General features: G+C 69.9%; 51 protein-coding genes and 9 pseudogenes (1 of these 60 running past the window's edge). 33 read left to right on the forward strand and 27 right to left on the reverse strand.

Features of this window, described 5'->3' with window-relative positions; genetic code table 11:
• Positions 1-21: 21 nt before the first annotated feature.
• The 3 genes from ACWD3C_RS29515 to ACWD3C_RS29525 are packed head-to-tail and all read right to left on the reverse strand — an operon-like array spanning position 22 to position 1,039.
• Entirely contained in the window at positions 22-387 is a 366-nt protein-coding gene (locus ACWD3C_RS29515; protein WP_451149272.1) for a DDE-type integrase/transposase/recombinase, read from the reverse strand.
• Positions 384-743 carry an IS3 family transposase gene (locus ACWD3C_RS29520; protein ID WP_451149190.1) on the reverse strand — a complete coding sequence of 120 codons (360 nt, stop codon included), beginning with the start codon at positions 741-743 and terminating at the stop codon, positions 384-386. The genes ACWD3C_RS29515 and ACWD3C_RS29520 overlap by 4 nt, the downstream gene beginning before the upstream one ends.
• Positions 740-1,039, reverse strand: coding sequence for a transposase (locus tag ACWD3C_RS29525; RefSeq protein ID WP_451149192.1), 300 nt, complete (start codon positions 1,037-1,039; stop codon positions 740-742). The genes ACWD3C_RS29520 and ACWD3C_RS29525 overlap by 4 nt, the downstream gene beginning before the upstream one ends.
• 406 nt (positions 1,040-1,445) lie before the next feature.
• Between ACWD3C_RS29525 and ACWD3C_RS29530 the strand changes: the two genes are divergently transcribed.
• The 3 genes from ACWD3C_RS29530 to ACWD3C_RS29540 all read left to right on the forward strand — a co-directional run bounded on the left by ACWD3C_RS29530 (position 1,446) and on the right by ACWD3C_RS29540 (position 3,272).
• Positions 1,446-1,631 (forward strand): hypothetical protein, encoded by a 186-nt coding sequence (locus ACWD3C_RS29530; RefSeq protein WP_451149194.1) that lies wholly within the window; start codon positions 1,446-1,448, stop codon positions 1,629-1,631.
• A gap of 472 nt (positions 1,632-2,103) precedes the next feature.
• On the forward strand, positions 2,104-2,466 hold the full coding sequence (locus ACWD3C_RS29535) for a hypothetical protein (protein WP_451149196.1): 363 nt from the start codon (positions 2,104-2,106) through the stop codon (positions 2,464-2,466).
• Positions 2,467-2,693: 227 nt separating this feature from the next.
• Positions 2,694-3,272, forward strand: coding sequence for an AMIN-like domain-containing (lipo)protein (locus ACWD3C_RS29540; protein ID WP_451149273.1), 579 nt, complete (start codon positions 2,694-2,696; stop codon positions 3,270-3,272).
• Positions 3,273-3,322: 50 nt separating this feature from the next.
• On the opposite strand, the gene ACWD3C_RS29545 is transcribed toward ACWD3C_RS29540, so the two are convergent.
• Both ACWD3C_RS29545 and tpg read right to left on the reverse strand, forming a co-directional pair.
• Entirely contained in the window at positions 3,323-3,583 is a 261-nt protein-coding gene (locus tag ACWD3C_RS29545; protein WP_451149198.1) for a hypothetical protein, read from the reverse strand.
• Positions 3,580-4,983 carry a telomere-protecting terminal protein Tpg gene (gene tpg, locus ACWD3C_RS29550; protein WP_451149200.1) on the reverse strand — a complete coding sequence of 468 codons (1,404 nt, stop codon included), beginning with the start codon at positions 4,981-4,983 and terminating at the stop codon, positions 3,580-3,582. Before tpg ends, ACWD3C_RS29545 begins: the two co-directional genes overlap by 4 nt.
• A gap of 151 nt (positions 4,984-5,134) precedes the next feature.
• Here tpg and ACWD3C_RS29555 point away from each other — a divergent pair, with 151 nt between their 5' ends.
• From ACWD3C_RS29555 to ACWD3C_RS29565, 3 genes are read left to right on the forward strand one after another with little or no spacing between them, the layout of a single operon-like run.
• Complete coding sequence (locus ACWD3C_RS29555) at positions 5,135-5,380, forward strand: helix-turn-helix domain-containing protein (RefSeq protein ID WP_451149274.1); 246 nt, start codon at positions 5,135-5,137, stop codon at positions 5,378-5,380.
• The gene (locus ACWD3C_RS29560; protein ID WP_451149202.1) at positions 5,353-5,451 is read left to right on the forward strand and encodes a winged helix-turn-helix domain-containing protein; all 99 of its coding nucleotides are present in this window, start codon (positions 5,353-5,355) and stop codon (positions 5,449-5,451) included. The genes ACWD3C_RS29555 and ACWD3C_RS29560 overlap by 28 nt, the downstream gene beginning before the upstream one ends.
• A 3-nt stretch (positions 5,452-5,454) precedes the next feature.
• Positions 5,455-6,132 (forward strand): IS630 family transposase, encoded by a 678-nt coding sequence (locus ACWD3C_RS29565; protein ID WP_451149275.1) that lies wholly within the window; start codon positions 5,455-5,457, stop codon positions 6,130-6,132.
• Between the two features lie 17 nt (positions 6,133-6,149).
• Here ACWD3C_RS29565 and ACWD3C_RS29570 read toward each other — a convergent pair whose 3' ends face one another.
• Positions 6,150-7,502: an IS256 family transposase gene (locus ACWD3C_RS29570; protein WP_451149204.1), complete on the reverse strand. Its 1,353-nt coding sequence runs from the start codon at positions 7,500-7,502 to the stop codon at positions 6,150-6,152.
• An 848-nt stretch (positions 7,503-8,350) separates the two neighbouring features.
• On the opposite strand from ACWD3C_RS29570, the gene ACWD3C_RS29575 reads away from it, so the two are divergent.
• From ACWD3C_RS29575 to ACWD3C_RS29590, 4 genes are all read left to right on the forward strand, one after another.
• Complete coding sequence (locus ACWD3C_RS29575) at positions 8,351-9,196, forward strand: hypothetical protein (RefSeq protein WP_451149206.1); 846 nt, start codon at positions 8,351-8,353, stop codon at positions 9,194-9,196.
• Entirely contained in the window at positions 9,193-10,125 is a 933-nt protein-coding gene (locus ACWD3C_RS29580) for a terpene synthase family protein (RefSeq protein ID WP_451149208.1), read from the forward strand. The genes ACWD3C_RS29575 and ACWD3C_RS29580 overlap by 4 nt, the downstream gene beginning before the upstream one ends.
• Positions 10,122-11,573, forward strand: a complete 1,452-nt coding sequence (locus ACWD3C_RS29585; RefSeq protein WP_451149210.1) for a cytochrome P450 — start codon at positions 10,122-10,124, stop codon at positions 11,571-11,573. The genes ACWD3C_RS29580 and ACWD3C_RS29585 overlap by 4 nt, the downstream gene beginning before the upstream one ends.
• Positions 11,574-11,791: 218 nt before the next feature.
• Complete coding sequence (locus tag ACWD3C_RS29590; RefSeq protein ID WP_451149212.1) at positions 11,792-12,040, forward strand: hypothetical protein; 249 nt, start codon at positions 11,792-11,794, stop codon at positions 12,038-12,040.
• 281 nt (positions 12,041-12,321) lie between these two features.
• Here the strand turns inward: ACWD3C_RS29590 and ACWD3C_RS29595 are convergent, their stop codons facing one another.
• Entirely contained in the window at positions 12,322-12,516 is a 195-nt protein-coding gene (locus ACWD3C_RS29595; protein ID WP_451149214.1) for a hypothetical protein, read from the reverse strand.
• 281 nt (positions 12,517-12,797) lie between these two features.
• Entirely contained in the window at positions 12,798-13,334 is a 537-nt protein-coding gene (locus tag ACWD3C_RS29600) for a hypothetical protein (RefSeq protein WP_451149216.1), read from the reverse strand.
• A gap of 482 nt (positions 13,335-13,816) precedes the next feature.
• Here ACWD3C_RS29600 and ACWD3C_RS29605 point away from each other — a divergent pair, with 482 nt between their 5' ends.
• On the forward strand, positions 13,817-14,818 hold the full coding sequence (locus tag ACWD3C_RS29605; protein ID WP_451149218.1) for a TIGR00341 family protein: 1,002 nt from the start codon (positions 13,817-13,819) through the stop codon (positions 14,816-14,818).
• 241 nt (positions 14,819-15,059) lie between these two features.
• Here the strand turns inward: ACWD3C_RS29605 and ACWD3C_RS29610 are convergent, their stop codons facing one another.
• Together ACWD3C_RS29610 and ACWD3C_RS29615 are read right to left on the reverse strand one after the other, a co-directional pair.
• Positions 15,060-15,257 carry a hypothetical protein gene (locus tag ACWD3C_RS29610; protein ID WP_451149220.1) on the reverse strand — a complete coding sequence of 66 codons (198 nt, stop codon included), beginning with the start codon at positions 15,255-15,257 and terminating at the stop codon, positions 15,060-15,062.
• 155 nt (positions 15,258-15,412) lie between these two features.
• Positions 15,413-16,210: a calcium-binding protein gene (locus ACWD3C_RS29615; RefSeq protein WP_451149222.1), complete on the reverse strand. Its 798-nt coding sequence runs from the start codon at positions 16,208-16,210 to the stop codon at positions 15,413-15,415.
• 535 nt (positions 16,211-16,745) lie between these two features.
• Between ACWD3C_RS29615 and ACWD3C_RS29620 the strand changes: the two genes are divergently transcribed.
• From ACWD3C_RS29620 to istB, 9 genes are all read left to right on the forward strand, one after another.
• Positions 16,746-18,842 (forward strand): SpoIIE family protein phosphatase, encoded by a 2,097-nt coding sequence (locus tag ACWD3C_RS29620; protein ID WP_451149224.1) that lies wholly within the window; start codon positions 16,746-16,748, stop codon positions 18,840-18,842.
• 263 nt (positions 18,843-19,105) lie between these two features.
• Positions 19,106-19,375: a hypothetical protein gene (locus ACWD3C_RS29625; protein WP_451149226.1), complete on the forward strand. Its 270-nt coding sequence runs from the start codon at positions 19,106-19,108 to the stop codon at positions 19,373-19,375.
• Positions 19,376-19,890: 515 nt separating this feature from the next.
• Positions 19,891-20,451: a hypothetical protein gene (locus ACWD3C_RS29630; RefSeq protein WP_451149228.1), complete on the forward strand. Its 561-nt coding sequence runs from the start codon at positions 19,891-19,893 to the stop codon at positions 20,449-20,451.
• A 20-nt stretch (positions 20,452-20,471) separates the two neighbouring features.
• Complete coding sequence (locus ACWD3C_RS29635) at positions 20,472-20,774, forward strand: hypothetical protein (protein ID WP_451149230.1); 303 nt, start codon at positions 20,472-20,474, stop codon at positions 20,772-20,774.
• Positions 20,775-21,296: 522 nt separating this feature from the next.
• On the forward strand, positions 21,297-21,815 hold the full coding sequence (locus ACWD3C_RS29640; RefSeq protein ID WP_451149232.1) for a hypothetical protein: 519 nt from the start codon (positions 21,297-21,299) through the stop codon (positions 21,813-21,815).
• Positions 21,816-22,038: 223 nt separating this feature from the next.
• Positions 22,039-22,908, forward strand: a complete 870-nt coding sequence (locus ACWD3C_RS29645; protein WP_451149234.1) for a transposase domain-containing protein — start codon at positions 22,039-22,041, stop codon at positions 22,906-22,908.
• A 2-nt stretch (positions 22,909-22,910) separates the two neighbouring features.
• Positions 22,911-23,132, forward strand: coding sequence for a hypothetical protein (locus ACWD3C_RS29650; RefSeq protein ID WP_451149236.1), 222 nt, complete (start codon positions 22,911-22,913; stop codon positions 23,130-23,132).
• Positions 23,133-23,237: 105 nt separating this feature from the next.
• Positions 23,238-24,656, forward strand: a complete 1,419-nt coding sequence (gene istA / locus ACWD3C_RS29655) for an IS21 family transposase (protein ID WP_451149237.1) — start codon at positions 23,238-23,240, stop codon at positions 24,654-24,656.
• The gene (gene istB, locus ACWD3C_RS29660; protein WP_451149238.1) at positions 24,653-25,423 is read left to right on the forward strand and encodes an IS21-like element helper ATPase IstB; all 771 of its coding nucleotides are present in this window, start codon (positions 24,653-24,655) and stop codon (positions 25,421-25,423) included. The genes istA and istB overlap by 4 nt, the downstream gene beginning before the upstream one ends.
• Before the next feature lie 15 nt (positions 25,424-25,438).
• Here the strand turns inward: istB and ACWD3C_RS29665 are convergent, their stop codons facing one another.
• Positions 25,439-26,077, reverse strand: a complete 639-nt coding sequence (locus ACWD3C_RS29665; protein ID WP_451149239.1) for an SMI1/KNR4 family protein — start codon at positions 26,075-26,077, stop codon at positions 25,439-25,441.
• A gap of 68 nt (positions 26,078-26,145) precedes the next feature.
• Here ACWD3C_RS29665 and ACWD3C_RS29670 point away from each other — a divergent pair, with 68 nt between their 5' ends.
• Entirely contained in the window at positions 26,146-26,991 is an 846-nt protein-coding gene (locus ACWD3C_RS29670) for a hypothetical protein (RefSeq protein ID WP_451149240.1), read from the forward strand.
• Between the two features lie 56 nt (positions 26,992-27,047).
• Here ACWD3C_RS29670 and ACWD3C_RS29675 read toward each other — a convergent pair whose 3' ends face one another.
• The gene (locus ACWD3C_RS29675; RefSeq protein WP_451149241.1) at positions 27,048-27,695 is read right to left on the reverse strand and encodes a TetR/AcrR family transcriptional regulator; all 648 of its coding nucleotides are present in this window, start codon (positions 27,693-27,695) and stop codon (positions 27,048-27,050) included.
• Between the two features lie 185 nt (positions 27,696-27,880).
• On the opposite strand from ACWD3C_RS29675, the gene ACWD3C_RS29680 reads away from it, so the two are divergent.
• Complete coding sequence (locus ACWD3C_RS29680; protein ID WP_451149242.1) at positions 27,881-28,930, forward strand: hypothetical protein; 1,050 nt, start codon at positions 27,881-27,883, stop codon at positions 28,928-28,930.
• Between the two features lie 55 nt (positions 28,931-28,985).
• Here ACWD3C_RS29680 and ACWD3C_RS29685 read toward each other — a convergent pair.
• Together ACWD3C_RS29685 and ACWD3C_RS29690 are read right to left on the reverse strand one after the other, a co-directional pair.
• Positions 28,986-29,234: pseudogene (locus ACWD3C_RS29685) on the reverse strand (transposase domain-containing protein); the annotation flags it as partial.
• A 36-nt stretch (positions 29,235-29,270) separates the two neighbouring features.
• Complete coding sequence (locus ACWD3C_RS29690; protein WP_451149243.1) at positions 29,271-29,903, reverse strand: transposase family protein; 633 nt, start codon at positions 29,901-29,903, stop codon at positions 29,271-29,273.
• Between the two features lie 233 nt (positions 29,904-30,136).
• Here ACWD3C_RS29690 and ACWD3C_RS29695 point away from each other — a divergent pair.
• The 4 genes and pseudogenes from ACWD3C_RS29695 to ACWD3C_RS29710 form a co-directional block, all read left to right on the forward strand.
• Positions 30,137-30,949: pseudogene (locus ACWD3C_RS29695) on the forward strand (IS256 family transposase); the annotation flags it as partial.
• Between the two features lie 114 nt (positions 30,950-31,063).
• Positions 31,064-31,507, forward strand: a pseudogene (locus ACWD3C_RS29700) (IS110 family transposase); the annotation flags it as partial.
• Between the two features lie 193 nt (positions 31,508-31,700).
• Positions 31,701-31,871 (forward strand): annotated as a pseudogene (locus ACWD3C_RS29705) (transposase); the annotation flags it as partial.
• A 42-nt stretch (positions 31,872-31,913) separates the two neighbouring features.
• On the forward strand, positions 31,914-32,087 hold the full coding sequence (locus tag ACWD3C_RS29710) for a hypothetical protein (protein WP_451149276.1): 174 nt from the start codon (positions 31,914-31,916) through the stop codon (positions 32,085-32,087).
• Positions 32,088-32,512: 425 nt separating this feature from the next.
• Here ACWD3C_RS29710 and ACWD3C_RS29715 read toward each other — a convergent pair whose 3' ends face one another.
• From ACWD3C_RS29715 to ACWD3C_RS29725, 3 genes and pseudogenes are all read right to left on the reverse strand, one after another.
• Positions 32,513-33,460, reverse strand: a complete 948-nt coding sequence (locus ACWD3C_RS29715) for a PP2C family protein-serine/threonine phosphatase (RefSeq protein WP_451149244.1) — start codon at positions 33,458-33,460, stop codon at positions 32,513-32,515.
• Between the two features lie 2 nt (positions 33,461-33,462).
• A complete protein-coding gene (locus tag ACWD3C_RS29720; RefSeq protein ID WP_451149245.1) occupies positions 33,463-33,618 on the reverse strand; it encodes a hypothetical protein in 156 nt (51 codons plus the stop codon).
• A 183-nt stretch (positions 33,619-33,801) separates the two neighbouring features.
• Positions 33,802-34,501, reverse strand: a pseudogene (locus tag ACWD3C_RS29725) (integrase core domain-containing protein).
• A gap of 136 nt (positions 34,502-34,637) precedes the next feature.
• Here ACWD3C_RS29725 and ACWD3C_RS29730 point away from each other — a divergent pair.
• Positions 34,638-34,757, forward strand: a pseudogene (locus ACWD3C_RS29730) (IS5 family transposase); the annotation flags it as partial.
• 24 nt (positions 34,758-34,781) lie between these two features.
• Here ACWD3C_RS29730 and ACWD3C_RS29735 read toward each other — a convergent pair.
• Complete coding sequence (locus ACWD3C_RS29735; RefSeq protein ID WP_451149246.1) at positions 34,782-42,209, reverse strand: SDR family NAD(P)-dependent oxidoreductase; 7,428 nt, start codon at positions 42,207-42,209, stop codon at positions 34,782-34,784.
• 126 nt (positions 42,210-42,335) lie between these two features.
• On the opposite strand from ACWD3C_RS29735, the gene ACWD3C_RS29740 reads away from it, so the two are divergent.
• From ACWD3C_RS29740 to ACWD3C_RS29755, 4 genes are read left to right on the forward strand one after another with little or no spacing between them, the layout of a single operon-like run.
• A complete protein-coding gene (locus tag ACWD3C_RS29740; protein ID WP_451149247.1) occupies positions 42,336-43,388 on the forward strand; it encodes a 3-oxoacyl-ACP synthase III family protein in 1,053 nt (350 codons plus the stop codon).
• On the forward strand, positions 43,385-44,329 hold the full coding sequence (locus ACWD3C_RS29745) for an alpha/beta fold hydrolase (protein WP_451149248.1): 945 nt from the start codon (positions 43,385-43,387) through the stop codon (positions 44,327-44,329). Before ACWD3C_RS29740 ends, ACWD3C_RS29745 begins: the two co-directional genes overlap by 4 nt.
• The gene (locus tag ACWD3C_RS29750; protein ID WP_451149249.1) at positions 44,326-45,927 is read left to right on the forward strand and encodes an AMP-binding protein; all 1,602 of its coding nucleotides are present in this window, start codon (positions 44,326-44,328) and stop codon (positions 45,925-45,927) included. Before ACWD3C_RS29745 ends, ACWD3C_RS29750 begins: the two co-directional genes overlap by 4 nt.
• Positions 45,924-46,904, forward strand: coding sequence for an NAD-dependent epimerase/dehydratase family protein (locus ACWD3C_RS29755; protein WP_451149250.1), 981 nt, complete (start codon positions 45,924-45,926; stop codon positions 46,902-46,904). Before ACWD3C_RS29750 ends, ACWD3C_RS29755 begins: the two co-directional genes overlap by 4 nt.
• A gap of 113 nt (positions 46,905-47,017) precedes the next feature.
• Here ACWD3C_RS29755 and ACWD3C_RS29760 read toward each other — a convergent pair whose 3' ends face one another.
• The 6 genes and pseudogenes from ACWD3C_RS29760 to ACWD3C_RS29785 form a co-directional block, all read right to left on the reverse strand.
• A complete protein-coding gene (locus tag ACWD3C_RS29760; RefSeq protein ID WP_451149251.1) occupies positions 47,018-47,269 on the reverse strand; it encodes a hypothetical protein in 252 nt (83 codons plus the stop codon).
• Positions 47,270-47,338: 69 nt separating this feature from the next.
• Entirely contained in the window at positions 47,339-47,644 is a 306-nt protein-coding gene (locus ACWD3C_RS29765; protein WP_451149252.1) for a zinc finger domain-containing protein, read from the reverse strand.
• A 316-nt stretch (positions 47,645-47,960) separates the two neighbouring features.
• Entirely contained in the window at positions 47,961-48,131 is a 171-nt protein-coding gene (locus ACWD3C_RS29770; RefSeq protein ID WP_451149253.1) for a hypothetical protein, read from the reverse strand.
• A gap of 133 nt (positions 48,132-48,264) precedes the next feature.
• A pseudogene (locus tag ACWD3C_RS29775) lies at positions 48,265-48,537 on the reverse strand (WD40 repeat domain-containing protein); the annotation flags it as partial.
• 202 nt (positions 48,538-48,739) lie between these two features.
• Positions 48,740-49,375: pseudogene (locus tag ACWD3C_RS29780) on the reverse strand (ISAzo13-like element transposase-related protein); the annotation flags it as partial.
• A 79-nt stretch (positions 49,376-49,454) separates the two neighbouring features.
• The gene (locus tag ACWD3C_RS29785; RefSeq protein WP_451149254.1) at positions 49,455-50,156 is read right to left on the reverse strand and encodes a TetR/AcrR family transcriptional regulator; all 702 of its coding nucleotides are present in this window, start codon (positions 50,154-50,156) and stop codon (positions 49,455-49,457) included.
• A 99-nt stretch (positions 50,157-50,255) separates the two neighbouring features.
• On the opposite strand from ACWD3C_RS29785, the gene ACWD3C_RS29790 reads away from it, so the two are divergent.
• Positions 50,256-51,203, forward strand: coding sequence for an NAD-dependent epimerase/dehydratase family protein (locus ACWD3C_RS29790; RefSeq protein ID WP_451149255.1), 948 nt, complete (start codon positions 50,256-50,258; stop codon positions 51,201-51,203).
• A 71-nt stretch (positions 51,204-51,274) separates the two neighbouring features.
• Here ACWD3C_RS29790 and ACWD3C_RS29795 read toward each other — a convergent pair.
• Together ACWD3C_RS29795 and ACWD3C_RS29800 are read right to left on the reverse strand one after the other, a co-directional pair.
• Positions 51,275-51,754 (reverse strand): annotated as a pseudogene (locus tag ACWD3C_RS29795) (major capsid protein); the annotation flags it as partial.
• A 12-nt stretch (positions 51,755-51,766) separates the two neighbouring features.
• Positions 51,767-52,834: a hypothetical protein gene (locus tag ACWD3C_RS29800; RefSeq protein WP_451149256.1), complete on the reverse strand. Its 1,068-nt coding sequence runs from the start codon at positions 52,832-52,834 to the stop codon at positions 51,767-51,769.
• Between the two features lie 414 nt (positions 52,835-53,248).
• On the opposite strand from ACWD3C_RS29800, the gene ACWD3C_RS29805 reads away from it, so the two are divergent.
• Positions 53,249-53,548, forward strand: a complete 300-nt coding sequence (locus tag ACWD3C_RS29805; RefSeq protein WP_451149257.1) for a hypothetical protein — start codon at positions 53,249-53,251, stop codon at positions 53,546-53,548.
• On the opposite strand, the gene ACWD3C_RS29810 is transcribed toward ACWD3C_RS29805, so the two are convergent.
• On the reverse strand, positions 53,515-56,453 hold the 3' portion of the coding sequence (locus tag ACWD3C_RS29810) for an AAA family ATPase (protein ID WP_451149258.1). 1,432 nt of this gene lie beyond the right edge of the window; the window shows 2,939 of its 4,371 coding nt (coding positions 1,433-4,371); its start codon lies beyond the right edge, outside the window; its stop codon occupies positions 53,515-53,517. The genes ACWD3C_RS29805 and ACWD3C_RS29810 overlap by 34 nt on opposite strands.

Consider the following 56,453-nt stretch of genomic DNA (forward strand, 5'->3'; position numbering starts at 1 on the left):
CAACGCCAGTCGAAGCACGGGTCAGGCCACCGCCCGGAGCGGCACCCGATCATCCTCACAGTCGAAGCATGATCCGGTGCGTCCGCAGCTGTTCCGTAGTCCCAGCTCCCTTATTCGGTCGGAGAATTGAGTCGAGGTGTATTCGCTGCCGCGGTCACTGTGGATCACGCAGCCGGGCTCCAGGTTCCCTCGGCCGTAGGCCATGTCGAGGGCGTCCACGACGAGTTCTGCGCGGTGGTGATCAGCCATGGCATAACCGACGACCTCGCGGGTGGCCAGGTCCAGCCAGCAGGCGAGGTAGAGCCAGCCCTCGGCAGTGGGCAGGTAGGTGATGTCGCCGACCAGCTTGATCCCGGGCCGCTCGGCGTGGAAGTCGCGGCCGATCAGGTCAGGGCCGGCTTCGCCTTCTTGTCGGGCCGGGTCAACGAGCGGCGCTTGCGCCGGGTGACGCCTCGGATGTCGCGCTCGCGCATCACGCGGGCGATGCGCTTGCGGTTCACCCGCCGCCCCAGACGCCGCAGTTCAGCGTGGATGCGCGGGACACCGTAGGTACGGCGGGAGGCGACGTGCAGCACCCTGATCTCGTGCGCGAGCGCATCGTCGGCGGCCTGCCGGGCATGGCGGGCGGCCTCGCCCTCGCGCCACGCGTAGTAGGAGGAGCGGGCAACGTGCAGCACCCGGCACAGCACAACGATCGGGTAGTTCGCCTTCTCCGCATGGATGAACCGGCACAACTCGCTCACCGGTCGTTCTCCTTCACGAAGAAGGCGGTCGCTTTTTTCAGGATCTCGATCGTCTGCTGCTGCTCGCGGTTCTCCCGCCGCAGCCGCTTGAGCTCCTCGCGCTCGGCACTGCTCAATTCGCCGGGAGTGCCCTCGCCCTGCTCCGCCTTCGCCTTGCGGTACCAGCCGCGCAGGGACTCGGAGCTGATGCCGAGTTCCCGGGCGACCGCCGTGACCGTCTTGTCCGAGGAGTCGACGAGCGCGATCGCATCCCGCTTGAACTCTTCGGTGTACCGCTTCGTGTACTTGCTTCCCACCTGGTGCTACTTCCTCTGGAACTCAGGTCCCAGTCTCCAGGTGTCCACGATCAAGGGGAAGGTTCAGATATTGCATGTTTCCTGAGCTGCGATGTTGCACTTTGTTCCGCTGGATTCTCGACTGTAGCGGGGCTGGAATAGGGCCGCAGCGCCATCGCCGGATCAATCCGGCGTGGTGCTCCAGACAGGCAAGGGCCCGTGCCGCGCTTCGTTCCCCAACGCCCGCGGCACGGGCTTCGCCATCCATCCAGCACAATTACAGGAAGGACCTCTCCAGGATGCTTGATCATCTACCTGCAGAGGTAGAGCCGTCAGCCTCAACCCACCCGCACACCGTCCACGCAACCGCCCTCGGCGCAGCCGCGTACCCGCCCGAGGACGCACCGCACCACCATGGCGGTGCAGCATGACGTCATTCCAGGTTCTGGCACTGCTCCTGGCGCTCTCCGTCGCCCTCAACCTCGGATGCGCGTCCGGGATCATTGCCATCTACGCCGGAGCCGGCATCGCCCAGGCCGTCTTGATCGGCGGAGGCACCGTCGGCGGCGTGATGACCCTCTTCCTCGCCGGCGTCGGCGTCTACCGGCACTGACCGCAAGTCCCTTGCCGCCACGCACGGCGGCAAGGGGCACCCATGAATGTGGCCAGCACATAGCTGTCATGTGGGCATCTCTCGGGGTCACCGGCATCTGGCGGAGGACGATCAGCTGTACGTCTCGGTCAACTGACGGCCCGTGCGGGGTCAGGGCTCGATGAACGGCAGGGCGACGGCATGCAGTTTGGTCTGGAGGTTGATGTCGCTGGTGGCGACGTACCACGCGGATCCGGGGTGCCGGGACTGCAGGAGCAGGGTCGAGGCGATGAACCGGTCGTCCGGGACGTTCAGGTCGAGCCAGTCGGGCAGCGCGTCGGACTTGGGCTCGATGTACTCGAATGATGGCCCACCCCACTGACATTCCCGGTCCCGCCAAGTTCCGTCGCCGGGGAAAACCCGCGCACCAAGGCCCGGGCGGCTGGTCGCCGGCGTCCGGGGCGAGGCGCGCGAGCTCGGTGAGCAGCGCGGCGTGCGCGAGCAGCGGTGGCGGCAGGAGGCCGGCTGCTGCCGTGCGGGCGGCCGGGTCGGTGTAGTGCCCGAGGTGCGCGGCCAGGGCGTGGGCGAGCCAGGCGTCGACGTCGGCCTGGACGTACCCGCCCGCGCGGCGGGTGAGTACGTCCCGGACGGCTTCGTCGTCCTGGCGGGGCTCGGTCTGTTCCAGCGTGCCCAGCTCGCGCAGCGCCTGGAGCTCATCGGCGCGGGCCGCGATCCGGTCGGCTTCGTGCAGCCCGGCTTCGCGGGCGGCGGCGGCCGCGGCTTCGGCGGCGAGCTCGGCCTGGACGACGGCATCGGCGTCCGGGTCGTGCACGGTGCCCGGGGCCGCCGCGGTTAGCAGCTGGTCGATGCGTACCCACTCCGCGAGCTCCGCACGGCTGCGTTCGTCGTCGGCCAGGTGCTCGTGCCGCGAGTCCTGCCGGGCGTCGAACCTGGCGTCCTCGAGGGAATCTCACAGACGGCAAGATTCCCCATTTGCCCCGTCTGGCGTACAACCTTCCGGTGCCGCGGGCCGTCTGACCTTGCATCAGAGTTACGCGACCAAGCGCGACCAAGGGGGACATGATGCGACGTATCGGAGCGGCAGTGGCGGTGCTCGTGCTCGCGGGCGCCACGCTGGGGACGGCGGCGAGCACCGCGGGCGCGGCCCCGGCGGAGGGCTCGCGCACGGCGGCGGCGACCTGCCCGACGGGCTGGGGAAGCGGCGCCAAGGGCGGTGCCGCCCAGGGGCCCGATCACCTGGAGAACATCAGGACCGGACAGCACGAGTGCTACGACCGCATCGTGTTCGACGTGCCCGGCGGCGGCGACCAGATCGGCTACCACGTCCAGTACGTGGACCGGTTCTACGCGGACCCCTCGGGCGAGTACATACCGGTCGCCGGCGGGGCGATCCTCGACATCCGCGTCGGCGCGTGGAGCTACGACCTGGAAGCCGGCGTGTGGACCTACCCGGGCGAGGTGGGCGAGCCCCTGCCCGGCGTGAACATCAGCGGGTACAGCACCTTCCGGGACACCCGGTTCGGCAGCACCTTCGAGGGCCAGACGCAGGTCGGTCTCGGTGTGCGCGCCCGACTGCCGTTCCGCGTGATCCAGTTGGACGACCGGGTCGTGGTCGACGTGGCCCACAGCTGGACGAGCTAGCCCTCGCCCGGTCCGGCACGGACGCCACAGTCCTTGTGTCGCCGCCCGGCTCAACCAGCTCCAGGTTCAGCAAGCCCGCTCGAAAGCGTACGCGCATCCAGGCAGCGGCCTCGACAATTACTTCGATGGCACACGCCTAACCTTCGGTGCCGGTCGGGGCCGTCCTCGCCGGGGTGGACCGTCTCGCCGAACGGGGGCTGGGTCCAGGCGATGACCCTCCCGTCGGCGAGCAGTTCTTCGTAGTGGTGCCCGATGTCGCTGTGCTCTGCCCAGACCGCGACGACGACCTCGTGCTCCTGGTGCTCGCTCATGCCGGGCTCCCCAGGGCGTCGGTCGTTTCGGTGGCGCGGGTGAGGAACGCGGCGAGGTCGGCAGTGGCCTCGGGGTCGGCGGCGGTGAGCCGGGCCGCGAACGCCAGCTGGTCGACGCCGGCGTCCGGGGCGAGGTGGGCGAGTGCGGACAGCAGAGCGGCGTGGGCGAGTACGGGCGGCGGCAGGAGGCCGGCGGCTGCCTCGCGGGCGGCCGGGTCCGCGTAGTGCCCGAGGTGCGCGGCCAGGGCGGGGGCGAGCCAGGCGTCGACGTCCTTCGGCGCGTACGACCCGGCGCGGCGGGTGAGTTCGTCCCGGGCGGCTTCGTCGCCCTCGCGGGGCTCGGTCTGCTCCAGCGTGCCCAGCTCGCGCAGCGCCTGGAGCTCATCGGCGCGGGCGGCGATGCGGGCCGCTTCGCGCAGCTCGGCTTCCCGGGCGGCGGCCGCGGCTTCGGCGGCGAGTTCCTCCTGGACGACGTCGTCGGCGTCCGGGTCGTAGACGGTGCCCGGGTCGGCGTCGGCGAGCAGCTGGTCGATGCGTTCGCACTCCGCGAGTTCCGCCCGGCCGCGTTCGTCGTCGGCGAGGTGCTCGTGGCGGGAGTCCTGGCGCGCGTCGAAGCGGGCGTCCTCGAGGGCCGCCGCGACGGCGGCCGCGGTCATCCCCTTCGCGCGGCGGCGGACCACGCGCCAGCCGATGCGGGCGGGGTCGACCGGCTCGCGGGGCGCGGCAACGCGTGGGGCGAGCGGTCGGCGCACGGTACGCCGGGGCGGCCAGGGCGTGGTCATCTTCGGGCTCGCATTCGTGGTGCGGATTTGGAAGCGGGCCGCCGCCAGAACACTGTGCGGCGGCCCGCCGATACGTCTTATAGCAGGCCATGAATTCCGCGTGGTCAGAACTCTATCTCTATACGACCGCACGTGCGTGAAATCCGCTCGGAGGCCTCGGGCGCGGGAGCCCCATTCCGTGAAATACGACTCGGTGATGGCCTCCGCGACGACCGGATGCAGGTCTTGATCCGTCGCACCAGCCTCCTGTAGACGGAGGATCTCAGCGGCGTAGGTGGGCGAGATCGCCGTGCTGATGAAGCGCTCGCGGCCGTCGTCCGAGCTCCCCGTGCAGGTGAATCCGAAGTAGGCGTAGACCTCCACCTGCATACCGCCGAACGTAGCCGCACACTCTCGTGCTTGAGCCCTGACCTGCGGTTGCCACTCGGATTTGGTCTCCTCCACCAGGGCTGCCCGGAGCTTCTTCTGGGGCTTCGTCAGCTGTCCGGCGCGGTAGCGCTCCACCGTACGTCGCGAGACGCCCAGACGCTCCGCAAGGGCCTTGGTGGACCTCTTCGCCCACGTGAGAAGGAATTTCACCTGAGCCTTTGCGGATTTCGGCGCGGGCCGGGTGAACACCTTGCGCTCCGCCCGGGTGAGGGCCTCTATTGATCCGAAACGGTAGGTGTTCCGGGTCGTTGATCCCTGCGTGAGTGAACTGGTGGGGGATGCACGGCAGTTGTCGCCGTCGGCGCAGGAGGCCCTTCGGCTGCGGGCGGTGGCCGCGTTGGTGGCAGGCCGGACTCGCGAGGATGTCGCGACGGTGTTCCAGGTCTCGCTCAAGGCGGTGGACAACTGGTGGGCGAAGTGGCTGGCAGGCGGGCTCGAAGCGCTCGTGGCCAGCCCCGCGGGCGCCGGGTCGGCGAGCATCAGGTTCTCGATGCGGTCGAGCAGCAGGCAATCCGGCAGGCCGTACTGGATCACCGCCCCTGTGACCCGGGGCTGGCCGTGCAGCTGTGGACACGTGCCGGGGTAGGGGATTTGATCGCGAAGCTGTACCGGGTGCGGCTGACCGAGCAGGGCGTTGGCAAGTACCTGCGCCGCTGAGGCCTGTCCTTCCAGCGCCCGGACAAGCGGGCCGTCGAGCAGGACGCGGAAGCGGTCCGCGTCTGGCTGGAGGAGACCTGGCCGGCGATCCGGGCCAGGGCAAAGGCGGAGGGTGGTGAGGTGCTCTTCGCCGACCGGGTCGGCATCCGTTCCGACCAGGTCACCGGCCGCACCTGGGGCGCCAAGGGGTGCACCCCGGTCGTGTGCCGCACGGGCAACCGGTTCTCGGTCAACGCGATGTCCGCGATCAGCCCCAAGGGCCGCATGCACGTCATGGTGTTCACCGAAACCTTCGACGCCGACGTCATGTGCCGCTTCCTGGACCGCCTCGCGGGCCACTTCGACCACAAGGTGCACCTCGTCGTGGACGGTCACTCCGCGCACCGCTCCCGTAAGGCCCGCGCCTGGCTGGCCGATCACCCGGACCGCATCGAGCTGCACTTCCTGCCGTCGCACTCGCCGGAGCTGAACCCCGACGAGCTGGTCAACGCCGGCCTCAAACGGAGCCTTCCGATGCACAGCCGGGCCCGCGACCAGGCCGAACTCGCCGCCGAGACCCGCAGGTTCTTCCATCGGCGTCAACGGCAGCCACACATCGTCCGCGGCTACTTCGGAGGCCCATACGTCCGCCTTACATCAGGTCGCGTCCGCGGAGCGGTGGAAAAGGGCTCGACGCGGTAGTTCCGTGGGGGGGCATGTTACGCGGCTTCCTCGAGTGCCGCGGCGATCTCAACGGGCGTCTTGTACAGCGGGGTTGGCGGCCCCAGCAGGGCGCGGCGCAGGTCCTGCAGTGTCCGCGGGGCCTGCGCTGTCATGGTGAAGCCGCGCCAGCCGCGGGAGGCGCGGTCCAGGACCGCCCAGATGAGGCTGACGCAGGAGGTCTCGCCGGGGAACCGGCCGATGACTATGACGCGGCGGCGGGTCTCGCCGAAGGTCCGCTCGATGAAGTTGGAGTGCCGGATGCGCTTGTGGTGCTCGGCGGGGAAGCGCAGGTAGACGGTGAGGCTGGCCCGGTCGGCTTCCATGGCCCGCATCGCGGCGGGGTAGGTGCCGGCCCACTTGTCGATGAACGCGTCGATGCGCCGCTGGACGGCCTCGACGAGCCGTTGACCGGGCTCGATGCCCTTCAGCGCCGCGTCGCTGGTGTCGAAGCAGGCCCAGAAGTCGGCGCGCACGGCTTCCTGGTCGTCCCTACTGATCTTCGCGAGGACGTTGCGCAGTTTGTGAATGGTGCACCTCTGTCGCAGCGCCTTCGGGAAGACCTGCTCGGCCGCGCTGATCAGGCCCTTCGCGCCGTCGGAGATCACCAGCAGCGGGGAGGCGAGGCCGCGGTCGGCCAGGTCGGTCAAGAAGCCGTGCCAGGCGTCGGTCGACTCGCTGTTCGCGCTGTCCAGGCCGACGAAGACGGGCTTGCCGTCGGTGGTGATGCCCCAGGCCGCCAGCACGGGCTCGGCCGCGTGCCCGTCGTGCATCTTGAAGTGCGAGGCATCCAGGAACAGGTAGTCCAGCCGGAGGCCGGCGAGGTCGCGGCGCCGCCAGGCGTCGAACTCGTCGCGGATCGCGGTGCAGATCGCCGAGACGGTCGACTTCGACAGCGCGGCCTCCGGGCCGAGGGCGTCGGCCAGGGCGTTCTCCACGTCGCGGACCGACATCCCCCGGACGAAGGACGCGATGACCAGCGACTCCAGAGCGTTGGTACGGGTGGCCTGCGTGCCGAACAGGCGGGAGGCGAACTTCTCGGTGGTGCCGCGCAGCTTCGGGCGGGCCACCGTGATCGGGCCTGCGGTGGTCTTGATGGTGGTCGGGCAGTGGCCGTTGCGGTGCCCCGGGCGGGCGGTGGCCTGGCCGTCCTCGTCGACGACCGCGGTGGCGCGCTGGTAGCGGGCACGGCCGAGGAAGGCGTCGACCTCGGCTTCCATCGCGGTCTGGATGATCAGGCGGGCGCCGAGCCGGGCCACGTCTTCCAGGACATCGACCAGGTCGCGGTCACCGGTGAATAGGGCATCGATCTCGGCATGGATGGCCTCGGTGGGCGATACTCGTCGGGACACGAGCGTGGGTCTCCTTCGTGCGAACTTGGCGGTTCTGCACGGAACTTACGCTCGTGTCCTCTTTTCCACCGACACTCGGACGCGACCCTACATCCTCGAATAGAACCCTTTGAGTTTCTGATCAATAGGACCTTGTTGCGGCGCGGGGCCGGCTGCTGCGTGTCGTCGCTGTCGATCATTCGTCCAGGGAACCCCCGGTTCCCCTGTGGACAAGTGCCGCCGCCGGCGGACCCCTGTGGTGGCCGATCGTGTGATCGCCCATCACGGCCTGCCCAGCGGCTCGTTGACCAGGGCGCTGGACTCTCCCGCCGCACGGGCAAGAGCTGCGGCGATGCCCTCGCCGCTCAAGGGCTGGTCGATGTGCCAGGTGCCAGTTCCGTCATGTTGACGCTCGGCGCCCCCGAGCCGAAGAGGCGCCATCACCACCCGGTTCGCACCCCACGCGCTGCCTGTGCTTCATGTGCGCCGCCTTAAGTGGGCGGTGCCCGGTTAACCGAGATACAAGGAAGTCCGCCACTCGATGGCGTTGGTCAGGTCTCCCTCCGGCTGGTCCCGCCGGTGGCGCCCCTGGCCGGGTCCGGACGTCGCATGGGAGGGCGAGGATGTGCGCGGGGAGTTTCGGGGCGGTTCCGGGTTCTCTCGCCCCACCACGGTCAGACTCGCACCGGGGAGCTGCAGAGCGCGGCTGGGATGCGCTGTGCCGGCACAGCGCGGGTCTGCCATCCGCCTCCATCTGCCTCAGTGCCGATTTCGGCGACCCGTCTTCCCTCACCCAGACCCGTGATCTCGTCCAGTCCCGCCTGGACGTCGACCTGGAAATCGACCTGGCCAAAGAGGGCTTCACAGCCATGCTCGCACTGGAGCACCTGCCCCGGCCTGCGCCGGCGCACGGTCAGCACCTGCTGGACTCGTTGGCCGGGCAGGTCGAGGCATGCGGGAACGGCAACCGGTACCGGTTCTTCCCCAACGTTCCGGAGTTCGCTGCGGACACTGACTGCACGGCGGTGGCCGCCGCCGCGCTGCACCGGCACCAGCGGCTGACAGCCCCGCGGTTTCACGCCATTGCGGCAGAGCTGCTGCGGGCCAAGGCTCCGCCGACCCCTGGAGAGGAGAACCTCGTACCGGGGGCCGTCATGGTCTACTGGGACGACGCTGTCGAGCCGTACGCACGGCGGCGGGGCCGCAAACAAGATGCGGTCGTCAGCGCCAACGTTCTGCGCACGCTGATCCTGGCCGATCAGCACACCACCTGCGCAGGACGCCCGGTAGCCAAGGCCACCCTGGCCCATGTGAGACAGCATCTGCTGTCGGGCAACTACGTGAACGGGACCCGCTACTACCCCTCACCGGCCAGCTTCCTCTTCGCCGTCGCACGCCTGTGCGCGACCTCACCCGACGTTGCACAGCGGCTCGGGTCGCCGCTGCGCCGCGCATGCGCCGCCGCGACGAGCGCTGGCCCGCTCGATCTCGCGCTGCTGACGATCGCCGCCGATCAGTACGGCGGCAGCGAGGGACAGACAGCGCGACGGGAGAGGCTGGCGGCCTGCCAGCGGCCTGATGGTCTGTGGCCCGCGGGCGCCTACTTCCGCATGGGCCGTGTCCCCGTCCACTTCGGCTCGCCCCAACTCACCACGGCCTTCGCCCTGCGTGCACTCAACCCCGGCGAGGGACAAACAATGGCGGCCCGTTCATGACCGCAGACCCGCTGAGCTGCTACCGACGCCAGCTGGCCGGCCCTGAGGAGCACAGGCTCGCTGACGCCCTCCTTGACTGGGCGCTCACACACTGCCGTTGCTCGCGCGGCACGGCCTGGCACGCGAAACGGGCCTTCTATGCAGCAACCTTCACCGCCTGCTGCCGGCCGCCGGACACTGTGTGGTGGGAGACGTTGCTGGCTGGGAAGTTCAACATCTTCTACTTCAACGTCGATGACGGCCCGGCCGACGAGCTCACCCAACTCACCGCGCAGCTACACAGCCAGTCCCACACCACCGCCGGCGAACTGGGAATGCTGTACCGCGCCCTGCTCGCCGACATGCGCGGACGCCAGTTGCCCACCGTGCAGTTGCAAGCCGACATCGCAACGCTTTGCGCCGCAGCCGACGCCGAGGACCAGCAGGACATCACCATCATGACCGGCGAGCAGTTCCACACCCTGCGGCTGGCGACTATCGCCGCGCTGCCCTTCATCACCTGCTGGGGCGCGATCCGAGGACTGCCTTTGACCAGCGAGCAGAACCTTGTCGAAGCGGCTGCCGAAGCGATCTACCTCGCCAACGATCTAGCATCCCTGGACAAAGACTGCGGCCCTGACGCCCCTTGCGCCACTGCCACCTCCAATTACGTGCTCTTTCACACCGCGCGCGTCACCGGCGGTCTGCCAAGCGCCGTCGAAACCGCCACCGCCCGCTACAACCACCTCATCGCCAGCCTCGCGAAGCACACAGGAGCCTCCGCCGCGGCCCTCGTCAGCATCGTCGACGGCAATCTGGACGCCCATCTGCGTCTGGCCGCCACGCGCTTCCCCGGCGCCGCGCACCGCCTTCGCCAACTGAGCCGCATCCAACCTGACGGACCCGCCCACCATCCCGCAGCCCTCAACAACGGAGCGAAGACGCCATGAACGCCGCCTCGCCGCTCACCCCGGCCGCCGGTACAGTGCCTGGCGCGATTCCCGTACTCGGGCACGCCCTGGCCCTGCTCCGAGCGCCGCTGCCGTTCCTCCGCTCCTTGCCCGCACACGGAGATCTGGTCCAGCTCCGGTTTGGCCCCCAGCGCGCCTACATGGTCTGCACCCCAGAACTGACCCACCAGGTCCTCACGAACGACCACACCTTCGACAAAGGCGGACCAGTCATCGACCGCATCCGCGAAACGATCGGCAACGGCGTCGGCACCTGCCCCCGCAGCGAACACCGGCGCCAGCGGCGCCTGGTGCAACCAGCCTTCACCGCCGCCCGCCTCGCCGACTACGCGCCGATCATGACCCGCGAAATCACCGCTGTCACCGAGCGATGGCAGCCGGGACAGACCATCGACGTCCTGGCTGACATGCAAGCCCTCACTGGCCGGATCCTGGTGTCAACCATGTTCGCGGGCATCGCAGAACACCGCATCACAGCAATCATCGACAGCCTGAACGCGGCCCAAGACGGCTTCCTCACACGGGTAGCCCTGCCTACTACCGCGGACAAGCTGCCTCTCCCGGCACAAAGGCGCTCCCGCAAGGCCCGCGCCCATCTACGGCACCTCCTGGGCGGCATCATCGACCAGCGTCGCTCCGACCCGCACGGCGAGGACCACGGTGACCTGCTGTCCACCCTCCTGGCCAGCCCGGACAGCTCCCCCGAGGCCGAACCCGACTTGACGACGAACCAAATCATCGACCAGTGCCTGAACTTCTTCTTCGCCGGAACGGAGACCGCCGCCACTCTCATGACCTGGTCCCTGCACCTCATCGCCCTGAACCCGGACATTGAACAGCAACTGCACGCCGAGGCCGACCAGGTCCTCGCCGGCGCGCCCGCGACTTACCAGGACCTGCCACGACTGGAACTAGCCCGCCGGATCATCATCGAGACCCTGCGCCTGTACCCCCCGGGCTGGATCCTCACCCGCACCACGACACAAGACACCCGTCTCGCCGGGCGTCTTCTCTCCGCAGGAACCCCGGTCGTCTACAGCCCATACCTCATCCACCACCACCCCGACGTGTATCCCAACCCCGAGGAATTCGCTCCTGACCGCTGGAAGGACAACAATCCCAGCACTCAGCCCCCACACGGCGCCTTCGTGCCCTTCGGCGGCGGCGCCCGCAAATGCATCGGCGACAATTACGGCATCATCGAAGCCACCCTCGCCCTGGCCAGCATCGCCGCACGCTGGCAACTGGACCACGCACCCGGCACCCGCGTACGCCCCACCGCGCGGATCAGCCTTAGCCCTCGCGGCCTGAGCATGATCGCCATCCCCAGATTCAGCCGCGCGTCGATCGAGTCTGTCAAAACGAGCGGTGTAACCAGGGTGGTTGGGGTTACTGACGGGCTGCGGAGAGTCGGCCATCGAAGGTGATGTCGAAGGCGTTCAGAAGCTGTGTCGGAACCGGTGATCTGTGACGTTCTGTAACGGATGGGCGCGTGGGGTGCCGGAACTCGGAGCGTCAGGACGCGGCGACCGCCGTGGAGCGATAGACAGGAAGGGTGCAGCAGCGAGCCCGACAGTGGCGTCGAGGACGAGGCCCAGCCTGAGCTGTGTGACCTGTGCGGGGCCGTGGTCTCGGACGGCACCGAGTGGTATGCCCTGGTCCCGGACTCATCGTCGATCAGTACAAACACCGGCCATTCATCGAGCCCCAGTTCTGGGCCGGGAAGATCGCCAGGGCTCTGCAGAAGCATGGGGGTCGGCTCAGCGAGGAGGACCTGGCCGAGGAGACCGGGCTGACCCCGGAGCAGATCGAGGCCGGGGTGACATGGCAGAGCCTGGAGTATCTGCGCTGGCGCGAGCAGTTCGGTGACGACGGTCCCGGTGCGTCCTCGTAGGCCGGGGTGGCTCAGCTGGCGAGCTTCGGCTTCGTCACCCTGCCGGGGGCGGCGGCAAGCCGGCGGGCGCGGCTATGGTCAGGGCTGGCCTCGACATCGGTAATCGGCCCCCTCAAATTGGCCATCGCTGGCGCCGCCAAACGTTCGATGACGGTGTGCGATGGCCCCACCTCGTGGACGTAGGTGGAGGTGAGCGCCGGTGGGGCCGCTTCGAGACGTCACCCGCTGTTCTCCGACCAGGTGGGGCCAAATGGCCAATATCGAGGGGCCGCTGAACGACGTCAGAGCCAGTCAGGGCCGTGGACACTGAGCTGGAGCCGGGCGGTGGGCGGGGCGATGACGAGGACGGGTTCCCGATCGACGACGAAGAAGAGTCTCTCGCGAGCTTGATGGTCCGCGAGATCACCGAATACCTGGACCAGTCCGGGCTCGTCGACCAAGAGGACTTGGGGGGAGATCCAGCCGGACTTGAACAAGCTGGCGCGGTCGATCGCGAGGCAGGTCGAAAGCCACCTCGGGATGTGACCCGCTCGCAGTCCCTCCACTCCGAGATTTACGCCCAATCCAGATGTCGCACCAGGAAGACGCCGGGGCCGACCTCCCGAGAGGAGGCGCGTATCCGGTCAGCGATGCCGGAGGGCCAGACAGTGCCGGATGGGTCACGTCCACGGACGTGGTGTACGGCGGGTTGTCGAGGCCATCGCCGATCGGGGTGGTTTGAGCGTGCACGCGGGTGGCGTGGGGCATAAGGCAGCGGTCATCGGCTGAGCCTTCGGGAGAACGCCTCAAGATCTCCGAAGGAGGCCGTCCGATGACCGCTCCGCACAGTGTCTCGTTCCCCGAGCTGCTGGAGGACTATCTCGCCTCGGCGAGTCCCGATCTGGTGCGGCAGATGCTCAACCTCCTCCCCCAGCGCACCGCGCGCACCGTGCAGCACATGCCAGTTGGACAGCACATACGGCGTGCCGTCGGCCTTGTCGAACACGATGCAGCCGATCGTACCCGCCGACACGGTCACCGCCCCGACGCTCGCGCCAGGCTGGATGGGGTCCAGACGGGTCTTGCGAGGCGGGCTCTCGACCTCGGCCACGCGGCGGAACTGCGGCTTGTAGCTGCGCTCGATGACGTCAGTGGGCACCTCGACGCCGTCCACCATGACCGTCTCGGGGATCGGAGCCGTGTGCAGTGCCTCCAGCGCCTCCGGCTCGGCCTTGCGCACGACCGTGAACTGCAGCGCCACCTGCTTGCCCCGCCTGCCGCCTGTGACCTTGTGGCCGATACCGACAGAGGTCACGTTCGGATCCGCAAGCAACTCCGGACCCCGGGTGCGGATATACCGCCGCAACGACGCGATCAGCCTGTCCTGGGCGAGCGCGGTGTTCTTCGGCGAAGACGTAGTCTTCTTACTCCTTGGTGGCCATGACAGGGGCGTCCCTTCGCCAGAGGAGACGGCGCGTGCCACATGCCCCGCAGCCCGGCCGGAGGCAGGCCCGGTGGCCGCTACAACAGCCGCCCATTCGCTACGCATGGTAATGAAACAGGTGCGGATTGCGTGTGGAATGTGCGTCCCCGGGAGTTCGTGGCGCATGCGCATGTCCTCTGAGCGGACCTCACCGCGGCACATGTCGCGGCGGCCCTCGAGGGGCGACGTCTGAGCGGAGTCAGGGGGAGCGGCGATGTCTTTGCGAACGCCCTGTGGCTGTACGGGCCGGGATTGACCGGTCGCGCGCCGTGTCCGGAGCGCCGGGACCGTGCTGGTCGTGATACTTGGAGGGCATGCTCAACGCAGTGCGTGCCCGTGTTCTGCCGGCATCCCAGCGCCGTTCCCTGGACGAACTGGCACAGGATCTGGACTTGTCGTCAGGGGACAGCACGGCCAAGCGTTCGGCGTTCTGGACGATGCTGGTGCTGTCGTCGGTCATCGCGGTCGGCGGGGTGCTCACGGACTCGACGGCCACCGTGATCGGGGCGATGATCATCGCGCCGCTGTCGACGCCCATCATGGGCATCGCGCTGGGGTCGGTGCAGCGCCGCCGGATTGGAGCGGCCAGGGTCGTGTTCTTCGCCTGCCTGCTGGTGATCGCGGTCGGGATGGCGTTGTCGGTGGCCCTCCCCGGTGACTACGACCTGCTGTCCAACAGCCAGATCGCGTCGCGGACGTCGCCGGGCCTGATGGACCTGATCGCTGCCCTGGCAACGGGGTTCGCCGGTGCGGTGGCACTCGCCCGACGGGACGTCGCCGCCGTGCTGCCCGGAGTCGCGATCGCCATCTCCCTCGTTCCGCCCCTGGTGGTGGCCGGAGTGTGCCTGGGACACCTGGCGGGATGGCTGGCGCTGGGTGCGCTGGTGCTGTTCGCGTCCAACCTCTTCGCGCTGGTCTTCGGAGGCATGGTGGTCTTCGCCGCCCTCGGCTACGGCGCTCAGGCCGACAAGGCGGTCGGTCGGCCCGCCCGCAGGGCGTATGTCGTCATGGCCCTGCTGTTCGCCGTCGTGTTCGTGCCGCTGGCGGCCCACACCGCGCTCACTCTACTGCTCAACGCCTGGACCGGCCGGGCCAAGGACGTGGCGGAGCAGTGGCTGGCCGACGAGCCGGGCGCGTCCGTCACGAGCGTGGACGCGGCTTCCAGGACGATGCACATCCACGTGCGCGTCCCCGGAGACCTGCCGCCGGTGGAGGGTCTGCTCGATCGTCTTGAGGGGCAGATCCCGGATGGCGTTCCCATCGTGGTGGATGCGGCGCGTGGTTGGCGCATCGACGCCGGCAGGGTCGGCGACTGAGTACCATTCCGGCAGACTGGGGCTCTGCCCGGCGGTCTCCTTGTTGCTGTGCCCTGGAGGGACACGAGCGCAGGGGTGGTTCCGGCTGCCTGCCAGCAGGAACGGTTCATCAGCAGTCCTTAGGAACAACGGAGATCGGTGTCCGCAACGCTACGAGCCACGACTCCTGCTGACACTGGTCCCAACCACCGTGGGGCCGGTGGGGTTTTCCCTACCTGGCGAGCGACGTGTTGGTCCCGGATTACTGGAGCACGACAGCGCCCGCCCCGGTGACCGGCTCTTGGGGGCGGGCACATACGGCGGTGAGGAGAAGCCGCACAGCGGTGCCACGGTCCAGGAGTACCTCGGCCATGCCGCCTTCTGTGTGGCCGAGGTACTCCTGGACCGTGGCACCGGAGCCTCGGACGGTTTCACCGTCGACCACACCGCGGATCAGCACGTGCCCCGGTCCTGCGAGTGCGACGGCCAGGTCGCGGCCCGTCGCCCGCAGCGGCCCGGCGAACCGAGCGTCGGTGCCGCGCTTTTGATGCAGCCCCGGACGCGGGGACCGTGGCCGTCACAGCGCCGCTGGACCGGGGCTGGGGAGCAGGTGGCTCAGAAGAGTGTCTCGCAGTTCACCCGGGCCTCGATCCGGATGTCGCACTGGTCCGCTGCGCCCGCGCCGCCGTTGCCGAAGTCGCCTGCACCGGTGGGATCGGCCAGTAAGTCGTTGCCGCGGCCGCCGTAGAGCTGGTCGTTGCCCGTGCCGCCGTCGAGGTCGTCGGCGGCTGCCTGGCCGCGGAGGGTGTCCGCTCCGGCGTCGCCGTTCAGGGTATCGGGGCCGGCCCCGCCGTAGATGGTGTCCGGGCCCGCGTCGCCGGAGATCCGGTCGGCTCCGGCTCTGCCGTAGAGTGTGTCGCCGCCCGCGCCGCCGGAGATCCGGTCGGCCCCTGCCAGGCCGTCGATCCAGTCGGCGCCGCCGCCGCCGTCCAGGGTGTCGGCGCCGGCGTCCCCGGTGAGGCGGTCGTTGCCCGTGCCGCCGAGCAGGGTGTCGGCGGCGGCTCCGGCGAAGATGGTGTCATCGCCACTGCGGCCTTCGATGTGGTCCCGGCCCTGCCCGCCGGTGATCCAGTCGTCGCCGCTGCCTCCGATGACTGTGTCCGCACCGGCTCCGGCGCAGATGACGTGGTTGCCGGTGCCGCTGAGGATGATGGTGTCGTTACCGGCTCCGGTGGAGACCACCAGGGGGGTGTCGGAGCTGAGTACGATCCGGTCGGCGCCGTCCGTGCCGACGATGTCGGCGGGCATGTCGTTGCAGGTCTCCAGTGGCGCGGCGTGCGCTGCCGTCGGCAGGGTGAAGGCCATGACGCCGGTCAGCATGGCCACGACAAGCGTCTGTCTCGCAGTGCTCATCTAGGTTTCCTCCCCGGTTGAGGCAAAGAGCTCGAGTGTGAACCCGCTGCGGTTCTCCACCCCTTCTGTCCCCTCCGTCGCCGGATGGCCTGATCAGGGCCGTGTGCCGCAGCGACACTTATCGTGCCGTGAGGTGTGCGTCCCGTGACGGCCCGATCGCGCCAGTTTTTGTCTTCAGGCGTACGGGGGCGGCCTGGCGGGACCAGAGGGAGGCGCTGGTCACCGTCGCCCCCGCCGTCGGGCGGCTCACCGTGGACCGCAACCGCGTCTCGCTGGACTCACGGGCACGTCCAGGCACGTATGCCGTCCCCTGCCCGGCTGCGGACGTACCCGGCACACCGTCGGGCTCCGCGTCATCGTCGATCGCTCGATCGCAGAGATCTGCCTCGCCTCCGGCCGGGTACTCAGCGCCGAGGTCGGCCGGTCGGGGACTGGCCGTGGCGTGCGGTGTTCCCCAGGGAGCGGTATCACTGACAGGGAGGCCCGCGGAAATGGGCCCAGGGCGGTTCCGGCGCCGCCGGAAGGAGCAGCCGGTATGCCTGAGCGAGAGTCCCGGACCGGGAACGGCTGGGGGGAGGGCATCACCGCTGCGCCGGGCGGGCTGCTCGATCTGCTGCGGGTCGCCGCCCTGGTCCTGGAGAGCGACGGCCGGATCGTGCTGTGGAGCCCCGAGGCCGAGCTGTTGTTCGGTTTCTCCGCTGCTGAAGCACTGGGCCGGAACGCGGGCGGGCTGCTGGTGGCACCGGAGAACCGGTCACGGGCCCGGGAGCTGTTCGAGCGCGTGCGCACGGGTGCGAGCTGGGCGGGAGTCTTTCCGGTACGGCACAAGGACGGCTCGACGCGCCGGGTGGAGTTCCGCACCATGCGACTGCTCGATGCGCGCGGCGACGTTCATGCCCTGGCCCTGGGCACCGACGCCGACACCGTACGGGACGTGGAGCGGGACCTGGCCCTGTCCCACATCCTGGTCAGCCAGTCGCCGGTGGGTATCGCGGTGTTCGACACCGACTTGCGGTGGGTGCGCGTCAATCCGTCACTGGAGCGGATGAACGGCGTGCCCGAGGGGGCTGTGCTGGGCCGCCGCGTCGGCGAGGTGCTGCCGGCGCTGGATGTGGAGGCCATCGAGTCGCGGATGCGGCAGGTTCTTCGGACCGGTGAGCCACTGCTGGATCAGCAGACCGTCGGCCGGACGGCCGCGGACAGCGAGGAGCACGCCTACTCGGAGTCGTACCACCGGATCGAGAATGCGAACGGACGCGTGCTGGGTCTGGCGATGGCGGTACTCGACGTTTCCCAGCGCCAGCGGACGGCGGCCGAGGTCGCGAAGGCACGCGAGCGGCTGGCGGTGATAGCCGACGCCAGTGTCCGCATCGGCACCACGCTTGACCTGCACCAGACCGCCCGTGAGCTGGCGGAGGTGGCCGTGCCGGAGCTCGCCGACCTCGCGGCCGTCGACGTACTCGACTCGGTGGTCTCCCTCGGCGGCACGGCCGCGATACAGGTGGACGACTCCCTCGGCTTCCGGGCGCTCGCTGTCGCGGCCGGCTATCCCACCGATGCGATCGAGGCTGCGGATCCGGTCGGCGAACTGGCGTCGTACGACTCGTCACGCATGATCACCCAGAGCGTGCGCGACGCACGGCCGATCCTGCTGCGGCGGGTGAGCGGCGCGACGATCCGGCGCATCGCCCGGGACGACTCCGCCGCCGAGACGCTCCGGCGGGCCGGGGCCCACTCCTGTCTGGCCGCCCCGCTCATGGCCCGCGGCGAGGTGCTGGGCACGCTCAGCCTCTACCGCACGGTGAACGCCCGGCCGTTCGACGACCAGGACCTCACGCTCGCCACCGAGCTGGCCGCACGCGCCGCCCTCTGCATCGACAACGCCCGGCTGTACGGGCGCGAGCGCGACACCGCGCTCACCCTCCAGCGCAGCCTGCTCCCCCAGGAGCCACCGCACTGCGACGGCATCGAGGTCGCCTCCCGCTACCTGCCCGCGGTCAGCGAGGTCGGCGGGGACTGGTTCGACGTGCTGCCGCTCAGAGGCGGCAAGGTCGGCCTGGTCGTCGGCGACGTGATGGGCAAGGGCGTGCACGCCGCGGCGATCATGGGCCAGCTCCGCACGGCCACCCGCGCCCTCGCCCGGCTCGACCTGCCTCCGGCCGAGTTGCTGTACCACCTCGACGACGTTGCCGCCTCGCTCGGCGATTCCGACTCGATGGCCACCTGCCTCTACGTCATCTGCGACCCACGGCGCGGCCGATGCGAACTCTCCCGCGCAGGCCACCTGCCGCCGGTGCTGGTGGACCCGGCCGGGAGGGCCGAGTTTCTCGACATACCCAGCGGCGTGCCACTCGGGGTGGGCGGCGTGCCGTTCCGCGCCGAAGAGCGGGAACTGGCGGAAGGAACGTTGCTCGTGCTGTTCACGGACGGCCTGGTGGAGAGCCGTGGAGAGTCCATCGAGGTCGGCCTGCAGGGCCTGCTACGGCTGTTGGGCGGCACCCGGCTCCCGCTGGAGGAGACCTGCGACATGCTGCTCGGCGCCTTGAACCGGGAACCGTACGACGATGTGGCGCTGCTCCTCGCGCGGCGAAGGAGTTGCTCCGGCCCGACGCTCCGCGGCACGCCGAGCTGAACGTCGAGATCAGTCCGCAACACGACCGGTCGGGGTTCTGGTACAAGTCCGCCCCTCGCTCGTCGCGTATCGCCCATTGTGCGGGGGATGTCTCGTCCGACCCGTAAGCCACCAGGGGCACTGCCCGTCGGCCCGTACCCCGCACAGTCCCGAACGGCCGTTCGGCGCTCATCGGAGGGTAGGGAAGCACGCGAACGGGCGTGCGCCTGCTCGCCGAGAAGTCTTGTGGGGCGACTGAACGTTCGAGGGCTCTGTGCGATGGGATGACTTCATACAGCGATCACGTCCCGGTCACCCGGGAGGCGGCCTTCCACGACCGCGCCCGCCACATCGCGAGCGTGAACTACCGGATCACCGTGGCGACCACGACTCTGCAACAGCTGACCTGGCAGGGGCTCGACCAGCCGATGTGGCGGGTGGCCGACGCAGGCGAGGACCGCCGTTCCTTGGCCGCGCTGCCGAAGGCACGGTGGGCCCGGTCTCCACCCAGGCCGGGCCCGCCGCCCCTGCCCGCGTTGCGGCTGGGACGCTGAACGGATGAACGCCGACGATGAGCAGCTGCTGCGCGGCCGCGTGTACGGCTCGTTGACTGAACCAAGTCAGACGTTTTCGCAGGTCAGATGCCTTGTCTGCTAGCTTCCCGGGGTGCCTGAAACAAGAGGTTCCGGGAGGGATCTGTCGACCTCCGTGCTGCCCGAGATCGGCAAGCTGTACGAGACAGGTGATCCGTGGGAACCGTACCGACTCCTGGACCCCTCCGGTGGTCCGGTTCAGCCTGTCGCGCTGTACTTCAAGGATCTGCTCGCGAGCCACACCCCCGCCACGACTCTGCGGTCGTACGGAGACGATCTGCTGCGGTGGTGGCGGTTCCTGTGGGTCCTCGGCATCGAGTGGGACGGGGCGACCCGGACAGATGCCCGCGACTTCATGCTGTGGATGCAGCCCTGCGGGCAAGCCGGTCCGGGTCCACTGGCGTCACCGCGGCAGCCCGGACGCGAAACCGCTGACCAGCCCTGCGGGCAAGCCCGCGCCGGGAACTCCGAATCCGGTGACCGGCAAGCCGACCGTCGGGAAGAAGTACGCCAAGAGCACCCAGGCCCACTGCGAGACGGTGCTTCGGACCTTCTACGACTTCCACCTGGATGCCAACTCTGGTTCGCTGCTCATCAATCCGTTCCCGTTGGACCGCTCGCGTCGCAAGGGCCGGGCGAACGCCCACCACAACCCGATGGACGAATTCAAGAACGAACGGAAGGGCCGCTACCGCCCTACCGTTCCGGAACGGACCCCGCGCCGAATACCGGACGACAAGTACACCGAGGTCTTCGCAGGCCTGCGCTCACACCGTGACCGGGCTCTGCTGGCCTTCTGGGTTTCCACCGGCGCCCGCGCCAGCGAACTCCTGACCTCGCACGAGCGCGACGCGCTTCCAGGGCAGCAGCTCATCGGCGTCACGCGCAAGGCACCAAGAACTACCAGCAGCTGCCCGCGTCGCCGGACGCGTTCGTCTGGCTTCGGCTCTATCAGGAGGAAGCCTGGCGAAAGGGCGCCCCTCGAGGTCGCGGCGAGCCGCTGTGGTGGACGCTGCGGCGCCCTTGGCGACCGCTGAACTACCACGCGGCACGCGCCATGTTCGTCCGCGTCAACGAGCTTCTGGGATCGAACTGGACTCTCCACGACCTGCGGCACACCGCGACATTCCGGATGACCGAGGACCCGGAGATGTCACTGGTCTACGTCCAGCACATCCTCGCCCACAAGTACCAGACGACCTTGCAGAAGTACCTCAACCCCAGCAGGGACGAGGTCATCACCGCCGGCCTTGCCCACTTCGCCCGCCTGGAGCTCAGGCGCAAGAACCCGCCTTCGGCTTCTTCGGCGCCGGCCTACAACCCGGAATCCCTCAACGTGCTGTTCGGAGGGCCCCGCTGATGCTGACGACCCTCGTGGACGTGGGCCCCGCCGCGACGGCCAGCCGCGAGCCGCACTCTCTGGTCGGTGCCGAGGCAGCTGATCTGTTCCGACGGTTCCCCGCACGGCCGCCTCCCACGACCTGGCCCGAGACGTCACTGACCCGGGACGGCCTCACTGACCGGCTGCAGCGTTTGGAGCTTGTGCTGCCCGGCGCCGAACCCGTTCGGAGGAGACGGCGGAGCGGTGCTCGTCTGCTGTTGAGCCGGCTGGAGGCCCAACCGGGCGACACCTGGCAGCAGCGATGGCTGGCAACGCCGGCCGCGACTACGCCGGATCAGTGGTACGCATTTGCCCAGGAGTGGGCCGGGACCAGCGGGACGGGGAAGCCCAAGACCCCCGTAATCCAAGCTGATCTGCGCAGATGCCATCCGCCCCGACCTGTCATGGCTTCTCGGCACCACTTCACGCACCCTTCGGCCGGCCATTCGGGCATGCCGCGACCCTGAAGGATTTGCCCGCCTCGAAGCGGCTGGGATTCCGATGGACAGCGGCGCGAGAGCCACGGCCGAGGCCCTCAAGTCGATCGTGCACATCATGGTGGCCTACGAAGGCGCCATTCAGGACATCACCGTCGGTGACTTCGTCGCGATGCAGGCCATAGCGAGCGGTACGGACGAAACCCGTGGTGTTCGGCTGGCCTATCACTGGCTCAGAGAGCAGGAACAGTTCCCCTCCGATGCGCCAGAAACACTGATCAGCTTCGCCCGGCGATCAGGTCAGGTCACCCCAGCGATGCTGGTCGACCGCTACCAGTTGCAATGCCAGCCGGTCCGCGACCTCCTCGTCGACTACATCACCGAACGTCAGGCCACGCTCGACTACAGCTCGCTTCGTCACCTGTCAGCGGTCCTTGCAGGCCTGTTCTGGGCCGACCTCGAAAAGCACCACCCGGGCATCAACTCACTGAGCCTCCGCCAACTTGAAAACGCAGGTCAATGGGCTGGTGTGACCGGTTCTCGGGGTGCTCACGCTGGTCGTTGGCGACTGTCTGCGGAATAGATCGTCCGTCAGCGGTTGACTTCGAGGTTCAATGCCGGAAAGTTATGTGAAGTTGCCACTTGTCAAGCACCCGGCGGCAGTGTGTCGAGGTGGCGGGCCGGGAGAACGGAACGGGACCTCCGGAAGTTGAGTCGTCGACCAAGACAGACCAACACCGGAGGTCCCGTCGACGGACCAGTGTGGCACGACGACGCTGACTCAGACCTTCACAACGGCCTGCGGAGTGTTCGCTCCGGGGCATCTCGGCGCCCTGACCCGATATCTCCCCTTCGAACTGGTCGACGATGTCTTTGACCGGCCAGGCCGCCGGGGGCGGACGCGGACGGTGCCGGCGCGGGTGGCGGTGTACTTCGTGCTGGCGCTGGCCCTGTTCCCCGACGCTTCCTACGGGCGAGTGTGGGAGACCTTGACCGGCGCACTGCGGCAGGCAGGGCGCCTGGTCGCGGCTGTGACCGCGGCGGGTCTGGCCTGTGTGCGTCGGCGGGTGGGACCGGACCCGCTACGGGAGTTGTTCGAGGTTGTGGCAGGTCCGCTGGGGCGCCCGTGCACGAGGGGTGTGTCCTGGCGGGGTCTGCGCACGGTCGCGTTCGACGGCTGCCGGTCCATCCGGGTTCCTGAGACTGGCGACAACGTGGCCTGGCTGGGCCGATACAGGGTCGCCGCCGGGATGGCCGCCTACCCGCTGCTGGCGGTGATGGCCTTGGCCGAGACGGGGACGCGGGTCCTGCTCGGCGCGGGCGTCGGCCCGTATCGCGGTGAGGTGGAGGCCGCCTTGCAGCTGGCCCATCACCTCGGCGGGGGCATGCTGGTGCTTGCCGACCGCGGATTCGACGCGAACGCCTTCGTCCGCGCCGTGCACGCCTCGAAGGCGGCGTTGCTGCTGCGGATCTGCTCCTCGCGCAGGCCCGCCGTGCTGCAGGTCCTGGCCGACGGTTCCTTCCTGTCGGTCATCGCGGGGGTTCCGGTCCGCGTCATCGCCGCGACCGTCACCGTCACCTGCGCGGACGGCAGCACCCATCGGGGCGAGTACCGGCTGGTGACCACGCTGACCGATGTGCGCCGCCACCCGGCCGAAGATCTGCTGGCCCTCTAACCATGCTCAAGGGCCGCGTGCTGCGCTCGGGTGACCCGCAGGGCCTGCGCCAGGAGATGTGGGCGCTGCTGACGGTCCACCAGCTCCTGCGGATGGCGATGCTGGACGCCACCGACGCCGTGCCCGGATGCGCCCCGGACCGGGCCTGCTTCACCGCGGCCCTGGCCGCCCGCGACAGCGTCGCCCGTGCCGCCGCCATCGTGCCCGTGTCGGCGTACATGTGAACGTGCATAGCCGCGTACGGATGAACGTGCAGAGTTCTTGATGTGTTGAGGGACGGTGCTCGGCACTCTGCTGCCTGTTGTTGAGGTTGCAGAGAGGGGTGGGCCGTGGTCCTGGATCCGCAACGCTGGCTGGAGTTGCGGCGCTTTCGCGGCCTGGTCGAGTCCGGAGCCATGAGCATGTCGGAGGTCGCCAAGGAGACCGGACTCAACTGGCGGACGGTCAGCAAGTACCTGTCTGCCGACGGGCCCGTGTCACCGCCGCGCCGGTCACCGAGCGGGCGGTCCCGGGCGAGGGTGATCGACGAGTTCGCGCCGCTGGTCGACTCGATGCTGCGGGCGGAGATCCTGATGAAGGCCGCCGTCATCCACGAGCGGCTGGCCACGGAGTACGGCTTCACTGGCAACTACCAGCGGACCAAGCTCTACGTCCAGGAGGCCCGCCCGCGGATTGCCGAGGGTCTCGGCATCACACCAAAGGAGTTGGCGGGCATGCACCGCCGCTTCGAGGTGATCCCCGGCGCCCAGGCCCAGGTGGACTGGGGTGACGAGGGCAAGATCCTCGCCCACATGGGCATCGCGAAGGTCTACTCGTTCCATATGACGCTGTCGTACTCGCGCGATCCGTTCTGCTGCTTCACCACCAGTCAGGACCTGCAGACCTTCTTCGACTGCCACCGCCGGGCGTTTTCCCATTTCGGCGGGGTGCCGATGACGATCGTCTACGACCGCACCAAGACTGTCGTCCGCCGCCACGTCGCCCCCGGCGAGGCCGTCCCGCTGCACCCGGAAGCGGTCGGCTTCGCCGGACACTACGACTTCGATATCGATGTGCTAGCCGCCTACCGGCCCACCGGCAAGGGCCGGGTCGAACGGCAAGTGCTGATCATCCGCGACCACGTGCTGGCCGGACGGGCTTTCTCCTCCATTGAGGAGATGGACGCCGCGTTCCTGTCCTGGGTACCGCAGCGCAGGGCTCAGATCCACAAGACCCACCGGGAGGTCATCGGCGAGCGGGCGGCCCGTGACCACGCGGCTCTCAAGCCGCTGCCGACGACGCCTTATCTGGTGGCCGAGCGGCACCTGCGGCCGGTCGGCAAGGACTGCCTGGTCGCCTTCGGCGGCAACCTCTACTCGGTGCCCGCCCGCCGCGTCCGTCCCCGTCAGCTGGTCGAGGTCCGCGCCACGAAGTCGCAGGTCATGCTCCACTCGACCGCTCCCGACGCCAGTGGCGAGACGCTGCTGGCGATGCACCCGAGGGCGGTCGGCCGCGGGAGTCGTGTCGTCGAAGAGAGCCACTGGGACGGCCTGCCCACCGGCAAGGGCCGCCGGACCACCACCGGTGACGTCCCGCCCCGGCCCCGGCACCAACCGTCCTCGAGCGAGGCGGCCGGGCCGCTGCAGGCCCTGCTGAACCGGGCCGCCGCCACCCAGATCGAGGTCGGCCGCCGACCGCTGTCGGTCTATGACGAACTGACCGGCACCCGCCCCTTCACCACCAACTCGCCGACGAAGGAGTCCTCTTGAGCGAGCTGACCGGCAACCGCATCCGCACCACGGCCGGCAAGCTCGGCCTGCCCCACCTGGCGGAAACCATCAACGAGTACACCCGCCGGGCGGACGAAGCCAAGCTGGGCCACCTCGACTTCCTCGACCTGGTGCTGTCCGAGGAACTCGCCGTCCGCGACGACCGACGCTTCCGCCAGGGCCTGCGGCTGTCGAAGCTGCCGCACCACAAGACGCTGGATGGGTACGACTTCTCCTTCCAGCCCGACCTCGACCCACGCAAGGTCAAGGACCTCGCCACTCTGTCCTTCGTCGAGGCCAAGGCCAACGCCGCCCTGCTCGGCCCGCCCGGGGTCGGCAAGACGCACATCGCCGTCGCCCTCGCCGTCGCGGCCTGCCGGGCCGGCTACTCGATCTACTTCACCAGCCTCGACGACATGGTCCGCAACCTCAAAGCCGCCGAGGAGACCGGCCGGCTGGCCAGAAAACTCGGCACCTATCTGCGGCCCAGCGTCCTCGTGGTCGACGAGGTCGGCTACCAGCCCCTGGAACAAGCCGAGGCGAACCTGGTCTTCCAGGTCATCTCCAAGCGCTACGAGAAGGGCTCGATCATCCTCACCTCGAACAAGACCTTCAGCGAATGGGGACAGGTCTTCGGCGACGAGGTTCTCGCCACCGCGATCCTCGACCGCCTCCTGCACCACTGCGAAGTGATCTCCATCAACGGTCCCAGCTACCGGCTGAAGAACCGCCTCAAGGCCATCGAGCGCGACACCGACGTCGCGTGACCCACCACGCCGAGCTCAGGCCACTGCCCACGGCTCAGCGCGCCAACCCGGCAGTTCCTTGTTCAGCCATTCCTCGACGGTCCGCCGCCAAGGGTCGGTGGAGTCACTGTTGACGACATCGGCCCAGGTGTCCGCGGCAAAGTCCAGGTCAATGGCGAGGCTGTCGAGGTAAGCGTCGAAGTCATCAGCGACTTTGGTGAAGACGCCCTTCGACAGGTATCCAGGGTGAGGGATGCCATGCACGAAGGCATGGAGCTGGCCGTGGGTGGCCGGGTTCAGGTCCAAGAACAGGGTGTCACTGCCGCCGTTGCGAGCGATCGGGAGAAGGCCCGCCAGTGAGACCTCGCCAGCGAGCCACCCGTCACAGCTGCGGCGATACTCGCCCAGCAAGGTGCCCCAGCCGTATTCGCCATCGCCGTCACGGCCGAGTTGGTAAAGGTCGTCGAAGCTCTGGACGGGCTCCGGTTCACAGGCAGGCAAGCGGACCGAGTAGGTGAGGCTCTCCCCGCCAGCGGCTTCTAGGAACGAACAGTACGAAGACGGCAATGGCAGTTCGACCTCCCGTTCGAGCTCTTCAAGCTCGGCGACGTCGAACGGCCTGAACGGGCCCACGACCAAGCGGCCCCGATACCAGCGCGACAGTTCCTCAGACACGGCCAGATTGTCGCACCATGCAGCATCCCGAGGCCCTCCCAGTCCCGCGTTGCTGGATGCCGAGCTGTGTGCGTTCATCCGTACCTGACTCTGCACATACGCGAGTACGTCGACAGCCCGACGCCGGCAGCGAGCTGGGAGGACCGATCACCGAGGCGGTCACCGGCGCCCTGCTGCCACCGCGCCGACCACGAATCAGCGCACGCACCGTCAAGGGCGTCTCCGCTCGTTACGGACACCGCCGGTCCGACGAGGACCGCCCTGCCGTCAGCACCCCGGTCACCGCCCTCGACATCACCGTCCACTTCCCCCAGCAGGACACTTCCGTCCCCGCACCGACAGCAGCTCCGCCCGGCCGGCCGGGCCAGAACCCGGCCCCGCCGCAGGACCCGCCCGTGACGGCCGGGACGCTGCTGCCGCCCGCAGCCCCGATGCACACGAGCAGGCTCGAGGATGTGCTCGCCGCGATGGGCACCGCCCCGGATCGTGAGTGGCGCGCCATCGAACTGGCCACCCTGCTACGACTGGACCGCAGCGATCTGACCAGTGAGCTGATCCGGTGGGCCAGGCACCAGATCCTCATCAAGACCGGGCCGGCCACCTTCAAGATCCCGGACGGACCGCCGCGGCCCTCCAAGGTCGCCGTCCGCCGTGAAGACGTCCTCGCGGTCATGGCCACCGATCCTCACCGCCCCTGGCACGTCCGGGAGATCACCGCCGCGCTGAACACCGTCAAACAGAGCACCCTCGCACTCCACCTCAGCGCCTTGGCACGCAAGAACCTGCTGGTCAAGACCGCGCCCGCAACCTACCGACTCCCCGAACAGCCAGTGACAGCCGCCCCCGCAAAGCCACTCGCCGCCACGAACACACCGACCAGCCAGGACTACTTGACAAACCAGCATGAATCATAGCTTTCTGGCATTGCCTCGCGGCCTCTGGCCGCGCCATGGAGCGGCGGCGAGGCGTGCTATACGCCTGCGACAAGGTCGACAAGCGTGGTGATCAGGGCTTCCTCGCTGAGTCCAGCGGGCGGGTGTCCGAAGAAGCGGACCGATAGGTGGTAGCCGGTGAGCGCGAACGTGATGACTGCCGCGAGGGCCTCCGCGTCACGCGTCAGGATCGCCCCGGCTGCCATCCAGCTGGCCAGGCGCTGCGAACGGATACTGACGTTGCGGGCGACCAAGAGCTCGCCGAGATGGTCGACCGATGCTCCGAGATGGTCACGCTCGCGTGCGACGAGCTCCATGAGCGGGTGGAGCCGCCGCAGATTGCCGAGCCGGCGCTCGAACTCGAGCGCGAGCGCGACCCGCACGTCGCCTCCGGTCTCTTCGGGCTCGGGGCCGGTCTGCCGCTCGGCGTTGGTGCGGTCGACCTCGCGGTCGACGACCGCCTGGAGCACCTCCTCCTTCGACCGGAAGTGCCGATAGAAGCTGCCGCTCCCGGCTGACAGGCCCGCCGACGCCTCGATCTGCGTCACGGTCGTCCCGGCGAATCCTTCCCGCAGGAACAGATCCCACGCCCCGTCAAGGATCCTCGTCCGCGTTGGCACTGACATAGGCGCAATTGTAAGGAGAAGGAGGAGAGCGCTACGGCCCAGGGCCTGGGTGACCTTCATGCGATGCAAGAAGATTCTTGCATCGGCGCCGTCGAACTGTCAGGCTGCCAAATATGACTACCCGTCACTTAATCTCACTCGCGGGATCGATCGCCCTGGCGTGCCTGCTGGTTCAGGTTCACGCGCAGCCGGTCAAGGCCGCGGACACGAACACGTCCTCGGCCATGGCTACGGGTCAGCGGTCGATGCTGGACTTCGATCCGGACAAGGGCACCCTTGATGGCTCACCGGTTGACCATCTGCCCGACCACATCCGGCTGCTGGACATCCAGCTGCCGAACGGCGGCGCACCGCAGCGGGCCGATTGGTCTCCCGACGGGAAGCGCCTTGCTTTCCTCGACGCTCCGATCGGTGACCTCTGGGAGTACGACCTGGCGACCGGCGCGAGCCACAATCTGACCAAAACGTCTGCGCTCCACGGGGGAGTGCTACGGGCGCACCACCTGACCAACGGCGACATCGTCATGTGCGCGGTGGCTGAGCGCAGCGCAGACGACCCCGAGGGCGACCGCTTCCGCGGCGAACTGTGGGTGCTCCAGCGGCCTTTGGGCACACGTGCCCCGGTCCGTCTCGGCGAGAGCTGCTGGGAGGGCGTCGCGGTGTCCAAGCAATCTGGTTCCACCCGCATCGCGTGGAACCAGTCGACCATCGACTTCACCAAGGTGCCGGACGTGATCATCGACGCCCTGGTGGGCAAGTCGAAGATCCTGACGGGTCGAATCGTCTACCGCAACGGCAGACCGGAGATCGCCGATCGGACGGTTGCCCTCGACAAGCGCGATGTCTCCCTGGTCACACCCGCCGTCGAGGCTCAGGACTTCCGATCCCTGCCCGATGGGGACGCCGACCCCGACGACGAACTGATCTTCTCCGCCTACTTCCATAAAGGCGGACAGGCCATGGGCGTCAACCTCGACACCGGCGCCATCAATGATTACGCGCCGACCTCGCTGTTCTTCGACGAAGCGGAAGGCACTGACCCGGCCGGCCGATACATGATGGTCGAGCGAGACCTCGCCATCGTCCTGTTCCCCGGCATGGTCGACATCTGGCGCCTTTCGCTGGATGGCTCCGGGACGCTTGAGCGGATGACCACGTTCAACCACTACAAGGGCTTCGGGGCCAACAACCCGGTCGTATCGCCCGACGGCACGCAAATGGCCTTCGGACTGAAAGTGGAGGGCGGTGCCGAGGGCGAGGGCGACGGCATCCTCCTGATGGACCTCAGCAGATGAGGCGGCGTTGGCGCCGACTGAGCGTGTCCGTGCGGGTCACCCGAGCGCAGCACGCGGCCCACAGGGTGTCCCACACCCGCCCGTAGGAAGCGTCGGGGAACAGGGCCAGCGCCGGCACGAAGTACACCGCCACCCGCGCCGGCACCGTCCGCGTCCGCCCCCGGCGGCCTGGCCGGTCAAAGACATCGTCGACCAGCTCGAAGGGGAGATATCGGGTCAGGGCGCCGAGATGCCCCGGAGCGAACACTCCGCAGGCCGTTGTGAAGGTCTGAGTCAGCGTCGTCGTGCCACACTGGTCCGTCAACGGGACCTCCGGTGTTGGTCTGTCTTGGTCGACGACTCAACTTCCGGAGGTCCCGTTCCGTTCTCCCGGCCCGCCACCTCGACACACTGCCGCCGGGTGCTTGACAAGTGGCAACTTCACATAACTTTCCGGCACTGCTTCGAGGTTTGTCAGAACGAGCAAGGCGCGCAGGAGACGGGTCGCGTGGGCAGGGTCGGTGCGGAGCTTGGTGAGGGTCCGCCAGTTCTTGAGGTGGGCGAAGCCGTGCTCGACCAGTGCCCGTCCGATGGCGAGGACGCGGTTGGCGGTCTTCTGGCCGGGTGTGAGCTTGTGGGTGCGGCTGGCGTGAAAGCCGGTGACGATCACGGGGTCGCGTATGTCCTTGTCCAGACCGCGGAAGCCGAGGTCCGCGAGGGCACCTAGCGCCTCAAGGTGTGCGCGGGCGGTCAGGCTGCCCTGCGCCGGGATGTTGTCGGGAGGTACGGCGAACCCGAACCCGCTCCCTGTCGGCGCAGTCAGGATCACTTTGACGAGGGGGATCAGCAGCTTGTTGAGCGGTGTCTCGGTGCGGTCAGCGGTGAGGAAGTCCTGGAAGAAGCGGCGCTGCAACTGCTGCTGCACGGTGTCCGGGAACGCCGTGGCGTCGGCCAGGACCCCGAGCTTCTGCTGGTGCGCGAGCAGCACGAACACGCCGCGCAGGTAGTCGCGGCAGGACTGGTCGTCAGGGACTGACCACGGGAACAGGTCCCAGATCGGCCTGGGCCAGTGAACTTCTCCAGGTCGATCTTGTCGAAGTCGAAGTGGGTGTCGAGGTCGGGTGGCCGCAGGTAGGCCACGGTGCCGTTCCGCAGCGCGTCGGGATTCACGAGACATGCGTTGGCCTGCTCGTCCCCCGGACCGAGCTCGTCGAGCAGGCGGGCCCGCTCGCCGGGCGTCAGGAGGCGGACCATGCTGTCGAGGGCTGGGCGGGTCAGGTCATCGGCCAGGTCTCCGGCGAAGACGCAGCCGACGGCGTGCACCCCAAGGTCCGCCTGGGCCAGGCCTGCTCCTGTGTCCTGGTGCTGATGGGCGTGCGCACCGACGGCTCCAAGGAGCTGATCGCGCTGGCGGAGGGGCTGCGGGAGTCGACCGAGTCGTGGGCCGACCTGCTGCGCGACTGCCGTCGGCGCGGCATGCGCGATCCGGCGCTGGTGGTCGGGGACGGCGCGATGGGCCTGTGGAAGGCCCTCGCGGAGGTGTTTCCCGTTGCCCGGCATCAAAGGTGCTGGGTGCACAAAACCCGGAATGTCGCGAACGCCCTGCCGAAGTCCGCACAGCCGGGCGCGAAGAAGGCACTGCAGGAGATCTACAACGCCGAGGACCGCACCCACGCCGAGAAGGCCGTCAAGGCGTTCGAGAAGGCGTACGGCGCGAAATGGCCGAAGCCCGTGAAGAAGATCACCGACGAGGTCGACGAGCTGCTGGCGTTCTACGACTTCCCCGCCGAGCACTGGATCCACCTGCGGACCACCAACCCCATCGAGTCGACCTTCTCCACGGTGAAACTCCGTACGAAGGTCACCCGCGGCGCGGGCAGCCCGGCCGCCGCCCTGGCGATGGTGTTCAAGCTCGTCGAGTCCGCCCAGGCCCGCTGGCGCGCTGTGACCGCACCCCACCTCGTCGCCCTCGTCCGGGTCGGCGCCCGCTTCGAGAACGGTCACCTCGTCGAACGCCCCAAGGAACCCGTCGCAGCGTGACACACCTCAACCGACCCACAACTCTTGATGCGATGAAGGGGCGGGGCCTCCGCTCCTGTGGGTTGCCCGGGTAGGTCCCAGGTACTCACTCCGTCACGGCGAAGGAGGCCCCTGGTGAGCGAGTATGACGGACACCAATACGTCGGAATCGATCTGCACCGCAGGCGATCTGTGATCGTGCGTCAGACCGCGGACGGCGTGCAGCTGAGCGCGGTACGCATCCTCAACGACCCGGTGGCCCTCGGCCTGCAGATCCAACAGGCCGGAGACGCCCCAGACGTGGTACTGGAGGCCACCTACGGCTGGTACTGGGCGGTCGACGTACTGCAGGCAGCCGGAGCGGAGGTCCACTTTGCTCATCCCCTGGGCGTGAAGGGCTTTGCCTACCGGCGCGTGAAGAACGATGTCCGGGACGCCGCGGACCTGGCCGACCTGCTGCGTATGGGCCGGCTGCCGGAGTCCTGGATCGCCCCGCGCGAGGTCCGCGAGCTGCGGGAACTGGTCCGCTACCGGGCCAAGCTCGTGGCGCTGCGCTCCGGCCTGAAGGCCCAGGCGCACGCCGTGCTGGCCAAGGCCGACATCCTCATCCCCGCCTCCGTCCTGTTCGGGGTGGACGGCCGGGCCCGGCTGCAGCAGACTGCCCTGTCCGGCGCCTACGCCCAGCGTGTGACCTCGCTGCTGAAGCTGATCGACATCCTCGATGCGGAGGAGGCCCTCTTCAACGCCCGTATCGCCGAGCGGCTGCGCGGCCATGCCGGCTGCGGGGCCATACAGTGGCTGCCCGGCGTCGGAATCTGTCCTGGCCACCGTGCTGGTCGCCGAGTTCGGCGACGTGCGCCGGTTCGCCTCCGCCCACCGGCTGTGCTCCTGGGCCGGGCTGACCCCGCGCCACTACGAGTCCGACACCGTCGTCCGCCGCGGACACGTCACCAAGCAGGGCAGCAAGCTGGTCCGCTGGGCGGTCGTGGAGGCGATCCAGCGCAAGACCACCCCCAAGATCTCTGAAGACCGGGCCCGGATCGAAGCCCCCCGCGGCCGGAACATCGCGAAGATCGCCGCGGGCCGCAAACTGCTCACACTGGTCTACTACGGGCTGCGCGACGGGCACATCCGGGCCCTGGCCCGCCAGGCCACGTGAGCGGCTCGGACGCGGCAGGCGCGCGGTCGGGCAATTGTCTGACCCCCACACGGCGCGGTCGCGGTTTTGATTGACCCCGCCTGCCGCACGTCGTATCGCTTCATGGCCACACAACGCCGCGAAGGAATGACCGGCAGCCGAGAGACGGCCCTGCCCTTCCGCATCACGGGCTGGAGACCAGCGACGCCCACAACCGCACAGCGGCCACACGCACACCTCGTCGTCACCGCCCGGCGACCGCGAGCCGGTCAGTGCTGCCTGGAATCGTCAACTACCCTCAGAAACATAGCCCTTGACGACCCACGCCCCTTCAGGAATGACAGTTGCTCCGGACGTGGCAACGAGAGCCCAGTGAGCCGCTGCCGCTGGGGGCGGGCAGGACGCCCGCGCAGAGGTGGGAGCCCACCACCGAATTGGGAAGGCAGTCAATGCAGCCTGTCACGTGGGGAGGTGGCGGCTGCGCCGATCTGCTTGCCGACTTCCTCGTCGACTCGGTCAACGAGGATCATCGCCACATCGTCCGCCAAGTGACCCTCAGTGTGGCGGATCAATGCCTGGTGCAGTTCTTCCAGGAACTCCGGCGGCGTGGTGCTTGCACGTATTCCCTGCATGGTCTCCGGCAGGGCGAAGAAGTCGCTGTCGCGATTGCGGGCTTCGATCACGCCGTCGGTGTATAGCAGTAGACGGTCGCCGGGTAGGAACGGATAGCTCTCGGGCTTGGCGGGAGGGCCGGGGACGAGGTCTTCCAGGCCGAGAGGCGGCAGTGGCGAGGCGGGCATCAGGACCTGAACCCCGCCCTGGTGCAGCACCAGCGGAGGCGGATGGCCACGGTTGACCAGTTGCACCACCTGTTCGTCCGGCACCTGAGCCATGAGCGCGGTGGTGAATCCCTCCATCAGGACTTCCTGAGCGTACGCACCCGGCACGGCGGCCTCCCGTCGCAGCGCAGCCGCACAGTGGTTCATGACCTCCGGCAGCTCATCCTCATAGTGCACGGCCTCCCGAAACGCACCCAACGCCACCGCGACCGCGCGCACGGCAGGCAGCCCCTTGCCCCGGACGTCCCCCACGATCAGCCGGACGCCGTACCGCGTCTGCACAGCCTCATATAGATCACCGCCGATCTGTGCCCCCGTCTCAGCCGCGAGGCACAGGCTGGCCGCCCGCACCGGGCCCAGACGCTCGGGGACGGGCCGCAGTACGACCTCCTGAGCTACCGCGGCGATCCGGCGCACCTGGTCGAGCTCGCTCTGCCTGCGCGTACGCACGGCGTTACTCAGGGCGACACTGGCCACGGACACCACAAGCAGCCCCAGGAAGTTGCCGAAGACCAGCTGCGTACCCCACGCCTGGTTGTAGGTCGCGGTAGTCACGTTCACGCCAGAGCGACGGCTGCCGCGAAGAGGGTCCCTATCGGGCCCATCGTCAGCGCAGCCAGTGCCGGCGTTGTGGTGAGGGCAGGGCCGGTGACCAGATCGTGTGCGGGCGAGAGCTCGATACCCAGCACGCCCACCGCGATCGTGAAGGGCACACACTGCGCCAGTGTGAAGAGGACCCCACTGTGACTGCCCGCTCCTGGTCGAGGAGGCGAGCGGAAGAGCGATCGCATGGGTACAGCGTGCCTCGCTGAGGTTGAGTGCTCCACTCAACGCTCTTGTGGCCTCCAAGGAACCCGGAGAGCCGTGGCCTACTGGCCCGGTCTCATCCGTACACGTCATGCGGTATGCCGGTACTCGTGGAGGATGCCGCCGAGGCGGGCGAGCTGCTCCGCATCGGTGATCGGCGTGGGTAAGGGATGGAGCGCCTCGCGCGTTGGCGATGCCCTGGTGGGGCCGGTGGGAGTTGTAGAACCGTTCGAACTCGCCAGGGCATGGAGCAGGTGGTGCTGGTTCCAGATCAGCGTGCGGTCCAGGAGCTCGCGCTGGCAGGTCTGCACCCACCGTTCCGTGATCGCGTTCATGCGCGGTATCCGGACGCCCTCGCGGTCCTGGATCAGGAGCCGCGCCCGGCAGTCGGTGTCCTCCAAGTACCTGACGAGGCTCCCCGCGGCCTGCACCGTCCAAGAGGCGGTCGGGTGCGCGGTGGCGCCCAGGACCCGGATCCGTCGGCTGGTGTGCTCGATCACCGCGAACACGTACAGCCGCGCCCCGGACGCCGCACCCCTCGCAGCACTTCGCGCGGAAGCCGGTGCAGCAGCGCCGCCAGGAACGCCCGATCGCTTGGAGCGAACGCACCTTGTCCTTTCCGAGTTGACGCTCCAGCACCGTGATCTGATGACTCAGGGCCGGGATCTCGGCGTCGCGCCACAGATTCTCGAACTCGGTGAACGGATCCTTGTCCCGGTCGCTCATCGGCAGCAGGCGCAGCATCGCGAACGCGTTCGTCACACTCAGGTAGACGAGTCGCAGCAACACGGTCGGGCATCATGCCGCGATGATCGACAGCCGCGCGAGAGAGCCTCCAGTACAAGCGACCGCCGACGACAGCCGCGACACCCGGCACACCGACTCCCACCAGGACGGATGAGATATTCGGCACGCGCAACGCCTACGCGTCCCGCTCCGACGCGGACGGCCCGGAACCCGGCCGGACATGGTCTTGGCCGACAAGGCGTACTCGTCGCGCGCCATCCGCGGGCACCTGCGTGAGCGCGGTATCCGCGCGGTGATCCAACGCCCACCGAGCAGCTCCTTCCTACGCGAGGTCCAGCCTGGTGTGCACCAGCTGCGCGAAGTGGGTCAGGGTGCGGTCGCTGCTCATCAGCTCGGCGGCCGCCAGGCGGACGTCGAAGTGTTCGCCGGCGCGCACCATGAACTCGGTGCTCAGCAGCGAGTCGAGGCCGAAGTCGGTCACGGGTCGCGCGGGGTCCAGCTCCTCGGGATCGCTGTGCAGGACGGCGGCGAGCAGCCGGGTCAGGGTCTGGGTGATCGCGGCCCGGGCGTCGTCGGGTGTCATGGCGGCCAGTTCGCGCCGCAGCTCCGCCCGGCCTTCCGGGCTGGGGGCGGAGTCGGCCGGCACAAGGCCGGTGAAACGGGCGGTGGCCAGGGCGGGCAGAAGTCGGCGGGCGCGGCTCCAGCGGTAGCGGCCGATGCCCGCCACGTCGGTGCCCGGCTGGAGCAGGCCACCTGCGGTGGCGAGTGCCTCGGCGACGGTGAGGGGCTGGAAGCCCCGCTCGGCCATGGCATCGCCGATGGCGTGGCGGGCGACGTAGCCGGTCTCGCCGATCGGGCCGAAGGCGAGCGCGGTGGCCGGGCGTCCCTGGGCGTGGCGGGCGCGCGCCTGCGCCTCCAGATAGGCGTTGCCGGCCGCGTAGGGGGCTTGGCCGACGTTGCCGACGGCGGTGGCGATCGAGGAGTAGGTGAGGAACAGGTCCAGGTCGTGGTCCGCGGTGAGGCGGTGCAGCTGGACCGCGCCGTCGGCCTTGGGGGCGAGGACGGCGGTGAACCGGTCGCCGGTGAGTTCGGCCAGGGGCGCGTCGTCGAGGTGCATCGCGGCGTGTACGACGCCGCGCAGCCGGTGCCCGGTGGCGTCGACCGCGTCGATGACCCGGCGCAGCGCCGCCTCGTCGGTGGCGTCGGCTGCGTAGGCGGTGGCGCGCACGCCGCGCCGGGCCAGGTCCTCCAGGAGGGCCGGCGCCTCGGGAGTGGCCTGGCCGCGGCGGGAGACCAGCGCCAGGTACCGGGCCCCGTGGTCGGCCAGCCACTGTGCGGTGGCGGCACCGAAGCCGCTCAGCCCGCCGGTCACCAGGTAGGTGCCGTCGGCATCCAGTGCGTGGGCGTGGGGTGCGGGCTGGACGGTGACGGGTTCGTCCAGCGGGTTCTCGTCAACCTCGCTTCGGCCGCGGGCATCGACCCGGTCGTGGGCGTCGGCTTCGCCGAAGGAGACGACGACCTTGCCGATGTGCCGGGAGTGCTGGAGAACCTGGAAGGCCTCCTCCACCCGGGCGGCCGGGTAGACGGTGTGCGGCAGCGGCCGGTACACGCCGCGTTCGATGAGGGACACGACATCGGCGACCAGGCGGGGGCCGCGGCTCCGGTCCAGCGCCACATGGTCCAGGTTGAAGCCGATGAACGTCAGGCTGCGGTCGAAGGGACGCAACGACAGCGGGTTGTTGAGGAAGATGTCGCGTTTGCCCAGTTCGACGAAGCGGCCGTTGGGGCGCAGCAGGTCCAGTCCGTGGGCGATCGCCTCGCCGCTGAGAGAGTTGACGACGACGTCGACGCCCCGGCCTTCGGTGAGTTCGCGGACCCGCGGTACGAAGTCCAGGCTGCGCGAGTCGAGTACGTGCCAGGCACCGAGGCTGCGCAGCAGGTTCCGTTTGGTCTCGCTTCCGGCGGTGGCGATGACGCGGGCGCCCTGCGCGTGCGCGCACTGCAGGGCGGCCAGGCCCACCGCGCCGGCGCCGCCGTGCACGAGCACTGTCTCGCCGGAAGCCACGCGCGCCTGGTCGACCAGGGCGTGGTGGACCGTCAGGAACGCGACGGGGAAGGTCGCCGCCTCGGCGTAGCTCATGCCGTCGGGGATCTTGAACAGGCCGTGGTCGTAGGTGACACCGTGGGAGGCGAGGGCCGCGGGAGCGAGGCCGCAGACCCGGTCGCCGACCGCGAAGTCACGCACTCCGGGTCCGACGGCGCAGACGATGCCGGCACCGTCCGTGCCCAGTCCGCGGCCGAGCGGGCTGTCCTCCACGGCTTCGGGCGGCAGCAGGCCGTTGGCGCGCATGGGGTCGCGGTAGTTCAGCGCCACCGCGCGCATCTCGACGGCGACTTCACCGGGACCGGGCTGCGGGAGAGGTGTCTCCCGCCAGACCAGGCGCCGGGCGGGGCCGGGGTCGCGGGCGTCGAGGGTGAAAGGCACGCCGGTGAGGATGGCGGGTGGTTCGTCGGCCGGGTGCTCGACGTGCAGGGGGGTGAAGCGGCCGGCCGGTGTGAGGACGACCTCGTCCTCGACGGCGCCCGCGTTCTCGTCCGGGGTATGGCCCGCGGTGAGCAGTTCGGCGGCCAGGCGGCGGGCGTCGGCGGCCGGGTCCGCCGTGCGGTCGAGGGAGACGCGCCGCAGTCCCAGGCCGGGCTGTTCGTTGGCCAGGGTGCGAGCGGCACCCCAGACGGCCGCGTCCTCGGGGTGCGTCGGGCGTTCCGGGGCGGGGAACAGGCCGGTGGGGCGTGTCACCAGCCACACCTGTGGGCCCTGGTCCTTGGGCAGGGTCCGGCAGGCGGCGGCGAGAGTGCGCAGGACGGCCGCGCGGTGCGTGGTCCGGGCCACGAGCTGCTCCGGGTCGGGCTCGGCCAGGAGCAGGACGATGCGCGGCGCGGCCTCGGCGGTCAGTGAAGCCGTCCATGCCTCGACGTCGGTGGCGACGGGCAGGACCGTCGCCGGGCCCAGCAGTTCGGCCAGTTCCCGGGCGGTCGGGGTCTCGGCGTCGGTCTCCGTGGCGACGAGCCAGACCGCGTCCGGCGGTGGCGGGGGAAGGGCGGGCGTGTCCGCCGTATCCCCGGGCGCGGCGGCGACCAGAACCGAGCGGTCGTCGGACCCCGTCTGCCAGGGGCTGGTGAAGCCGCACCGCTCCAGCAGTGGCGTCCACCCGTCGCGGGGCAACAGCCGTGTGGTGGGACGCAGGGCCCGGTCACTGCGTTTCCACAAAGACTCCAGGCCGCCCAGCAGCAGGGCGTCGAGCCGATCGTGGTGCCGCTCGGTGGCCAGCAGGTGGCCGCCCGGGGCGAGGAGCGAGCGTACGTGTCCCAGCGCGGCGGCGAGGTCGGCCGTGGCGTGCAGGGCGTCGCCGGCGAGGACCAGGTCGAAGCCGCCCGGCGGGAAGCCCTGGACAACAGGGTCGGCGTCCAGGTCGAGGGTGCGGTAGTCGATGAAGTGGCAGGCGGCGAAGCGGTGCCGGGCGCGGGCGAAGGAGGCGTTGGAGGGGGCCGTGCAGGTGTAGTGGGTGCGGTCGGGCGGGAGCAGCGGGAGCACGGCGGCGGTCAGGGCCGTGGTGGTCGCGCCCACTTCGAGGACGCGCAGCGGGCGGTCGGCGGGCCAGTCGCGGACGATCCGGTCGAGCAGCGCCTGCACCACCCGGTGGGTGAAGCGGTGAGCGGGCGCGGTCTCCTGCCACTGTTCGAGGAAGCTCTCGCCGACGGGCAGCAGGTCGCGCGGGTCGACGGTGCCGCGCAGCACCTCGGGCAGCTGCCGTAGCTGGCTGTTCATCAGCACCGCTGCCGGGCCGAAGCGGGGATGGTCCTCCAGCAGAGTCCGCAGAGCCGCCTCGGGGCATGCGGTGACGTCGAGCAGCCGCCAGGCCTGCCCGTCGGCCTCGGCCAGTTGCTGTTCGGCCAGCAGGGGCAGCATCAGACGGACCAGCCTGCGGTGCCGCGGCGCGAGGCCCTGACCGACCAGGTCGGGCATGGTGAAGGGCTCGCCCGGGTGGGACAGCAGGCCGCGCAGGGCTGCGGCCCAGCAGTACGCGCCGGCTCGTTCGGCGGCGGCCGTGAACCGTGCGTGACCGCTGTCGTCCAGTTCGGTGCGGGCGGCGGTGATGCGCGCCCGGGCGGCGTCCGCCACCTCGGCCGGTGCGGGCAGCGGGGAGGGCGGGGCGGGCATCGTGGGGTGCGGGGCCGCGCGCAGGACGGTGCGCTGGACGGTCAGCGGGGCGTGGTCGGTGAGGCGGACGCGCCGGGTGCGGCACTTCTCGATCTCGGCGGTGACGGTGCCGTCGAGGTCCGCGTACGTGATGTCCCAGCAGATCTCGTTGGCGCTGCGGCTGCGGCGCCGCAGGTGGACAACGCCCTCCGACGCCGGGGTGCGCCACACGCGTACCGTTCCGAAGGCCGAGGGCAGGTAGCCGGCGGCTTCCCGGGTCGGCTGGTCGGCCAGGGCGACGGTGGCCTGCAAGGGGCCGTCCAGCAGCACAGGGTGGACCGTGTGGGCATCGGACGGGTGCTCGAGCCGGTACCACGCGAGCAGTTCGCCCTCGCCGAGGTCCAGGCTCCGCAGGACCTGGAACGCCGGACCGAGCTGTACCCCGAGGCGGTGGCAGTGCTCGTAGTAGTCCGGGCCGGTGAGGGTGCGGGAGCAGCGGGCCCTGACCGCGGCGATGTCCAGCGGACCGGGGGCGGTGCTCAGCCGGGTGCGCACCTGGGCGCGGACGACCGGCTGGATCTCGGCGCCCCGCGTGTCGCGTGTGCTGATGGTCAGTGTGCCGTCCGACGGGACCACGGCGGTCTGCAGCGCGGCTCCGGCCGGGTCCGGCCACTCGATCGGGAACGGGCGGGACAGGTCCAGGTGCCGCACCTCCACGGGGCGGCCCAGCGCCCGCTGCCCGGCCGTCAGGGCCATGTCCGCGTACGCGGCGGCGGGCATCAGGACGCTGCCGCCGATCCGGTGGTCGCCCAGCCAGGGCACGAGCTGTGGCTCGACGGTGCCGTGCCACAGAGGGTGGGGGGCGGGCAGGCGTTCGCCGAGCAGGGGGTGGTCCAGCACTCCGGAACCGCTGGTGTGCATGACGAGATCCTGTGCGGTGCCGTGCCAGTGCCGGTCGCGCTGCCAGGGGTAGGCGGGCAGGTCCACGACCCGGCCGGGGTGCGGGAAGTGCGCCTGCCAGTCCACCTCGGCACCGGCCGCGAGCAGGGCGGCGACCGCGGCCGTGGCCTCGTGCGGCCCGTCCCCGTCCCGGCGCAGCGTCGGCACGTACGCCAGGCCGGTGCGGCGCAGGTAGGGGCGCAGGACCGGGTGCGGGCCGATCTCCACGACGATGCCGATGCCCTCTTCCGCGAGGTGACCCATGGCCTCGGCGAAACGGACCGGCTCGCGCACGTTGCGCCACCAGTACGCCGCGTCGAGTTCCCGTCCGGTCAGCGGGGTTGCCGTGACGGTGGAGACGAACGGCACCCGTGCCTCGACGGGGGCCAGACCGGCGAGGGCGGCGCACAGGGGCTCCTCGATGGGGTCCATGGCGCGGCTGTGGAAGGCGTAGTCCAGATCCAGTTCGCGGAAGAAGACGTCGCGGGCGGTCAGTTCGGCACCGAGTGCGGCCAGCGCGTCGGGGTCGCCGGCCACCGTGACGTCCCGGTCGCTGTTGATTCCGGCGATCTCCAACGCCCCGCCGAAGCGGGCCAGTTCCTCGCGGGCGGCGGCCTCGGCCAGGCCGACGGCGGCCATGCGTCCGCGGCCCGCAGTGGCGGCCTGGGTGCGGCTGCGGTGGGCGAGCACCAGCGCCGCCTGCTCCAGGGGCAGCGCTCCGGCCGTGTACGCGGCGGCCACCTCTCCGACGCTGTGCCCGGCGACCGCACGCGGGCTCAGCCCTTGGGAGGCCAGCAGGGCGGTGAGGCCCACCTGGACGGCGAACAGCACCGGCTGGGCGATCTCCGTACGCGCCCAGCGTGCCGCGGTGGGACGCTCCAGCTCCTTGGCCACGGACCAGCCCAGATGCGGGGCCAGCGCGGCGTCCGCCTCCTCGACGGCGGCGCGGAAGACGGCCTCATTCGTCATCAGGCCGACGGCCATCCCGGGCCACTGGGAGGCGTTGCCGGAGTAGACGAACGCCACGGCGCCCCGCCCTGCCTTGCGGGTCACGGCCCCGTGGGAGGGCGCGTCGGTGAACAGGCCCTCCAACCGGTCCGCTGCCTGCCGCGGATCGGCGGCCAGCACGGCGGCGCGGTGCGGGTGGGCGCTGCGTCGCAGCGTGCTGGTGCTGGCCAGGTCGTAGAACTCCTCCGGTGCCGCTGCGCGCAGCCGCTCGGCCATCCGCGCGCTCAACTGCCGGAGCGCCTTGGGCGACCGCGCGGAGACCACCACCGGCACCGGCCTGCCCGTGGGCGTCGACTCCTTCGGCATCGCAGGTGGTGGTACGACGATGGCGTGGGCGTTGGCGCCTCCGAAACCGAAGGAGTTCACCCCGACCGCGGCCCGTTCCGAGCGGGGCAACTCCACGGGCGTCACGGTGGGTGCCAGACCGAGCGCGTCGAAGTCGATGGCCGGGTTGAGCGGCAGGGCGTGCAAAGACGCCGGTGCGGTCCGGTGGCGGAGCACCAGCATCGCCTTGAGCAGACCGGCCATGCCGGCCGCGGGCTCCAGGTGGCCCAGGTTGGACTTCACGGAGCCGACGGGCAGTGGGCCATCGGCGCGCCGCGCGCCGATGGCCCGGCCGATGGCCCGGGCCTCGGCGGGGTCGCCGACCGGCGTGCCGGTGCCGTGCGCCTCGAAGTAGACCAGGTCGTCCGGCCCGATCCCGGCCTCCTGGCACACCGCGTGCAGCAGGGCCTCCTGAGCCTGTGAACTGGGCAGTGTCATGCCGGTGGTGCGGCCGTCGGAGTTGCTGCCGGTGCCGGCGAGGACGGCGTGGATCCGGTCGCCGTCGGCCACCGCGTCCACCAGCCGCTTCAGCACCAGCACCGCACCGCCCTCGGCCCGCACGAAGCCGTCGGCGCCGACGGAGAAGGCCGCGCACCGCCCGCGCCGCGACAGCATGCCCGCGTAGGAGAAACCGGCGTACGAGTACGGGTTCGCGAGCACGTTGACCCCGCCTGCCAGCGCCACGCGGCTGGTGCCCTCCCGCAGGGTGCGGCAGGCGCGGTCCAGTGCCACCAGGGACGAGGAGCAGGCCGTGTCGACGGCCATGCTGGGGCCGCGCAGGTCAAAGGCGTACGACAGGCGGTTCGCCGCGATGCACAGGGTGGCACCGGGCATGGTGTGCGGGCTGGTGTGGTCCTCCATCAACGTCAGGACGGTGCCGTAGGCCGGGTCGGAGATCCCCACGTACACGCAGGTGTCGGACCCGGCGAGCGCCTCGGCTGGGACGGCGGCGTCGTCCAGCGCCTCGGCCGCCATCTCCAGCAGCAGCCGCTGCTGCGGATCGAGGTGGGCCGCTTCCTTGGGCGAGATGCCGAAGTACGCGGCGTCGAAGGACGCGATGTCGTCGAGGAAGCCCCCGGCGGCGGTGTAGCTGCGGCCCGGGCGGACCGCCCCCGGATCGACGAACCGTTCCTTGGGAAACCGGTCCGGCGGCATCTCCCCGACGAGGTCACGCCCCTCCCGCAGGGCTGCCCACAACCCGTCCAGGTCGGTGATGCCGCCCGGCAGTCGGCAGCCCACGCCCACCACCGCCACTGACCGGTCGTCCCGTCCCACAGCCATGACCTGCCCCCCTGCTTGTCCGGTTCGAGCGGAAGGACACTGCCCTGACGGCCCGGTGACCAAGGCCCCTTTCACCCGTTGGTGTGGCCCTTGCCCGGCAAACGAGTGAACTAGGGGTCACGGTGCGTGACCGGCCGCTACGGTGGCGCGGTGCTCGAAGCCCCGCGTGCCCGCTTGACAGCAACCGCCGTCCACCTGCCGTCCCGCTACCGGACCATGGAGGAGATCCGGGCCGGGATCGCCGCCGCCGGAAGTCCCTACGTACCGCCGCCCGGACTGCTCGAGGACATCACCGGCGTGCGCGGCGTGCACACCCGCGAGGAGGGGGTGTGCGCCTCGGATCTCGCGGCATCGGCCGCCCGCAAGGCTCTCGCGGACGCCGGCGTGACCATCGGCGAGGTGGGCCTGCTGCTTTTTGCCGCCACCAGCCAGGACATGATCGAACCGTCGACCTCGCACCTCGTGGCCGCGAAACTCGGCGCCACCTGCCCGGTGTTCGACGTGACGAACGCCTGCAACAGCGTCCTCAACGCGATGGAGGTGGCCGGCGCGTTCATCGCGACCCGCCGGTACCGCTCGGTGCTCATCGCCTGCGGCGAGGTGGGCTCCATGGTCACGCGCTGGCACGTCCCCGACCACGAGGCCCTGCTGCGGGCCATGCCCGGCTACACCGTCTCCGACGCCGGCGCCGCCATGCTGCTCACCGCCGGGCCCGCCGGGGACAGCGATCCCGGAATGCTCACGCTGCGGTTCGCCGCGGACTCCACCGCCTGGAGCGCCTGCACCGTGAGTGGTGGCGGCTCCATGCACCCGCGGGCGTTCGACGACGAGCACCTGACCATCCGATTGAACGGTGACCTGCTGCGTACGACCGCGGTCGAGGGTCTGCAGTTCCTCCAGCAGGCAGCGGAACGGGAGTTGGACGCGGTCCGCTCCAGCGCCTTCATCGCCTTCCATCAGATCGGCATGCCTCAGTACCAGGAGATGGTCGACAAGCTCCCCCTGCCTGCCGACCGGTGCATGCCCGCCGTGGCCGAGCACGGCAACTGCGCCGCGGCCTCCCTGCCCCTGCAACTGGTCAAGGCGCAGGAGGCCGACCGCATCGAGCCGGGCGACACCGTGGCGATGCTCGGCCTGGCCAGCGGCATGAGCTTCGGCCTGGCGCTGGTCCGCTGGTGACCGCCGAGAGCCGGCGCACGGACGCCGCCACGCGCTCTTCCCTCCTCCAACAGCTGCTCCCCGGCTACCCCGCTCGCGAGCACTGGCGGCTCGTGCCGGCGACCCGCCAGCACTATCTCGACGTCGGCACGGGCGAACCGCTGCTGTTCCTGCACGGCAATCCGACCTGGAGTTACGCCTGGCGCAAGCTGCTTCCCACACTGGCCCCGCACGCACGATGCCTGGCCCCGGACCTGCCCGGCCTCGGTCTGTCCCAGCCCATGGAGCTGCCGTCCGACCCGACGGCCCGCTACCTGTACCAACTGGACCACCTGGACGCCCTCTACCACCACCTGGTCCACAACGAGGGGGTGCCGCCGAGCGGTTGGACGTTCGCCGTGCACGACTGGGGCGGCCCGCTCGGCGTCGCCTGGCTCCTGCGCAACCCGGGCGTCGTCTCCCGTCTGGTGGTCCTCAACACCATCGCCTTTCCCTGGCCCGACGGCTACCGGCTGCCGATCTATCTGCGCTGGATCAGGGACCACCGGCCGGTGGCCGCCATGGTCCACGCCACCAACGCCTTCGCCCGGGCCGCGGTCCGCCTCGGCGTCACCCACCGGCTCAGCCCCGCCGAGCGGCGCGCCTACCTGCTGCCCCATGCCCGCCGGGACAACCGCCGGGCGATCACGGAGTTCGTCCGAGCCATCCCCCGGAACCCCGCCGATGAGGCCTGGCGCCTGCTCACACCGCCTGACGGGGCCGACAGCCTCGGACGGCTGCCGATGCTCATCGGCTGGGGCATGCGGGATCCGGTCTTCACGCCGCTGATCCTCGCCGAGTGGACCCGCCGCCACCCGCACGCCGTCGTCCACCGCTACCCGCGCGCCGGCCACCTGGTGATGGACGACGCCGGGGACGAACTCGGCGTGCACATCCGCGACTTCCTGCGAGGACAGCGATGACCGCCGCACCCGACAGCATCTTCACCCGCCTGGCCGGGCTGACCGAGCACGCGCGGGCCACCGTACTCGTGCGCTGCACCGGCGCCGTGTCCGCACAGGACGTGACGGCGGCACAGTTGCTGGACGGCTGCCGCCGCACCGCCGACGACCTCCGTGCCGCCGGAGTACAGCGCGGCGACAAGGCCGTGGTGATGACGCGGGACGCCTACCAACTCGTCGCGGCCGTATACGCGTTGACGTCGCTCGGTGCCGTCCCCGTGCTGATCGAGCCGCGCGCGGAAGTGCGTCGCTGCCTGAACGAGATCGCCCCCGGCGTCTTCATCGGGGAGCCGCTGGCCCATGTGGCGCGCCGGGCGCTGGGCTGGGGTCGCGGCCATGTCCGTACGGCCCTGGTGACCGGCCGCGCCTTCCCCGGGCAGGGGGAACTCCTGGGGCGAAGCCTGCCGTTGGCGGTGCCGGACGGCAGGGGCCCGGCGCCGCGCGTCCCGGAACCCCGGCCCGAGGACCTGGCGATGATCGCCTTCACCTCCGGCTCCACCGGGCAGCCCAAGGGCGTGGAGTACCGCTACACCACCCTGGCCGGACAGCTCACCACCCTGGACGCCGTGCTCCGCCCCCGGGCCGGAGACGTCCTGCTCTCCTGCTTCCTGCCGTTCGCCGCACTGGGCCCGCTGCTCGGCCTCACGACCGTCGCCCCGCGGGTCGACCACCTGGCCCCGGCCCGCACGCCCCCGGGCCACCTCGTCGGCCCCCTTCTGCGCCACCGGGCGAACATCGTCCTCGGCTCACCGGCGGTCCTCGGCCTGATCGCGGGCCACTGCGCCCGCCACGGCCTGACGCTGCCCTCGGTCCGCCGCGTGCTGTCCTTCGGCGCGCCGTTGCGCCCGCGGCTCGCCGAGGTCCTGGCGAAGGCGCTGCCGGCCGAGGCGCAGATCCTCAGTGTCTACGGCGCCACCGAGTGCCTGCCCACCGCAGCCATCGACGCCGACGATCTGCGCTCACTGCGCATCCAGCCGCCCCCGGGCCACTTGGGCACCTGCCTGGGCCGGCCCCTGCCCGGCGTCGGGGCACGCATCCTGGACGCGGACGACACCGGCCTGGGGGAGATCGCCGTCGCGGGGCCCGTGGTCAGCCCGGCCTATCACGCACGCCCCGACGCCACTGCCACGGCCAAGACGGTCACCGACGGCACACTGTGGCACCGCACCGGCGACCTGGGACGCCTCGACGACGAAGGCCGCCTCTGGTACCTCGGCCGCAAGGCCCACCTCGTCACCGGCGAAGGCTTCACCCTCACCACCGAGGACGTCGAGGCCGCGGCCGACACCGCCCGGGGTGTCCGTCGCACGGCCCTGGTCGGCGTCGGCCCCGCCGGACGGCAGCGGGCGGTGCTCTGTGTCGAGCCCGAGCGCGGCGCACGCAGGGACGCGGTCCTGGACGCGTTGCGCGCCGCGCTCGGCGACCACCGGTACGGCCGCCGTATCGGCACCGTGCTGTTCCACCCGCGCTTCCCGACCGACATCCGCCACAACTCCAAAATCGACCGCGCCCGGCTCGCCGCCCAGGCCGCCAAGTACGTGACAGGAGGCCTGCGTTGAGGGTCCTGGTCACGGGCGGGAGCGGCTTCCTGGGGCAGGAGATCTGCCGCCGGCTCGTCGCCCGCGGCACCACGGTCTCCTCCCTCGGCCGCCGGCCGAGCCTTGCCCTGGAGAGCCTCGGCGTCCGGCAGCACTTGGGAGACCTCGCCGATCCGGCCGCCGTCTCCCGTGCGCTCGCCGGCTGCGACGCCGTCATCCACAACGCCGCCCTCGCCGGTGTCAGCGGCCCGCTCACGCCGTACTGGAGAACCAACGTCCTCGGCACCCGCAACGTCATCGACCAGTGCCGTGCTCACGGGGTCGGCACCCTCGTCCACACCTCGACCGCAAGTGTCGTCTTCCGGCCCGGCGGCCTGGAGAACGCCGACGAGCGCTGCCCCTACCCCCGTCGGCACCTGGCCGCCTACCCCCGCACCAAGGCACACGCGGAAGCCCTCGTCCTGGCCGCCGACAGCCCCGGCCTGGCCACCGTCTCCCTGCGCCCCCACATCATCTGGGGCCCCGGTGACCCACACTTCGCCCCGGCCCTGGTACGCGCCGTGCGCGCGGGCCGGACGGTGATGCCCGGCGACGGCACGAACCTCGTCGACACCACCCACCTGCACACCGCCGCCCACGCCCACCTGCTGGCCCTGGACCGACTCCGGGAGGGCCGGCCCATCGGGGGCCGCGCCTACTTCATCACCCAGGACGATCCCCGCCCCCTGCGCGAGATCACCGCCCGCTTCCTGCACGCGGCCGGGCTGCGGGCCACGTGGTGCGCCATCCCGCGCCCGCTGGCCCACGCCGCCGCGACGACCTGCGAGACGGTCCTACGACTGACCGGCCTCACCCGCACCCACACGCTCAGCCGCTTCCTCGTCGCCGAGCTGGTGCATCCCCACTGGTTCAGTGTCGAAGCCGCCCGCCGTGACCTGCTGTTCAAGCCGCCGATCACCTTCGATGAAGGCATCACCGCACTGTCGGACGCGCGTTGACGAGGGGCTTCAGCGGTCGGAACGCCGTCGTGCAGGGGCTCGGGCCGCCAAAGCCTCCAGCAGCAGCTCCACCGCCTCGGCTACGCGCTGGTCGGGGCGCTGGGCGGCGGTGATCACCGCTTCGTGCTGCCGGGCCGGCAGCACGCGCAGGACGGCGGAGGGCCTGACCGGGGCGGCGCGCCGCCGTGCTCCTCCTGCCACTGCTTCAGAGCCTTCCTGCCCGCGTTGGTCATCCGGTGCTCGCCCTGGCAGTCCTCGTGCGGGACGACCAGGCCGTCGGCCCGAAGGCGGGCCATCGCCGCAGGGTGGCCGGTGACGATGCCGTCCTCGTTGGTGGCGAGGATCTCGGCGCCGGTGGGGCTCAAGGTGATCAGCTGTGCTCTTTCGTTTTCAGGTGGCGAGCCGCGTCCGTGCGCCTCGCCACCGGGGCGGGGTCAGGTCGGCCAAGGAGCGAGCAGCGTCCGGGCATTCGCCTCGTCGCGCTGCTGGTCGATGGCCTCGGCGGTCTTGATCCGGTCGGCGTGCCGGCCATCTGCGGTGTGGCCGCTGGGACGTCGGCAGCGTTGGCCCGCCTCTGCCCGGCAGTGAGGGCCGCGGCCTGGGGCTGCGTCACCCCCCTGCGTGAACTTCTGTGGGAGCGACTGAGTCGCCACGATGTTGAACGAGCCGCCGCCCTCGCTCGGCAAGCGTGCGACGCAGGCCACGCGTTCGTTGTCCACGGGATGTGCGATGACGAGCATGAGGAGTTCCGCACGAGCGTGCTGCGCGAGGCCACGCGCCCGCTGGATGACGTGGCAGAAGTGGCCCCTGAGCCGGAAATGACTGCCCTACGGCCACGGCCGCGCCCCGAACGCGCGCGGCGTCCTTCGACTGGCAGCCGCATGCCTCGCGTGATCGCGACGGTGAAGCAGCGGGAGTCGGGCATAGCGGTCACCACCGCGGTGAGCGGCTGTTCGTGGACCGGCCGCGTATCGACCTTCAGGCCACGTATGACGATGGCTGTGCGGCACGCCGAAGATGAAACAGCCCCACTTGATGGACGCTTGCCCACCCGCGTCAGGTGGGGCACACCGGGCCGGTGTCCGGGCGCGTCAGACAGGTGGAGCGTTCCTGTGGTGTCAGGTCGCGGTGGAGGGCGCGGCAGATCTTGCCGACCGCCTCCGAGCGCTGCGGGAGAGCGATGTTCCACCACAGGACGGAGCCGTCGTTCGTCCCGGCGGCGATCATCCGGCCGTCCCGGCTGAACGCGAGGGAGGACAGCCCGCCGGCGGCGCCGGTGAGGCAGAGCGCGTTCGGTGCCGGTGGCCATGTCCCACAGCCATACGGTGTGGTCGTTGCCGCCGCTGACCAGGGTCCGGCCGTCCGGGCTGAACGCTACGGACGTCACGGAACTGTCGTGGCCCTTGAGCGTTTTCCGCACGGTCCTGTCTGCCGTGTTCCACAAGGTGATGCTGCCGTCCGACCCGGTGTACGCGACGGTGCGGGAGTCCGGGCTGAAGGCCGCCGCCTTGCCCGGACGCCCGCTCGGGCCGGCGGACGAGGTGCGGACCTCACCGGTGCCGGCGTCCCACTGCCACAGCACGTTGTCGTAGTCCCCGGCGATCAGGGTGCTGCCCCGAGGGCCGTACGCCACGGACAGGGTGGCGTCCTCGGGGCCGGCAAACGTGCGGAGCGGCGTTCGTCCGTCGACGTCCTACAGGCGCACCGGGCTGCTCGTGGCGATGGTCCGGCCGTCGGGCGAGAACGCCATGTCCGTGATGAGTCCGCTGCCAGTGAGTACCGCCTTCTCCGCCCGGTGGGGGGATCCCAGAGCTGAACGCCGGGACCTGCATCTGCTCCTTCTTCTTCGTGTCCACGCTGATCACCGGGTCCCCGGCGTCCAGGAACTGGCTCACCTCGGCGTTGAGGTGCCGGAACTGGGCGTCGCGGTCCCGGTGCGAGCTGCCCGCCAGGACCCTGGCGTTGCCGCACAGGCTGAACCCGCCTCCTTCAGCAGCGCGGCGATCGTGTCCCGTCCCGCTGCGCGTCCCTGGGCGGCGAGTTCGTCCGCCAGATTGCGCAGTGACTTCGTGGTCCAGGTCAGCGGCCCTATCGGATCGCCTTGCATGCTGTCCTCGACCAGGGACAGCAGCGCGGCGCGCAGCCCCCGGTCCTTCTCGGCCGTGGCCGGGCGGGCCCCCGCCGGGGCGGCGTACCCGGCTGTCCGGCTCGGCCCCCTCCCCCAGGTCGGCCAGTCCCCGGCTGACACAGCCCTTCGAGACCCCGGCCGCCGAGGCTACGGCGGCGATCCCGCCGTGCCCGAGCTGCCGGGCGTCCGCGCCGTACAGCAACCGGCGCTGACGCTCGTTCAGATGCGGGATCACCGCTTCGAACTTCGCCCGCAACGGACCGATCAACTCATCGAAACGCCCTGTACCACGGCAACGAGCCCAAGCCCCGGAAGCAGCCCATAGATTCCCGACGAGCCCCATGCGCCTTCGATCGCGGCGGTCACGATCGGCCGGCCCTTCGCGAATGCCCGGTCGTGGCGGAGGAACCCCGCCGTGTCCCTCAGCCGGTGGTGTCGGCCTTGGCTTCGCAGCAGCACGTCCCGCGCGGTTGGGTCGAAGGTGCGCCGACGGCGTTCCGGGCGGTTCGGGATGGGCTGGCGGTGGCGGCCGATGGGCGGCAGCCTCGGACGACGGCCTCCAGGGAGATACGCCAGTGGTGGTCGGCCTGTTCGCCCTCCCCCAGGGCGCCGCGTAGTTCCAGGCTCGCCAGGCCGTGGACCAGGGCGTTGAGATGGACCGCGATGTCGTACGGGTCGGCCGGGGCGAATCGGCCGGCCTCCATGCAGCGGGCGACGGCGCGGGTCAGGGTTTCGAACGTGCCCTGGATCTGGGCCAGGTCCGCCTCCTCGGGCCGGAAGTCCGCCACGGGTCGGCCGAACATCAGCTCGTACAGCTGCGGATTGGCGCGCGCGGCGGCCCGGTAGGCGTGTCCGAGCGCCTTCAGGTCGGCCTCGGGGTCGCCGTCGGTGGGCACACTGGCAAATTCGTCGGTCAGTCGGGCGAACCCCTCCAAGAACATTGCTCGCAGCAGGCTCGCCTTGTCGCCGAAGAGGTTGTACACGGCGGTTGTCGACGTGCCCACCTCCTGCGCGACGCGCCTGGTGCTCAAGGCTTGCGGGCCCTCTTCGGCGAGCAGGCGACCGGCGGCGTCCAGCAGATCTCGGCGGAGTTCGTCGTAATCGCGCGTGCGTGGTCGTCCCATGTTGACAAGGGTAACACAACGCTGTTTCATAACAATGTAACTAAATGCTTCCCTCCCTGGGCAGGCCATGGGCCGGGGAGGACAACCTCAGGAGTCCCCATGTCCGCTGGATCCGATCTGCACGTCGTCCTCGGTGCCGGTGGCGCCGTCGGCAGCACCGTTGTCAAGGAACTCGCCGTGCGGGGGCACCGTGTGCGTGCGGTCAACCGCAGTGGCCGGCTCACCGTGCCGGACGGCGTGGAGGTCATGCGAAGCGACATCACCTCGGCCGACGGAGCCGTATCGGCGTGCGCCGACGCCTCCGTCGTATACCACTGCGCCGCGCCGGCCTACGACCGATGGGTGAACGAGTTCGCCGCGATGACCGAGGCGATCCGCAAGGGCGCGGCGGCCGCGGGAGCCAAGCTGGTGTTCGCGGACAACCTGTACATGTACGGGCCAGTGACCACGCCCATGACCGAGAGCATGCCCTACGCCGCGCGCAACCCGAAGGGCCGCGTCCGCGCCGAGATGGCGCGCTCGCTTCTGGCGGCCCACCACGCGGGCGAACTGCGCGTCACGCTGGGCCGGGCGTCTGACTACTACGGTCCCGGCGGCGTGAACAGCACTGCGGGCGCGACCGTGTTCGCTGCAGCCCTGCAAGGCAAGATCGCGCGCTGGGTGGGACCCCTCGACCAGCCGCACTCGCTCAGCTACCTGCCCGACTTCGCCAAGGGCCTGGTGACCCTTGGCGGCGACGCGCGGGCGGACGGCCTGGCCTGGCACATCCCCGCGGCAGAACCCCTGACGGGGCGCCAGTTCCTGGACCTGGTGTTCGCGGAACTGGGCCGCCCCGAGAAGTCTGCCGCCCTCGGCCGCACCATGCAGCGCACCCTCGGCCTGGTGAACCCGACCGTCCGCGCCCTCGGCGAGACCTGGTACCAGCGCGACCGCCCCTTCGTGACCGACGCCGCCAAGTTCACCGACACCTTCGGCCCACTCCCCACCACGCCCCACCCGCAGGCCATCGCCACCACCCTCGCCTGGTTCCGGACCACCCTGAACTGAGCTGCACCCCGTTTCGTGGAGTCCCGCGGAGTGTCCCGAGTTGGGTGGAGCCGACGGACTGTCCCGGCCGGAACACCCCGGTCGACCTCGATCGTCAGCCCGTTCTCGTTGACGAGTGAGAACTTGCCGTCGGTGAGCACGTCGCCGGCGGCGAACTCCAGGCGGGACCGGATCGCTTCGACGTGCCGCTCCACGTCGTCGTACAGCAGCTCGATCAGCCGGTCCTGGTCGGCGCCGCGCGAGGCTTCGAGGAGGAGCTGTTCCTGCTCGCCGATCAGCAGCTTCTGGCCGAGCGGGGGCAGCATGCCCTCGCGGGTGGTCTCCCATGCCGCGCGGGTGGCGAACGGCACGCTCGCGTCGTAGGCGCGGTACTTGGCGGCGTTGACGTAGCGGCCGTTGTCGCGCACCCGCCACTTGACGTCCTGGACTTCCAGCGTGGGGAAGATCCCGTTGGCGCTGGTGAGGAGGAAGTCCGCAGGCGTGGGGATGGCGCGGGCGAACGCGGTGAGGTCGCGGGCGGTAACACCGTCGATGAGATCCTGAATCGTCACTGGCCGGCCCCCTCACACAAACCGGATCTGGGCGCCCGTGGAGGACGGGGTCACCGTGGACGGATCGATGCCGCCGGGTACCGCCCACGCCTTGACGACGCCGTGCCACAGCAGCGCCGCCGGAACCCGCGTGGCGGTGGGCGCGAGCAGCGCCTCGGCGAAGGTGACCCCGGCCAGTTCCTGGCGGGCGTCAGCAGCTGCCTCGTCGTACGACCCGTAGAGGCCGGACACGCTGATCTTGCCGATGGGGACGCCGGACAGGACCCGGCTGTAGGGCCGGTGCGGGTCGGCCGACGCCACCCAGTGGGTGTCCTTGGTGAACGTCGAGATGTCGAGGGTGATGGTCTCGGTCTGGTCGGTGCCGTGCAGCGAGGCGAGCCAGGCCCGGTCAGCGGTGTACGACCGCGACGAAGCGATCGGCTGAAGGGTCACAGCCAGTCCTCCCATGGACGAGCAGCGAAGGGGGTTCGCGCACTCACCGGGCTGGTGGTGCCGTCCATGGAAGGAAGGGTTGGGGCGTGGTCCCCAGTCCGGCCTTGTCCCGCCGGTGGGATGGCAGTGCGGGTCAGTCGGAGGTGACGTAGCCGCGCCTGCGGGCCATCTCCAGCCCGGCCGCGCCAGGCTTGGCCGGAGCGGAGTCCAGCGCGGCGGCGGCCCTCCGGCCGGAGACCCACCCGGCGCGGGTGGGGCACTCTCGCGTGGCGTACCGAAGAGCTCCGGCCGCCGGGTCGCGAGGGCCTCGGCGGCCTCGGTGAGCGCCTGGTCGTCCGCGTCGTCCGCGTCGTCCGGCAAGGTCAGCAGCTGCTCGGCGTCCGCGAGGTCCTCGCCCGTCGCACCCAGGGGCACCAGAGCGGTCCGGCGCTGCGCCGCCCGCTCCCGCGCCGCCGCGGCCGACTCCCGTGCGATGGCCGCCTGTTCCTTGTCGGCCGCCGCCTTCTCACGACGTTCCGGCTCCGACAGCGCCTCCGTCTCCGCCTGCTTCTTGTCCTCGATGAAGGCCGCCAGGGTCGCGGCATCGGGGAACCCGGTCTGCTCCAGCAGCTCCTTCATCGCGGCCCGACCGCCCTGCTGCTTTCTCACGGGCCAGCAGGGTGGAGACCTGCTCCTGGGTGAACGTCTTGGAGTCGGCGGGCGGCTGATTGGACGGTTCTTCGCCAGAGGCTCCGAGAACCGGGTAGATCGGCCGACCGTCATCCCGGTACCCGAGCGGCACATGCGGCGACGGAAGGGAACGGCGCGTCATGCGGAAACCATCCCTGGTCTACTACGCCCCCGCGCCGAAGATCAGTGCAGCCGGACTCATTGCTCCGACATCTTCTTCACGATGGCCTGTAGCTGGCCCACGATCGTCTCGGGGTGGAGAGGTTTCCATCAGGACCTCCAGGTCGATGTCGTAGATCATGCGCTCGACGGCACCGAGAGGTCCATGTAGAGGGAATTGCTCGGCTGTCCGATGCCGTGTGACGGTGTGGTGATCCGACTCGTTGGCAGTGCATGAGCGTGCATATCGGCACCGGCAGCACGATGCCAGGGGAAGGGTGGGTGAAGTTCTACCGCGGTATCTACATAGACGTCGACACTTCCGCGGCAGGGTTCACCTCCATTCCCGCCTATGTGAGTTCGGTGGGAGGGGACGGCACCCAGTGGGGACTCGTCGGCACCAGTGCCATCTACAGTCCGACGGCCACCGGCTTCCGCCTCTATCTGCAGTGGCACGACAACCAGGACCTGGCTCCAGCCCATGCGCAGCGGTTCAAGTTCTACGTCAACTGGATCGGCGTCGAAAATTCCTGACCGTCCCGACCGAGACGCAGCGTGGCGAAGGCGATTCCCCTGCCCGTGACCACCACACCAATCGTGTCGGCCGACCAGGCCAGCGCAGTGACAGCCAGCACCTGGTCGAAGACGGGTAGGGTGGGGCCGACTTGGGCCCCGACACGCAGATCCCATGCACGCACCGTGCCGTCGGCCGACCCTGTGACGGCGATCGGCCGGCCGTCCGGGAGCACCACGATCTCGACCGCGTTCACCGCGCCTGTGTGGCCGGTGAGCGGATCTCCGAGCGGTTGGCATACATGCAGGTCCCATGCACGCACTGTGCCGTCGGCGGATCCGGTGACGGCGATCGGCCGGCCATCCGGAAGGACCGTCGCCGCGACGGCGAACACCACACCGGTGTGACCGTCCAGTGAGCCACCGCTCGGGCTTCCGGTGCCAAGGTCCCATACCTGTACTTCGTTTCCCCACAAAGCGATGACGGCGATAGCTCGGCCATCCGAAAGGACCGTCGCCGCGACGGCGAACACCGCATGGGCTTGGCCGATCAACGAGCCGCCGCTCGCCCCGTCGGCGCCAAGGTTCCATTGACGCAAGCCGTCGGCGGCCCCGCTGATCACGATTGGCCGTCCGTCCGGGGGGACGACTGACGTCACCGCAAACACGGTTCTCGTGTGGCCGATGAGAGAATCTCCAAGCGGCTGACCGGTATGGAGGTCCCACACCCGTACGATGCCGTCGTCCGACGCGGAGACAGCGGCCGACCGCCCCTCCGCGAGTGTCACCGCCGTCACCGCTTCGACTCTTCTGGTGTGGCCGGTGAGCGGGTCGCAGAGCGGCTGTCCTGTGTTCAGATCCCATGCCTGGACGGTGCCGTCGGCAGTTCCCGTGACAGCGACGGGTCGACCGTCCGGAAAGCGCACTGTCGCCACCGCCGTCACCATCGATGCCGGTCCGGTGAGCATGACGTCGGCTCGTGGGCGAGTGCCCAGGTCCCAGGTTCGTACAGTGCCGTCGGCCGATCCGGTCACCGCTACGGGTTGGCCGTCGGGCAGCACCGCCGCCTCGACCGCGTAAACGGCACCGGCGTGACCGTATAACGGTTCGCCGAGGGGCTGACAGGTGGTGAGGTTCCAGACTCGTACGGTGCCGTCGGCGGATCCTGTGACGGCGATCGGCCGACCGTCGGGCAGGACCGTTGTTCCGATGGCGTACACGTCGGTGTCTCCGGTCACCAGGTCACCAATCGGCCGACCGGTGTTGACGTCCCATACCCGCACCATGCCGTCGGCCGACCCGGTCACCGCAGCTGGCCGACCGTCCGGGAAGACCAAGGCAGATACCGCGAATACGGTCCTGTCGTAATCGGGCAGTACGGTGATCGGCCTGCCCGTGTCCAGGTTCCATATCCGCGTGCCGTCGCCTGCGCCGGTGACCGCTATCAGTCGGCCGTCCGGCAACGTGATCGCCGCGATCGCGAAGATGGTCCGCGTGTGGCTAGTCATCACCTCACCGATCCGTCGGCCGGTGTTGACGTCCCATACCCGCACTGTGCCGTCGGCCGACCCGGTCACGGCGACTGGGTGGCCGACGGGTGACACCACCGCCGCCACGTCGCGAATCGGGCTGGTCCAGCCGGTGAGCGGGGTACCGATCTGTCGAGCGCCGTCCAGGTCCCACACCCGCACGCTGTCGGCCGAAGCGGTAACGGCGATCGGCCGGCCGTCCGGCAGGACCACCGCAGCCACAGCGTCCGCCATCGACGTGTGGCCGGTGAGCGGATGACCGGCGGGCTGGCTTGCGAGCAGGTTCGTCAACCGGATGGTGCCGTCATGCAGGCCTGTGACTGCGATGAGTCGGCCATCGGTCCGGACCGCCGTCGCCGCGGCGAACACCGGGCCCGTGTGGCGACTGAGAACTTCGCCGGAGCCGATGGGCCAGCGGGCCCACACGGTGTGCCACGAGGTGGCGGTGTCGGCCGGCAAGGGCGTGCCGCCGGCCGCTGCCCACAGGTCGACTGCGGCGGCGTTGGCAGCGGGGTGCCGGTAGTCCCAGCGGTGAATGCTGTGCCGGACGGCTTCGAGTAATCCCGGTACCGATGTGTGAGAGGTGATGCCCGGCGCGGACCGGGTGGGCAGGAGCGGGCGCAGTCGGGCCGGGTCGATGTAGGGCAGGAACTCGACCGTGAGGATACGTCCGTCGAGGACTCCGGCTGCGTGAGCATGCTCGGCGAGATGGCGTCGTACGTAATCGGGCGTCGTACTGCCGTTGCACAGGCTACTGAGTCGGCCGGTAATACGAGCTTGGACGTCGGCGGCCGCCCCCTCCCTGTCGCTGGGCGCGGTGACTGGTGAGGTGAGCAGGGCAGTCCAGTGGTCGCGCAGGGTCGTGCGGAGTGTGTCGTGAAACAGTCGGTAGACGGTGATGTCTTCTTCGGTGTCGGTGGTGAGATAGGCGGCCATCGGTGAGGCCAGAACCCAGGCGATGTCGCGATCGCCGTACATGGCATGGGTGTCGGCGACGGCGTTGGCGACCAGCGGCCAGACATCGCCCCACGGCAGGCCGCGCCCGTAGGCGAAGGCCACCGCGCGGAGCAGGACGACGGCGCGGTACCGGTCCTGGGCGTCGGGGAAGGCAGAGTGCAGGTCCTCGCGGAACACTCCAAAGACGCCTTCGTCGACCGCTGCCAGCCACGCCGGGTCGTCCACCTGCACCGGCTCGGGCCGGGCAGCGAGCGAGGAGGCCCCCAGCCGGGCGATCAGAAAGGATCGCCCGGCCCGGTCGGCCAGGAGGTGGGCGACCTGTTCGGCCGTCCCTCGCCAAGCGGGCAGCGCATAGGGAGAGCCGGGAGTGTTGGTCAGCACCGAGACGACGTAGGCACGGACATCGTCGCGGCTCCACCACGGATCCTCGTCGATCCGTA

It is taken from the genome of Streptomyces sp. NPDC002845 (assembly GCF_053591955.1).

What these genes read in the sequence shown, in the direction of transcription:
- ACWD3C_RS29615 (WP_451149222.1), bottom strand. Translation starts at nt 16,210, where the DNA reads ATGAGCACTGCGAGACAGACGCTTGTCGTGGCCATGCTGACCGGCGTC.
- ACWD3C_RS29750 (WP_451149249.1), top strand. Translation starts at nt 44,326, where the DNA reads ATGACCGCCGCACCCGACAGCATCTTCACCCGCCTGGCCGGGCTGACC.
- ACWD3C_RS29675 (WP_451149241.1), bottom strand. Translation starts at nt 27,695, where the DNA reads ATGAAGGTCACCCAGGCCCTGGGCCGTAGCGCTCTCCTCCTTCTCCTT.
- ACWD3C_RS29580 (WP_451149208.1), top strand. Translation starts at nt 9,193, where the DNA reads ATGACCGCAGACCCGCTGAGCTGCTACCGACGCCAGCTGGCCGGCCCT.
- ACWD3C_RS29545 (WP_451149198.1), bottom strand. Translation starts at nt 3,583, where the DNA reads ATGAGCGAGCACCAGGAGCACGAGGTCGTCGTCGCGGTCTGGGCAGAG.
- ACWD3C_RS29680 (WP_451149242.1), top strand. Translation starts at nt 27,881, where the DNA reads ATGCTGGACTTCGATCCGGACAAGGGCACCCTTGATGGCTCACCGGTT.
- ACWD3C_RS29650 (WP_451149236.1), top strand. Translation starts at nt 22,911, where the DNA reads ATGCTCAAGGGCCGCGTGCTGCGCTCGGGTGACCCGCAGGGCCTGCGC.
- ACWD3C_RS29575 (WP_451149206.1), top strand. Translation starts at nt 8,351, where the DNA reads ATGCTCGCACTGGAGCACCTGCCCCGGCCTGCGCCGGCGCACGGTCAG.
- ACWD3C_RS29640 (WP_451149232.1), top strand. Translation starts at nt 21,297, where the DNA reads ATGGACAGCGGCGCGAGAGCCACGGCCGAGGCCCTCAAGTCGATCGTG.
- ACWD3C_RS29635 (WP_451149230.1), top strand. Translation starts at nt 20,472, where the DNA reads ATGTTCGTCCGCGTCAACGAGCTTCTGGGATCGAACTGGACTCTCCAC.
- ACWD3C_RS29625 (WP_451149226.1), top strand. Translation starts at nt 19,106, where the DNA reads ATGACTTCATACAGCGATCACGTCCCGGTCACCCGGGAGGCGGCCTTC.
- ACWD3C_RS29735 (WP_451149246.1), bottom strand. Translation starts at nt 42,209, where the DNA reads ATGGCTGTGGGACGGGACGACCGGTCAGTGGCGGTGGTGGGCGTGGGC.
- ACWD3C_RS29620 (WP_451149224.1), top strand. Translation starts at nt 16,746, where the DNA reads ATGCCTGAGCGAGAGTCCCGGACCGGGAACGGCTGGGGGGAGGGCATC.
- ACWD3C_RS29605 (WP_451149218.1), top strand. Translation starts at nt 13,817, where the DNA reads ATGCTCAACGCAGTGCGTGCCCGTGTTCTGCCGGCATCCCAGCGCCGT.
- ACWD3C_RS29790 (WP_451149255.1), top strand. Translation starts at nt 50,256, where the DNA reads ATGTCCGCTGGATCCGATCTGCACGTCGTCCTCGGTGCCGGTGGCGCC.
- ACWD3C_RS29805 (WP_451149257.1), top strand. Translation starts at nt 53,249, where the DNA reads ATGAGCGTGCATATCGGCACCGGCAGCACGATGCCAGGGGAAGGGTGG.
- ACWD3C_RS29765 (WP_451149252.1), bottom strand. Translation starts at nt 47,644, where the DNA reads ATGCTCGTCATCGCACATCCCGTGGACAACGAACGCGTGGCCTGCGTC.
- ACWD3C_RS29540 (WP_451149273.1), top strand. Translation starts at nt 2,694, where the DNA reads ATGCGACGTATCGGAGCGGCAGTGGCGGTGCTCGTGCTCGCGGGCGCC.
- ACWD3C_RS29785 (WP_451149254.1), bottom strand. Translation starts at nt 50,156, where the DNA reads ATGGGACGACCACGCACGCGCGATTACGACGAACTCCGCCGAGATCTG.
- ACWD3C_RS29585 (WP_451149210.1), top strand. Translation starts at nt 10,122, where the DNA reads ATGAACGCCGCCTCGCCGCTCACCCCGGCCGCCGGTACAGTGCCTGGC.
- ACWD3C_RS29770 (WP_451149253.1), bottom strand. Translation starts at nt 48,131, where the DNA reads ATGATCGCCGCCGGGACGAACGACGGCTCCGTCCTGTGGTGGAACATC.
- ACWD3C_RS29530 (WP_451149194.1), top strand. Translation starts at nt 1,446, where the DNA reads ATGACGTCATTCCAGGTTCTGGCACTGCTCCTGGCGCTCTCCGTCGCC.